The organism is Streptomyces sp. TLI_146, from assembly GCF_002846415.1.
Lineage (GTDB): Bacteria > Actinomycetota > Actinomycetes > Streptomycetales > Streptomycetaceae > Streptomyces.
Map to the genome: position 1 here is coordinate 8,571,496 of NZ_PJMX01000001.1, position 57,671 is coordinate 8,629,166.

Below are 57,671 nucleotides of genomic sequence, written 5' to 3' on the forward strand. Positions count from 1 at the left end.
GCCTGACCGCCCGGCGGCCCACCGCCACCCGCCACGTCCTGTCCAGTCCGAGCTCCCCCATCCACCGTCCGTGCGACTCGCATCCGCTCTCGGCGATGCCCTCCGCACGCATGTCGAAGAGTCGAAGAGACGCAGCCCAAGACCCCGGCCGCACTGTCAGTCACCGAGGTCAAGGACCGCGCATGTCTCTCCAGTTTCCCCTCCACGCCCCCCGTCCCCCTTGCGCCGACCCGCCGGACGGCACCCGGTCGCTCCCGGAGTACGACGGGAAGGCAGCCTTCCCGCGTGCGGGAACGGCCGCCGAGCGCACCGGCGGTGAGCGGCTGTCCCTGGCCATCACGGCGTTGATCGTCTTTCTCCCGTTCCTGGCACTCGGTCTGGCTGTCTGGCGGCTGTGGGGGCGCCTGATCGATCCGGCGGATGTCCTGATCGCCGCGGTGCTCTATGCCGTGACCGGCTTCGGCGTCACGGTCGGCTTTCACCGTGGCCTGACCCACAACAGCTACCGGGCCGTCCGGCTGCTGCGCACCGCGCTCGCGGTGGCCGGGTCGATGAGCTTCCAGGGCGACGTGATCGGCTGGGTCGCCATCCACCGCCGCCACCACGCTTTCACCGACCGGCCGGGCGATCCGCACTCCCCGTACCGCTACGGCACGTCTGTGTGGGGCCAGGTGCGCGGACTGGTGGATGCCCATGTCGGCTGGCTGTTCCGTAACGACCCCACGTCCGCCGCGCGTTACGCTCCGGATCTGCTGGCCGACCGTGACATCCGGGCCGTGTCCCGCGCCTTCCCGGCCCTGTGTGGACTCACCCTCGCACTGCCCTTCGGCGCGGGGTGGCTGATCGGGGGCAGCTGGGTGTCCGCCCTGACTGCGCTGCTGTGGGCGGGACTTGTGCGCATCGCCCTGCTCCATCACGTCACGTGGAGCGTGAACTCCCTTTGCCATGTGATCGGGGAGCGCCCGTTCCGTACCCGCCGCTACGACCGCGCCACCAACCTCTGGCCCTTGGCGCTGCTCTCGTTCGGCGAGAGCTGGCACAACCTGCACCACGCCGACCCCACCTGCGCCCGGCACGGCGTCGACCGTGGACAACTGGACGCGTCCGCCGCCGTGATCCGCCTCTTCGAACGCCTCGGCTGGGTCAGGGACGTGCGCTGGCCCCTTCCGGACCGTATCGCCGCCCGCCGCGCGTGAATCCGAGCGACCCCGTCCCGTTCAGGAGTTCCCATGACCCTTGCCCCGCCCCCGTCGCCTTCGCCTTCTCTTGCCTCGTCATCCGCCGTCCGCCTGCGCCTGGTGTCCCAGCTGGAACAGGGCCACGTGCCCCGGCGTATCGACGGTGCATGGTGGCCCCGCTCGTCCGACCTGGTGTCCGAACTGCCTAGGCTGCTGGGTGCGTTGCCGCACGCATGGGGACAGGTCACCAGCGCGCTCGTGGACGCGGCCGCGTGGTCCCCGTTCCCGGGTCGGCTGCTCGTCGCCAACCAGGTGGTAAGCCTGCGCCGGACAACCACCCAGCGGTCCCCGTCCACCGTCTGCCTGCTGGCGCCCGGCCGCGGGCGGTGGGACCTGCTGGTCGTGCCGCCCACTGCCACGGATGCGGAGGCCGGGCGGCTCATGGAGATTCTCGCCACCGCTTTGAAGGACGGCAAGGACAGCGTGGTATCGGGACTCGCGGCCAGTCCGTCGGCGACCGGTCCCGGTCCGGCGCATGACGCGATGGTCATGGCCGTCCAGGATGGCAACGCCGTCTCGGCCGATCGGATTCTGGCCGTCACCGGTATCGACCCGGCCGACCGGACCGGCGTATCCCGGAGTTCTCCCGACTAGACGAACGACTAGGCGAAGTGGGGCTGCATCGCGCTCCGCCCCCCGGGGGACGGTGCCCGCACCGGTTTCCGCGCGGCCGGTCTCACCGCCCGCAGGGCCGGTCGGCGGACACGCGCAGACGGCGGCCCCGGAACAACGGGACAACCGGCCGACGCGGTGGACACCCCGGGGGGGGGGAGGATGGCCGGTGGCATGGGGTGTGCGTACTGGCGCCCACCTCGCCGCCGGCCAAGGGAGCCCTACAAGTGCAGCAGCAGCTCCGTGGTCGCCCTGTACTGCCGCAGCGCCAGCCGTAGTTCCTCGGTCTGCACTTCGGTGCCCTTGTCCTGCCAGCTCGCGCGCAGGACGCGGTGCCGCTCCGCGAGGGTCTCGGTCACGCGGGTGACGGACTCGCCGAAGACGCTGTCGGCCTCCTCCACCGCCTGGCGCGGGCTCTCCACGAAGGAGCCGAGGGCCTGCTGGAGCGCCAGGGTGAGCTTGTCCCGCTCGCCTTGGGGGAGGAGCGCGGAGCCCGGGGTGCGGTCGGGATCGTTGCCGTTGGCGGCCGGCTCGTGCGGGGTGCGGGCCGGTCCCGTGCGGGGCCGCTGCGGGCCGCGTCGCGTCGCGGGGTCCTGGCGCTCGTCCTGAGGCTGTTGTGCGCGTTCCTGGTCGTACATCATCCTGTCTCACTTTCCTTTGCGTGGCGTCGGTTCAGCGCCCCTGGCGCGCGTGGTCGCGATCGTCGGGGTGCCCATCGTGCCGGTCCGTGTCCGCCGCTGGCCGGGTCCCGGGTGACGGTCCGCTGCCCGGTGACTCAGCGAAATGAGCGCGGGGGACAGCGTGTTGGCGTCGCTGCGACGCGGGTACCCACCGACGTTCGGCGGCAGCGCCTGAAGGTGTCCCTGGTCCTGCCGCCTGACTGCCTGAACCCTCCGGAAATACGGGATCAGGAGAAAACAACGTCCATGTGAGCGACGCCGGGCCTCCAGATCGCGGAGAGATCTGCTGTTTTCCGCGGGGTCCGGGCGAAGCGGGAGGGCTCATGCTTTCGCCCCGTAGGTCCGGAGTGACATGGCCCTGCGCCGTGCTGCCACTCAACGCCTGCCGACGTCTGTTGTCAACGTCCTTCAAGGGCGGACGGGTTCGGGGTGTGGCCGGGGTCGCTCCGGGGCCTGCGGATTGGCCGGTACGTGGCCCGCTGTGAGGTATACGCGGTCGGTGCACAGGGCTACGCTGTGCGTGAGGCCCCGGTCCCTGGCAGCGATGTCCCATCCCGCTCCGGGAGGCCCGCGTGTCCCTGCTGTTGTTCGTTCTCCTCGTGACTCTCTTCGGCCTCGGCTTCCTCGATGTGCTGTGGTGGGGGCCGCGACCGCGCTGGTCTTCGCCCTCGTCCACTACGGCCGAGGCGGCGCCGGGCGCCGGCTACGCGGGAACGACTCGGGGCACGGGGAGTGTCGGGGTTACGGGATCGGCAGGGCCGGTGGGACCGCCGCTACCGTCATCAGCGCCGGGGGCGGTGGATGCGCCAGGACCGCCGGGATCACGAGCATCACAGGTGACCCGCGCAATTGCCTGTTCAGGCATTCCGGAGCGGCGCAAGCCAGGCCGGGACGGAGAAACTCGGCGAGAGAAGTTAGCCATGCAGCGGACGACCACGATCCACGAGGAGCGGTGGGACCTGAGGGCCCGAGCCGCATGGGGCGGCGCGTCCCCGGGGCCGGACGTTGCCGCGTTGCAGACCGAGCTTGACCAGCTGCGCCGGATGATGGCGGGCCGCGCCGTCGTCGACCAGGCGTGCGGCATGGTGATGGTGCTGACTCCGTGCCGTCGCGCGGCAGCACGGGGAATGCTGGTCGATGTCGCACGGCGATGCGATCTCAGGCTGCGAGAGGTGGCGACCGCCCTGGTTGCCACTACGGAGGGGGAGCCGCTTCCCGGGCAGATGCAGCGCGCCTTGCGCCGCGCACTGCGGCGGCTCCATGCGGCGGACCGGCGTTGAGCGGCGCACAGAGAACGTCCTGCCCGCCGAGGACGAGGAAGCGATCTTCAAGCGCTGGGGGTTGCCCCATGGTCCCGGTACGGCGGGCGGGAGGCAACTCGCCCGCCGACGCACGCCGACGGTGCGCCCTCGCAGGCGTAGGCCATGGCTCTTGTCACTGCGTTGTGAGGTAGACGCCATGCCTGGAGCGACCACCCCCTGCGAAGAGCGAAGACTCTTGACGGCCGGGGATTCGGCAAGGAATGTGGATCTTGTCGCCGAGGTCCTCGAACTGCGTTCGGAAAACGTGGAGTTGAATAAGGCGCTGTCGAGCCGAGCGGTGATCGACCAGGCGCGTGGCATGGTGATGGCCCTGGCACCGTGCTCCAGCGCGCCGGCCTGGGGTCTGCTGGTGGAGGTGTCGCAGCACTGCAACGTCAAGCTCCGGGAGGTGGCTGCGGCTCTGGTCGCCACTACGGAGGGCGAGCCGCTTCCCCGGCAGATGCAACGGGAACTGCGCCGCGCGCTGAGGCGCCTCAACGACCGCCGGTGAGGGCGTGCGCGTGCTGCGGACGGCACCAGGAGTGGTGTTCCCCGTCCTCCGGTGTCTCCGTCCGGGCCGAACGTCGAAGGCCCTGCTCGGGCAGGCCGCCCTGGGGACCTCCAGCACGGGCCCGCTGTCCCGCTCGGCCCATGTCCGAGCCGGTCGGCGGGACTGTCCGGGCCGTCGGGCCGGGTGATGGTGAGCCGGGTCGTGTGATGCCCTGTCGTGCGCTTCCCGAGCCGGGGGACAGCGCGTGCGGCCCGTCGTCGGATCCCGGCTGCCGTACGTCGTCCACCAGCGCGCAAGAACATCAGCCGCGGCGTTTCTGGAGGTGGTGCGGCGGCTGCGGGGGCGCCGTCGTGGCCCAGCACACCGCAGGACCTGCGGGACAGGCGTCACGCCCACCTGGCGACGGACGGAGATGAAGAGGCGGGGCGCCCGTTTCGCGGCACTGCCCCGGACCGCAACTGCGTCGACGGGCGCTGACGGCACGCGATCAACGGCCGGCAGGCAGGTAGACGGTGAGTGCCCGGGGCCTCTTGTCGATGATGAGGGTGTCGGAGGCGGGGCCGACCTCTCCGTCGCGGGTGTAGTCGCTCGCCTTTCCCACGCAGTCGATCCGCAGCCGGACAGCGGTGGTCTCCTGGTATACGCGGGAGCGGGCCAGGGTGCCGGTGAGGAAGGCGACGACGAGGCGGGTGCGGGCGAAGGGATGCTTGCCGTCAACGATGCGCAGGTCGAGGAGACCGTCGTCGAGGCTCGGCCGGTAGGAGGGGGCGAAACCGGGCGGATCGTAGCGGCTGTTGCCTGCGAAGAGCAGCCACAGCCGTCGGGGCTGTCCGTCGACGGCGACATCGATGGGGGTGCCGTCGGCGAGGACCCGGAGCAGGCCGAGGGCGAGGGCGGGCCATTTGCCCAGCGACGTCTCGCGGGCTTCGCGGGCCCGGACGAGCTCGGGATAGACGCCGATACTGAAGGTGTTGAGGAAGTACGTGCAGTCCCCGTCGCCGGTGACGCGGCCGAGGTCGACGGTTCCGCCCCGGCCCGATTCGACGGCCTCGGCTGTGTCCTTCAGGGTCGGCAGTCCGAGATCGGTAGCGAAGTGGTTGAGGGTGCCGCCGGGGAACACCGCGAGCGGCAGATGGCTCTCGACGGCCAGCGCGGCCGCCGCGTTGACGGTTCCGTCACCGCCCACGACTCCGAGCGCTCCGCCACGCGCCCATACGTATGCGGCGGCCTCCCGGAGCGCGGTGTGCAGGTCCTCGCCGGCCTCGCACAGCCGTAGGTCCGCCCTGGGCAGGAGGGCGCGCAGCTCGACTTCGGTGACGGCTTCGCTCCCTGCGTCGGTGTTGACGACCACCACCAGGCCGTCGCCGGACGGAAGGGCGGGGACCGGGACCTTGGGGCGGGCGCTGTCGGCGGGCTCGTCCTGGTGCCGCGGCCACCAGTGGCAGGTCGCCGCGGCGATCCCCGCCCCGAGCGCGATGTCGGCCAGGACACGGGTGGGCGAGTGCACGCCTGAGAGGGCGACGCCTGCTGCGACGGGGACGAGGACGATCCCCAGTCCGGGAGCTTCCAAGGTGACAGCCGTCGCGAGGGTGGCAGCACCGGCCGCGCGGTGGGATGGTGACGTCCCGCTCGGTGGATGTCGCAGCGGCCGCCGGCGATCGAGGGCTGTGGTGGCGAGCCGGATGGCGGCAGAAGTGAGGACGAGCGAACCGGTGGCGCGCAAGGCGGACCGGCGAGCGCTGCGGTTGCCGGCCCGGACCTTCGCGGCCGCGAGGGGCTTCGTCGGTGCACCGAGTCGTGGTTCAAGGGTTCGCATGTCGGCCGAGTACCCCTGCCGGTGGTGAACAGGCCGGTGGTCCGCCCGGCGCTTCAGGTCTTCGCGCGGGGGCGACTGGGGGCAAGGTCGCGCATCGCGCGCACCACGCTGTGGGGAGGGTTTTGTGCCGTCGTTTCAGGCACAGGAGGGGGGACGGAACGCGGGTTCCGCGGCCAGGTCCGCCGAGAAGGAGACGTCGACCGCCGCCGGCCGGGCGGGCTTCGTCACGCGGGGTGTCGTGTACGTCCTCATCGGCGCCCTGGCCATCCAGATGGCCCGGGGGAGCGGTGGGGAGTCGGCGGACCGTCCGGGTGTGCTGGACCGGGTCGCTGAGCAGCCCTTCGGAAAGGTGATGCTGCGGGCGCTGGTCGTGGGCTTCGCCTCGGCGCGCTGGCGTCGCCTGTGAACGGCGCCACACGGTCAGGGTGTCAGACCGGCCAGCGGCTCGGTGTCTTCGATGAAGGCGCGGGCCACGTCGGACAGGCGGCGATTGTGGGAGCGGGCGTAACCGCGCAGAGCGGTGAACGCCTCTTCCATGTCGATGCCCTGGCGTTCGGCGAGCTTCCCCTTGGCCTGCTCGATCAGTACGCGACTGTTGAGCGCGGCCTGCAGTTGCTCATTGAGGACCGTGGTGCGCTGGGTGGAGCGTTGCTGAAGGAGGCTGATGGTGGCGACGTCGGCCAAGGCCTGCGCGATGGGCGTGCCGACCGGGTCGAACGGGCCGGGGACGGCGCGGAAGAGGTTCAGCGCGCCGACGACCTCGTCCCGCAACCGCAGGGGCAGCGCCTGCACCGCGCCGAACCCGTGGAGCTGGGCCCGGGCGACGAAGCGCGGCCAGCGGGCGGTCTCTGTACGCAGGTCGGCGACGGCCACCGGGGTGCCCGTGCGGAAGCAGTCCAGGCAGGGGCCCTCATCGCTCTGAAGCTGGAAGAGCTCCAGCAGCCGCACCTGTTCGTCCGAGGCGGCCATCACCCGCAGATCGCCGTCCCGGTCCGCGAGCAGCACGCCGGCGGCGCTCGCGCCGAGCATCCCGACGCAGCGGTCGGTCAACAGGCGCAGAAAGTCGATCACGTCGAAGTCAGCGACCAGATTGTCCGCCAACTCGACGAAAGTCTGGGCCAGGAGTTGCTCATTCATCCTCTACACCCTTTGTCGATACTAGCTCTGCCGGAAGCGGACGGGGAGTGCGCCGCATCGCGCGTTCACTGGACCGAGCGAGTGGGTCACGGGTCCTCGTCAATCCGGATCGGCCCCGCGACGGGGAGAAGCGGAGCCTTCGGGCCACCACGTCAGCGGCTACGACGGTCAGCCTGCGCCCCTGGGCATAGGCGTAGGCGCGCAGCCGGATAATGATTTCGTCGATGCCGACACCGAGCTGGACGGTGAGCATGCCGGTGGCTTGGGAGATCTCCGCCCGGCGCCCGCCCAGGTCCGCGCCATGTCCCGGCGCTGCGGTGTCCGTCGGCGATGTGCCTGTGGCGCCGATCCAGGCGCCCAGCAGGACCAGCGTCGCGAACTCGGCGAAAGCCATGGCGTCGACCGGCTCATCCGCGCCCGACCGGACCGGGCCCTGGGAGTCCAGGCCCAGGACTCCGGGATCGATCGCTCCTGTCTGCAGAAGGAGCGCGAAGACCACGAGCGCTCCGACGGCCAGGGCCGCATCAGCGAACACCGGCCAGCGCTCCTGCAGTTCACTGGTTCGCGGGTCGGGAGTCAGGACGGCCGCGCTGTGCGTGAAGGCGTCCACGCATGGCCCTTCACCTAGGGTGAGCCGCAGCGCTTCCAGTTTCTCGCCGACGTCATCGGTACTGCACAGCGGGTGGCCTGCCGTGGTCCGGGACATAGCGGAAGGCCCGGGCACCATCGACCGCAGAGGCATACGTTCGACGGAGGCAGCCGAACAGGTGGTGCACCACTCCGTCCACCAGGACTGGGGACCGCTCGGATCCCTCCCGGGGGACGGCGCCGGGCGACCGGACGGCATGGTCCCCGCTTCCGTAGCCATCTTGTGTTGGGCAACCACAGGTCCGCCGGGGTCCAGGGCGTCCATTGCTCAGAATAGCGCCCATCCGTCACCAGAAGGCGGGCGAAAGCTGTCCGTTCTCCTCGGCAGGACCTCGGCAGCGGGCAGGCGGCAGTCGGTGGGCATACCCGGTAGGTCACAAGGAACTTGGCGACCGGTACGAAGCGCGGCGACCGACGGTCGTCTGTGGAGGGCGGGTGGAGGCGGTGGCCCGGCAAGACGGCGTCGGGCAGCGCGACGCCCTGCCGCGCGATCGGCGGGACAGCCGAAGTCCGGGAAGGCTCAGCGTCGGCGACCGCGTCGCCGGGGAGCCCATCCGGGCCCCACGCCGCTTGAGTGCACGGCGAGGAGGGCAAGTCCGACAAGCATGAGACTCGTCGGACTGAAGACTGCCTCGGTCGACGTCTCAGTCGCGTGGATGACGAAGGCGATGACGAAGAGCACGGCCGCCGCGAATGCCAGCATCTGTCTTCTCCTGCCGATGAATGGCGAACCACAGGCGTATCCGGTGGCTTGCCGACACACAAGTTCCCCACGCAACCTTGATCATGCGTGCGCGGCACCAACCACACGGGCGGCCGTCCCGACGGATCAATTCAGAGGCGGTCGAACCAGGGGACCAGGGGAGGCGTGCGCATCCGGGCCGCGATGCCCCCTGCGGCCTGGTCGGCGGTCGTATCGAGGCGGCCGGTCCCAGAGCGCGCGACGATCAGCACGCGCTCGGTGCCTCCCAGGGGATGGTCGCGCCCCGCCACGCGGATGCGCCGCGGGGGCAGCTCAGCCGGGCAACGACGTGGTGTCGGCCGCTGCCGAAGAGCCCGGTCCGGGTGCGCGCCCGGACCGGCAGTCGCCCTGGCTACGAGCGCATTATCCGAGCGGAGGGCTTCTGTACTCCCGGATGTGTGGTAAACAGGGAGTAATCAAAGGGGTACTTTGCCGCAGCTCAAGCTCGGAATCATGTCGCAGACCCGCAAAGAGAACGAGCACCGTCTGCCGATCCACCCAGCGCATTTCGAACGCATCGACGTCGATCTTCAGTCCAGTATCTACCTGCAGACCGGTTACGGAGAGCACTTCGGTGTTCCGGACCGTCAGCTTGCCCCGTGGGTCGCAGGTTTCCGCTCGCGCGAGGAGTTGATCGCGGAGTGTGACGTCATCCTGCTGGCCAAACCGTTGCACGAGGATCTCGCCGAGCTGCGGGACGGGCAGGTGCTGTGGGGGTGGCCGCACTGTGTGCAGGACGAGAAGGTCACGCAGGCCGCCATCGACCGCAGGCTCACGGTGATCGCCTTCGAGGCGATGAACCACTGGACCCGGGAGGGCGGCTTCAGTCTGCACGTCTTCCACAAGAACAACGAGTTGGCCGGCTACTCGTCGGTGCTGCACGCCATGCAGCTGACCGGGGCGACCGGTGACTACGGGCGTCGGCGGCGTGCGGTGGTGATCGGCTTCGGCGCCACCGCCCGCGGCGCGGTGACCGCGCTGAGCGCGCTGGGCGTTCACGACGTGGACGTACTGACCGCTCGCGGCGTCGCCGCCGTCAGCTCGCCGATCCACTCGGCGAGGATCGTGCACTTCGACCACGACGTGGCCGACGACACCCTCGATCCGCGGCGCAGTGTCGTGCTCACGGAGGACGGCCCGGAGCCGCTGGCCCGCTTCCTCGCCGGGCACGACATCATCGTCAACTGCGTACTCCAGGACACCGCGGCGCCGCTGATGTTCCTGATAGAGGAAGACCTGCCGAAGCTCGCACCCGGCACCCTTGTCATCGACGTCTCCTGCGACGAGGGCATGGGTTTCGCCTGGGCTCGGCCCACCACCTTCAACGAGCCGATGTTCACCGTCGGGGACCACGTGCACTATTACGCGGTGGACCACAGCCCCTCCTATCTGTGGGACGCCGCCACCTGGGAGAACAGCGAGGCGCTGATCCCGTTCCTGCGGCCGGTCCTGGAAGGCCCCACCGGGTGGGACGGTGACCGCACGATCCGGCGAGCGATCGAGATCCGCGGCGGCACCGTCCAGAATTCCGCGGTCCTGGCCTTCCAGCATCGCGCCGCACAGTATCCGCACGCGCTGCTCTGAACCGGTGCCGTCTGGTCGACGGCACGCCCGTGCGCGGGTAGGCCGTCGACCACACGCCCGGGCCTCCTGTGAGCCGTGACTCGTAAGTCGCCGACTTCCCGGACGCCCTTCCCTTCTGGGACAGGATCGTGAGACGCCGGTCTCCACACCACTGTTGGTCTGAGGCCGATGGAGAAGTTGCCGTAATGCGTGCGCAACACGCTTGTCTGGTACGCGGTTGATCCCTCAGACCATCAGTCAGCCTGTCGCCCCGACACCTGCCGCCCCGCCCGAATGTGGCGATCAGACAGCGGCCAGGCTCTTCGCCGTGGCGCCTCAGTAAGCGCGGCCAGTCGCAACTCCCGCCAAAGGGGCCAGTCATCTGATTCCCACGTGCGTGGTTCAAGCATGATCCAGACCTGACCGCCCGCCGGGACGGACAGCAAGGTAATGACCACCATGCAAACGAGGCCGCTCAGCCCTGCGACCAACCGAGACCGGGGAGCATCGGTGGCTCACGCGCGCCCGCGGGCCATGAGACCTCGGTGAACCCATCGGGTCACGCCCCAGTGGCACCGCCTGCGGCGACGATGACCGGTACCTGCCAGTGGCACGTCATGCTCATGACGTATGCCCTATCGCGCTTCTATGGTCCTCGGCAGCCCTGAGTGCCGTCGGGCGTCCCTCCCGATGGCGCTCATGTGTTTCCCCCCTCACTGAGAGGACGCCATGAGGCACAAGTTCCTTTCCGCATTACCGGCCCGTGCCGGGCTGTTACTGGCCGCCCTGTTGAGTACCGGCCTCGCCGTACTGCCGGCGGGCCAAGTGCTGGCCCAGACGAACGCTCCGGGTGAACAGGCGAAGCGGGCCTGCAACGACCTTCGCCCCCACCACGCCAACTGCCTGGCCATAGGCTTCAACTCCCCACCCGGCGGGACAGCCGCTCCGTCGGGATACGGGCCCGCCGACATCAAGTCGGCCTACAGCCTGCCCTCGGGCGGCAGCGGCGTCACCGTGGCGATCGTCGACGCCTTCGACAACCCGAACGCCGAGAAGGACCTGGCGACCTACCGCAGCAACTACGGCCTACCCGCCTGCACCACGGCGAACGGCTGCTTCAAGAAGGTCAACCAGCGAGGCGGCACCTCATATCCCCGAGGGGACACGGGGTGGGGTGTGGAGATAGCCCTTGACTTGGACGCCGTCTCCGCTGCCTGCCCGGCGTGCAACATCCTGCTGGTCGAAGCCGACGACAACAACGATGCCAACTTGTACGCGGCCGACGACACCGCTGCCCGTCTCGGCGCGAAGTTCGTCTCCAACTCCTGGACCACCTCCGAGAGTTCCGGGCAGACCTCGGACGACGCGCACTTCAATGTCCCCGGTGTGCTGTTCGCCTTCGCCACCGGTGACAGCGGTTACGGCGGTGGCACCCAGTATCCTGCCTCCTCCTCGTACGCTCTCGCCGTCGGCGGTACCTCGCTGAGCCGGAACTCCAGTGGCCGCGGGTGGGGTGAGACGGTCTGGAGCGGTGCCGGTTCGGGCTGTTCCGCCTACGGGGTCCAGCCCGCCTGGCAGAAGGGCGTGGGTACCGGGTGTTCGAAGAAGGCCAACTCCGACGTCTCCGCGGTCGCCGACCCGCAGACCGGGCTGGCGATCTACGACACCTACGGACAGTCGGGCTGGCTGAAGTACGGGGGCACGAGCCTGTCCACCCCGCTGATCACCGCCATGTACGCGCTCGCCGGGACCCCGGGCGCCCAGGACAATCCCGTCTCCTACCCCTATGCGCACACCAGCGCGCTGTACGACGTGACCTCCGGCAGCAACGGCAGTTGCGGCACCCAGATCTGCAACGCCCGCAGCGGCTGGGACGGGCCCACAGGCCTGGGCACGCCGAACGGTGTGAGCGCCTTCACCCCCGGCGGCACCACGCCTCCCTCCGGCGTGTCGGTCGCCAACCCCGGCGACCAGACCGGCACGGTGGGCACCCCGGTCTCCCTGAAGAACTCGGCCTCCGGCGGAAGCGCCCCGTACACCTGGTCGGCCACCGGCCTGCCCGCGGGGCTCTCGATCGACTCCGCCACCGGCACCGTCACCGGCACGCCGTCCACGGCCGGAACCTTCAGGCCCACCCTCACCGCCAAGGACACCACCGGCGCCACCGGTTCAACGTCCTTCACCTGGACCATCAACGGTGGTGGACAGGGCGGCACCGTAACGGTCACCAACCCGGGCAACCAGATCGGGTTCACGGGCTTCGAGATCCTCCCGCTGACCGTCAAGGCCACGGACAGCAAGGGGCTGCCCCTCACCTTCACAGCCACCAGCCTGCCGCCCGGGCTGAGCATCAGCGGCGGCGGCACCATCACGGGAACACCCAGCAAGATCGGTACCTACAGCGTGACCGTGAAGGCCACTGACACCGGCGGTGCCACAGGAACGACATCTTTCAGCTGGACCGTCTATCAGGGGTTCTGAGCCCCTTGTGCGAGTGCCCGGCACGGATGGCTCCCTCCGTGCCGGGCACTGTGATCTCCACCCGGGCAGCCACACAACAATTAGGTAGGAGACCCGGATGCCGCGTCCCATGGGCGCCACTATCCTCGCCTGCCATGTCGCACCTTCTGGAGCCGGTGGGTTTGTCGGCCGACGACAGCACCGTCTACCTGGACTTGCTGAGCCGCCCGCACTCCGTGAGCGATGGCATCGCCCACGCCGTGCAACTGACGCCCGGGCGTGTGCGGGCCTGCCTGCGGCGCCTGATGGACGCCGGACTCTGCCACAGGTTCACGGGTCCGCCGGAGTGCTACGTGGCCGCGCCGCCCGATGTCGCTCTGGCCCCCTTGTTACGACGCCGCGCAGAAGCCCTGGACCGGTTACGGGCGCAGAGCTGGGAACTCGCGGTGCGGGCGCGAGCTGCCTCGTGCGGCCCTGGCGGTCTGATCGAAACCATCACGGGCCAGGATGCCGTGCTGCGAAAGATCGCGGAGCTGGAACTGGGCGCCAGGCGCGAGGTCTGCGTCATCGACAGTCCTCCCTACCTGCAGGGCCCCATCCGCAACAGCAACGAGTTGCAGGCCCTGGCGCGCGGCGTACGTTATCGGGCGATCTACCATGCCCCGGGGCTCACCGCGCCGGGGAGCGCCGCGGTGCTGGAGCAGTACATCGCCGCCGGTGAGCAGGCCCGCAGTCTGCCGTGGGCACACCTGAAGATGCTTCTTGTCGATCGGCGGTATGCCCTGGTTCCGCTCAGCTTCGCCAGCAGGGACGCCACGGTCCGCCTCCTCGTCGGCTCGTCCCCGGTACTGGACGCCGTGCTGATCGCCTTCGAGTCACTGTGGGACAGGGCCACACCGCTTGGCCGCAGCGTCACCGCGACCCGCCGTGCGGGCGCTCTTGAGGCACGTGACCGGGAAATCCTTCGGCTGATGGCGGCGGGCCTCAAGGACCGTGCCATCGCACGTGCTCTGGGCCTGGGGGAGAGGACCGTGATTCGCCGCGTCCAGGCACTGATGGCGTCTCTCGACGCGGCGACCCGCTTCCAGGCCGGCATGCAAGCAACTCGCAGAGGCTGGCTGGACACCACCTCGTCTGATCTGATCCACCCACCGGGCGCCGCTCACGAATAGGAGAACCACGCCTTCGGTACTCGCCGACCCTGGAGCGGGGCAGCGGAAACTCATAGGGGGGCTTACGGATTGCCGTGTTTCGGTTCCACGGCGGATGCTCTTTCCACTCCGACGGCGGCTGCACCCCGCGCCTTTGGTCTCCCGCTCCGGTCGGCCGAGGGGCCGGTGTACCTCCTTCCCCCATAGGAGTCGCCGTCGGTGTTCGGGCGCCGCTGGAGACACCCCTACGGCGGCGCCCGGCTCCGCCGCCGTTCCTGTGCCCCGCGCCGGTCCGGCAGGCGGCTGTGGATGTGCGGCTGGCTGCCGTCCGCCGTCACCGCCGGGGTCACGCCATGCCGTCGGCCGCCGCGACCGTCAGGGCCGCGGCCAACTGGGTGCGGTTGCTCACACCGAGCTTGCGTATGGCTTTGGCGACGTGCTGTTCGACGGTTCGGGAGGAGACGTGGAGATCCTCCGCGATGGCACGGTTGGTGAGTCCTTGCGCGGCGAGCAGAGCGACCTGGTGCTCGCGGGGGGTGAGCGTGTCCCCGTGCCCGATGGGGCCGCGCTTGCCGTCTCGGGTGATGCCGTGGCGGCGCAACAGGCGATGGCAGTTGCCGAGGTCCCACTTGGCCCCGATGCTGCGATAGGTGTCCAGGGCTCTGGGAATGTACTCCTCGGCGCGTCGGCGGTCACACACCAGGGCGCAGAGGGCAGCGCCCTGCAGGGCGTGTCCCGTTTCGAGCGGCCTGCCCACCTGTGTCCAGGCGAGTGCGGCCCGGGCGAAAAGGGTTGCGGCTTCGTCGTGGCGCTGATGCGCTTCGGCCAGGTGGGCGCGGCAGGCCAGGAGGGAGGCGCTCGCGGCGGGAGCGTGATGCCCGTCGATGCCGTGGGCGAACTCTTCGACGAGCTGGTCGGCCTGCTCGTGCCGGCCGGTGCGGTTGAGCGCTTCGACGGCGGCGGGGGCGAGGTCGGTGGCCCAGATCCAGCCGCCGGTGCGGCGGATGTGGTCGAGGGCGGACAGCGTCTCGGTCTGGGCGTGGGCGGAGCGCCCGGCGGCGAGGTGGATGCGTGCCAGGGCGGCCGCGGAGGCGGGCAGGACGATGCCCGTGTCGAGCTGGGTAGTGCGGGCCGCGTGTACGAGGTCGGCGCGTGCGGCTGCGGTGTCTCCTTGGCTGTGGAGGGCGACCAAACCGCGGACGAGGTGGGATTCCGCGGCGAGATCGCGGATGTCGCCGAAGAGCACGGTGGCACGGTGGGCCCGTTCGCCCAGGTCTCGCCAGTGGCCGGTGGTCCATGCCAGGAGGAGGTGTGCGGTCTCGGCGAGCGCTTCGAGGTAGGGTATTCCGTTGTTTTCCAGTATGGCGTTCGCCTGGGCGAGGTATTCCTGTGCGGCTACGGGGTGGCCGAGCGCGGTGGTGGCGTGGGCGAGGTTGACGCGGGCGCGGGCGAGTTGGACCTCTTCGGCGGGGGAGGAAGGGGTCTGGGGCAGGTCCGCTGCCGCGCTCCAGGCGTCAGGCTCGCCGGCGAACATGAGGACGCTGGCCTTGTTGGCGGCGATCGCGGTCCGCTGGACGGGATCGGCGATGCGTGGAATGAGGGCTTCGGCGCGGTCCAGCCAGGCCAGGTGCTGCTTCAGGGGCCATCCCTTGAGGGAGGGGATGGCGATGGCGGACATGGCGCGGGCGGCGAGTTCGGGTGCGGTGTCGGCGAGCTCCGTGGCGGCGCGGGAGATCTCGTTCAGGCCGGCGAGACCGAGTCCGGCCTGGTTGCGCATCAGGGTGCCCAGGTACAGGCGCAGTTCACCGGCCGCGCTCTGCGGCGGACTGTCCTCGGCGAGGATGCGCTGCAACGCCGGAATGACGCCGTCGTGGGGCATGGCCGACTGCGCGGCGATACCGAGTTTGATGCCCAGGCGGATACGGGCATTGGCGCCGGGGTGGTCGTTGAGTGCGGTGAGGTAGTGACAGGTGGCCGTGCTGGGGTCTCCGTGCGCGGTGGCGCGGTCGCCGGCGGCTTCGGTGTAGCGCAGGTACTCCTTGGTGCGGCCTGCCTGCTGGTAGTGGTGGGCGATCTCGGTGAGGGGCGGGGGTGAGATGTGGGCGAGGACGGCTTTGGCGGCGCGCAGGTGCAGAGGGCGGCGCTCGAATTCGCAGAATGTCTCGTAGGCAGCCTGGCGGGCCAGTGAGTGGCGGAAGGCGAGTGTGCCGGCCGGGCCGGGGAAGAGGACGCCGTGATCGAGCGCCATGATGACGGCTCGGCGGGTGTCGGCCCGGGGCAGGTCGGCGATGTCGGCCAGGAGGTCGACGGTGACGGGCCGTGCCGCGACGGCCGCGGCGGCGATGATGTCGCGGGCCTGCTCGGAGAGGAGGGAGAGCCGTTCCAGGAAGACACGCCGTACGGGGGCCGGCAGGCCGACCTGGTCGATGGCGGTGCCGTCGGTGGGGAGAGCCCCACCGCCGTCGCCGATGAGTCTGATGACTTCTTCGATCGCGAAGGGGATGCCGGCAGTGCGCTGGTGAAGGTGCTCGGTGAACTGCTCCGAGGTGTGGTCCGTGCCCATCAGCTGGGCGGCCAGCTCTCCCGTCTCGGCTGCTGTCAGCGGGGTCAGCCGGATTTCGTGGGCGTGTGTTCCGGACAGCCATGAGCCCGCCGAGGGGTATGCGGCGGCAGCAGGGGTGTCGTCCCGGTCGGTCAGGATGACCGTCAAGTGGGCGGGCAGGGCAGTGGTGAGCATCCTCAGGAATTCGCGGGTGCTCGCGTCTGCCCAATGGATGTCTTCCAGGATCAGGACCGCCGGACCGGTCGAGGCCAGCAGGGCGTGGGCGGCGCGGAGCCGGCGGTGGCGTTCGGCCCGGGCGTCCTGGAGAACCGGCAGGGGCGCCGGCAGGAGGCCGGCCAGCGTGGGCAGAAGAGGAGCCAGGACCCCGGCGATACGAGGGGGCACTTCCCTCAGCGCGGTGGCCGGGAGACAGCTGAGTGCGTCGATGACCGGGGCCAGAGCCGACGCCTCCGCGGTTTCGGTGCAGTGTCCGGTCAAGTGTGGGAGACCCTCCAACGCCGGTGTCCGCAGGATCTCGTGGACCATGCGGGTTTTGCCGATGCCTGATTCGCCGGTGATGACGAGGACGCAGGGGGGTTGGGCCGCCGCTTGGGTCAGGGCCTCCAACTGGGCTTCGCGTCCGATCAGAGCCGGTGAGGTGGGCCGTGGTGCAGGCACGGGAGGGTTTCTCTCCTGGGGTGTCGCGGCCGGGCGCCGCGTTGAGGGTGTTGCGGTTGTGGAGCTGGGCGGCCCCGCCCCCCGTGCGGGGGCGCACGGGGGGCGGGGGCGGAGTCAGTTGCGTTCCGCGGTCTGCTGCTCGTAGAGGCTGGCGGGTGTCATGGGCTTGCCGGGGCTGACGATGGTGCCCGGGGCCGGCTTGGTGGGGAGTTCGTCGTCGTGCTTGCCGGGTACCTGCTTGCCGGTGATGCCGAAGGCCCAGTTGTTCGCGGTGGGCGGGGCCAGGATCGTGTATGTGGCGGCCTTGGTGTTCCAGAAGACGTTGTTGGCGCCCTGCCAGCCGTGGCCGGTGCCGCCGTCCCAGGCGTTGGCGGCGATGAACGCGCCGTCGGAGCTCTTGATGGTCAGCTGGTCGTAGAGGGTGCCCGAGCCCCAGCGCATGTGCGGGCCGGCATCGACCTGGCCGCCGGGGGTGAGGGAGGTGGCGGCCGAGCGGGTGAAGACGTTGGGGCCGGCGGCGAACGCCTGCGTGGTCCAGGCATGGACACGGTCACCGGTGACGGTGGTGTCACGGACCAGGACCTGCTGCCCGCCGATCATGAACGCGGGCGGCGGCGCCAGGCCGTCGGGAACGTCCATGTCGAGGTCGCTGGCCCGCTCGATGGTGACGCGGCTGGCGTTGTCGTTGACGTAGAAACCGGAGCCGAAGTGCGTGAGCCGCACGTCCTTGACCCACACGTCCCGCGCGGCGCCGATGGTCACCAGGCGGGAGGCGAAGGCGCCGGCATCCTTGTTCTTGCCGTCTTCGGGGCGCCCGTAGTTCGGGTCGTGGGTGAAGGCGGTCGCGTCCGCGGCCAGGTTCTCCACACCGGCGTTGCTGACCCGGCCCGCGAGGGTGTAGTGCCAGGCGGTGCCGCCGCCGTACTTCTGGTCGATCGCGGTGGTGATTGGGGCGTCCAGCGTGACGGAGTTGCCCGAGACGGCGACCACCGTGCGTGCCGCCAGGATTCCCGAGTTCGGCGTCCAGGCCTCCCCTCCGGGAATCTTGTCCATGCCGATCGCGTGGATCCACTCCTGGGTGGTCGGACGCTGCACGACGAGCTGCTCGCCCACCTTGAAGGAGGAGGCGTCATCAAGAGTGATCTTGGTGGCGCCGACCGGGACGTAAGGGGTGGTGATCGTCGCCCGCTTGCCGGTCCGAGTGTAGGCGCCGTCACCGCCGATGGTGACCAGCGACCCGGGGACCCCCTGGGCCACCAGCACGGTGTCGGTGCCCGAGCCGCGCAGGACCACGCCGCTGGGCAGCTTGAGCGAGGCGGAGACACGGAACTTCCCCGCCCCGAGCAGGACCGCGCCCCGCATACCGTCGGCCGCGGGCTTCAGCTGTGCGGCCCGGTCGATGGCGGCCTGGATACGGCTGGTGTCGTTGCCGCCCTTGCCCTCCGACAGGCGTTCCACGACAGGAGCCTGCGGCGCGGCGCCGCCCCCGCCCTTGTAGCCGGCTCCGGAAAAGTCGGGGATGCGGTTGCCCAGGCCGTCAGGCGTGTAGGAAAGCTTGCCGTTGACCAGCGCCAGGGTGGCGGGGGTCGAACCGGCCGGCGTGGCCTGCGCGGCGTCCTCGTGGTTCTGCACCCACACGACCGTGGTCGTCGCGAGGGCCCCGGCCACGCAGATGGCCGTGATGCGCCCCTTGCTCATGGTCCTGCTGTGCCGCCCCTTGGTCGGCTGGTCCAGTGCCGGCTCACGCCTCTGCCGTCTGGTGCCCATCGCGCTGCTCCTCAGTCTCGTACGGTGCCCGCCAGTCTCATGGCAGGAAATCCTAGGTCAGAAGAAAAATCCAACCCAAGATTCTTCGGTGATGTAACTGTTACGCTAACGAATTTATGGCTAACTGGTCTGTGGAGTGCTCCGCAGAGCCGTATCCCGTCTGTAGAACCCGGCCAGATCCGCGCGGCTGCCGGTTGCCGCGCGGGCCCCGGGGGGAAGCCCCCTCACCGGGGCCCGCGCCGCGCCCGTCCCGGACGCGCTGCTCTTGAGCAGCGCCTCCCACGATTTCCCGGGCCGGGTGTTCGGTGGATGCCCTTCACAAGTGCCTGACCAGCGGAGATGACAGTCGGAACGGGAGGGAACGACTGCCGACGCGCTCCGTGTCCTCGGTGGCGCTGTCTTTGGTGCGTACGTTCCGGGTGTCACCGTCGGTTGCCGCCGCGCAGGCGTTGACGGGACGGTGGTCCCTGCCGACTGCCTGGCGGGCTGCGCCGACCACTGCTGCCGCGCCCTCGGAGGGGGAGTCGCGCTTTCTGTCGACCCCACTGCGACCAGCAGTGCAACACTCGCGGACCCGGCGGCGATCCCGCGCAGGCACACGGCTCGGGACACCATGGAGACTCCTCCTCGACGACTGTCCGGACCGCTCCGAGGATGTCGGGGGCAGTCGTTGTCGAACTCCACAGAGCATCGGGCGCCAAGACGGAACCCGGCAATCCGTAGCACCACGTAAAAGTTTCCGAGCCGTCGGCCACCAGGGCCGTCAACGCTCCGTGGTGCCCGCCCCGATAGCCTGTGGGGGATGAAGGTGGGTGCGGGTTCTGCGTGGAGGGGCGTCGTCGCGAGCGGCGCCTGACGGGTCGGTCCAGCGGTCAGCGCCGGATCGTAAGGAATGCCCTTGGCCCGCAGCGGTCGTGACAGATACTCAGGCTTCGGGCAGTCAGTCTTTTTCAAGACCTTCGAGAGCGAACCCGCCCTCGAAGGACACGCGGTATCTGATCCGAGCGCCGACTCCGGCACCGTGCGCTCCATGCCCGAGTTGGACCACCCGTCGCGTACGCGCGTCACGTAGGCATCTGCGGCCGGACGGTTTCGGGTCATGACCGCCGCTCCCGTCGTGCGCACTCGCGCAGGGCCATCCGGGCCGCGGGGGAGGGTCCCTCCGGGCCCCAGTACGGGTGGGCGGCGATCAGGAGCCTGCGGCGGGCGGCTGCTGTCCCGCCCGGCGCGGGATCGGTCAGCTGTCGGTAGGCGTCGTACCACGCCACCTGGGCTGTCGCGAGATCACGGGGGAAGGGGGGCGTTGCCATGGCTATATCGGAGCGTGCGTTCGAATAAGTAGGCAAAAGGCCAGGCGGGACCCTGTATGGCCATGCGGTCGTGACGGCTGCGGCGGGGAGGAGCGTGGCCGGTGCGGCCGGGCGGGGATCGGGGCGCAATGCGCGGGCTGCGTCCCGCTCGGACGCGCACCGGCTACGAAAGTGACTGCTTTACGGCGTGGACAACGGCAGGTCCGTCAGTCGGCGATCTTGGCGTACTGGTACGAAGTCTGGCCGTTCTCGTCGCCGGAGTGTTGCCGGCCGACCATCACCTCTTGGGGGCCCGCCTTGGAGTAGCTGCTGCTCTCCCTCTGGCCCGGGGTCCAGCGGTACGAGGTCAGTTCGACCGGTCGTCCCCCTACGGACATCGAGGCGGTCGCGTACCGCGTCTGGCCGTTCTCGTCACCCGTGTGCTGCCGGCCGACCAGGACCTGGTCGCCGGGCGCCGCGAAGTGCGAGTTGCTCTCCCGCTGGGATGCGCTCCAGATGGGCGCGCTCACTGTCACCATCTCGTTGTCGATGAGGATGAAGCCGCAGTAGTACGTGGTGTTGCCGTTCTCGTCACCGGAGTGCGCCCGGCCGAGCAGGACCTGGTTGGTGGGACAAGTGACGGGGGTCCCCGCCGATTCCCTCACGGTCTGGGTGTAGCCGTCGATGATGACGATCTCCGACTGTGCGGCGGCGCTGGCTTCGGTCGTCGCTGCCGTGCCGAGCCCTGCGGACAGGAGGGCGACGCTCGCCAGGGCCAGAGTCCGCCTGGTCGTACGCGAGAAGTGGGTCATGAGTGTCCTTTCGTGTGACAGTGCGTGCCGCATCCGATTGCTGGAGCGGAGCGACATATTCCGCCTGTCGTTCGGCGAGACGTATCCCCCTCAACTGCCGAGATGACGCAGTGGAGTTCGTTTGTGGCGTGAAGTGGTCGCCGTGTCCGGTCACGCGCCCTTGCCTGGGTCAGGACCGGCGTATCGGCGGCGCGACCTCCATCAACGCCACGGAGAAACAGCGCGGCGACACTGCCCGCGACCGCCTCGGCTCTCGCGGACCACACCCGCTGGAGCGATCCGGAAGCACGAAGCAGCGGCCCTTGCCTGTCGCACGCCGGAGCGACTGGCAGGGGCATGCGCGCCGCCTGGGATCCGGCTGGCGGAACTGTCGGCCGCAGGCCTGCCCGCTGACGCCGATGCGGTGCAGGCCGAGATCGACACCCGGTACCGGACGCTGGCTCAGAGCCGGGCGCCACCGCTCAGGAGCACCGCGCGATCGGGGCGTTGCTGCGTGGCAAGCGAACACTGGCGCGCGGTGTACGAGTCGCTCGCGCCGGGCCTGGCCGCCCGCCAGCGGGACGCCATCGAGGCGTACGCCGCGACCCGGCTGCGCTGAGCCGGGACAGGGCCGTCGCAACGGGGTGCGGAGGCCCTGCCCGGTAGGGCCGGGCCCCTTGCCAGTTCCGCGGGCAAGGAGGCCACCAGTGTTGTCTGTCCGGGTGTGCGGACTGTGTCCACCGGGCCCCGGCATGTCAGGGTCGTACAGCCGGACCGGCGAGGCGGGGCCGGGCGGGCCGGGGGTCACAGCCCGTATCGGTGTGTGGGCTCCCTCACCGCCGCGTGGCCGCAGCTGTCTACTCACTTGTCGGCGCGTCGGCGGGTGTTGTCGAGGAACGTGCCGAGTTTGGCCTCCACCGGACTTACGCCGTAGCCGCAGTGGAGGAACCACTGAGGTTCCCGGCCGGCGGCGAGTTCTTGGCCGCATATACCGACAGGAAGCCGGCACGCCGCTGGTGAAGGGCCGGGGCGGTAGGGGAGGCCGGGGCCGCTGAGGGGGTCTGTTCAGGTCCTCAGCGGGTGTGGGGGCCCATGTGTGTATGGCCAGCGGGATCCATCGCGGTGATACGCGCCTCGGCGTGGGTCGTTTCAGGTCGCTCGGCCGGTGCTTTGGCTGACTGGTCAACCTTCGCGTTCTTCTTGCGCGGATGTGTCGTCTTCTTCTTCTCGGCCACGGCGTCGTCTCCCAGTATCCGGGGTCTCCCAGCGTCGCACTGATGCGGTCCCCCGGCATCCGGCGCCCCCTCACCCTGCCCGCCGCCCGTCCGGCAGGGGTGCACGTACGGTCCCGGGGCTCTGTGCCAGGCCCCCGGGAGGCCCGTAGATCGAACGCCGATGGCCATGACGCCCTCGTCCATGAGACCAGCCGCACGGCTGCTCCGGCCGTGCAACCCCGAGCCGGGACTCACCACGACAACCACCCCGGCGCCGACCACGACTGCGAAGGCATACCCCAGGTCGGCCCCGCTACGCGGAGACCGACCCGATCTGGGCGCCACCGAATTGCACCAAGCACCCGTGGCGCGGGGAGGGGTGGCCGATTCCGAGGACGTTGCCCCGAATGCTTCCGGGCCACGAAGACGGAGGACAGGAGTTCTCGGTCCACCTGGCTCTTGCGGAAGTCACGCTCTCGGTAAAGGTGAGCGGTCCTCGGCTGAGGGTCCCCGGGCAGCTGGCCGGGTACCGTGTGCCGGCCCCGCCGAAGTAGTTGCTCTGCACGAGATCCTGACGCCTTTGAGTCTGCCGCCAGGGTGGGTCCGACTTCGGGGCGATGCTCGCGGAGTGGTAGGTCAGGTGACTTTCCAGGCCGCCTCGATCATCTGGAAGATCTCGTCCACGGCGGCCTGCGGTTCGTCCGCCTCACGGGCAAGCGAATAGGCGTCGATCACGAACCGCGCGATCGTCCGGCAGGCCGTTGCGCTCTGTGCCACGCCGGGATCGGCGGCGATGGCCGTGGCCAGCGACTCCGCGTGGCGCAGCCGCATCGACTCCTCGTACTCCCGCAGCGCGCGTGACTCCTCGATCATGCGGTAGATCGGGGCGGTGCCGTCCCCGGTGCAGTGCCGGACCATGGCCTGGATCTCGCGGCGCAGTGCGGGGATGAGTGGCTCGTGCGGCGCGCGCTCGGTGACCGCCTGGGTGAGGCGTTGTTCGAAGTTGTCGTCCTGCTCGAAGACCAGGGCCTCTTTCGAGGCGAAGTGGGAGAAGAGCGTGGTGACGGCCACGTCGGCCTCGGCGGCCACGTCACGGATGCCCACCGCGTCGTACCCGCGTTCCAGGAAGAGCCGAAGGGCGGTGTCGGCGATCTTCTGGCGGGTCGCGGCCTTCTTGCGTTCACGGCGTCCGGTCGTCGGCACGGTCATGCCGCTGACACTACCAAATCCAAAGGTGTAACGGTTTCAAACACATAACCGTTAGTGTTACGGTCGCCGACATGAAGAGAGTGAACTTCGCCGAGTTCGGCGGTCCCGACGTTCTCCACCTCGTCGACACCGAGGAGCCCCATGCGGGTCCCGGTCAGATCCGCGTCGCCGTGCGGGCGGCGGGTGTGAACCCCGTCGACTGGAGGATCCGGGAAGGCCAGTTCCAGAAGGTCCGCCCGATCGAGTTGCCCGCCGGTATCGGGCAGGATGCCGCCGGGGTGGTCGACGAGGTCGGCGCGGGTGTCGACGGGGTCGAGGTGGGTGACCACGTGTTCGGGCGCGGCTCAAGTACCTATGCCGAGGTTGCCGTGCTGTCGGCCTGGGCCCGGATACCGGAGGGGCTGACGTTCGAAGAGGCTGCCGGGTACCCCTCCGTGGTGGAGACCGCGCTGCGCATCCTCCGCCAGGTCGGTGTGCGGTCCGGGCAGACGCTGCTGGTCAGCGGCGCGTCCGGGGGAGTCGGTTCGGCGGTGCTACAGATCGCCCGCGACCGCGGGATCACGGTGATCGGCACGGCCGGGGCCGCGAACCAGGACTATCTGCGGAGCCTGGGTGCCCTCGCGGCGACGTACGGCGAAGGCTGGGTCGAGACGGTGCGGCAGCTCGGCCAGGTTGACGCGGCGCTCGATCTGGCCGGGTCGGGCGTGATCCGCGAACTCATCGAGCTGACTGGGGATCCGCAGAAGGTGATCTCCATCGCCGATCTCGGCGCGCCGGAGCTCGGTGCCCGGTACTCCGGCGTGACCGGGAACGTGCCGCAGGCCCTCGCCGAGGCCGCCGCCCTCATCGCGCGGGGAAAGCTCCATATCCCGGTCGAGAAGTCGTACACGCTCGCCGAGGCCGCGGCGGCACACATCGACAGCCAGGCCGGTCACACGCGCGGGCGCCGGGTCATCGTCGTCTGAGCCGATCTCCGGCCGGTCGTCCGTCGGTTGTCGGAGGCGGGTACCGTCGCGGCCGGAGGCCTCCTGCTCGATGCGACTGGCATCGTGATCCGACTGCGAGACGGCAGCGCTGCGATTCAGTGGGGCCAGTTGGTCCTGCGGCATTGTCGCCCAGCGCCACTGCCAGCGGCGGCCGAGTGGCCCTCTTGGCCCCGGGGTGAGTGACGGCCGGAGCCGTATCACCGACAGTGCCGCTCCGTCCCCGTCCTCCCAGCTGTTCGAGCCGGTGAACTCCCGTCCCCCCGGATGCCGGTGAGGACGTTCGGTGCGAGGACGCCGCGGAAGGGGAACCGGCCGTCCCCGCACCACGGCCGCCGCCGGAGATACCACCCCCCCGGCGGCGGCCCACAGCCTTGCCGGCCGGGCTGCCCGGCCGCGAGCGCGACCTCGCACTCCGGCAGTACGCGGCACCGGCCCGCATCGAGCCCATCACACCGGCCAACTACCTCTAGAGAAAGCCATGTTGAGGAGCGGGCTCTCGTGCGGTGGTGGCGCGCTGTGGGTCCCGCATGTGGTGCGAGCCGTGCAGGTTCCGTCCTTGCTCCGCAGGGTGTGAAGGGTCGGGCCGCGCGTCGCGTGGTGAGTGCGTGTCGCGCTCCAGCGTCCCGTTCCGCGTTGCGTGCGCTGCGGCGGGCCCGTCGACCGCGTGGCGCAGCAGGATTTCCACGAGTTCGGGCTCCGTGAGCCGCATGGCGGCATGCGCTGTGCCTCTGCCGTGAGGAGCTGGAGCCCGCCACCGCTGACCCTGCGGCGGGTCCGCAAAGGGAGTTTCACAGAGGGGTTGTTCCGGCGGCGCGACTGAGGCTGTTGATCTCCCGCGCGGCGGGAGGTGCGGTGCGGGTGAGCCGCGTACTTCACCGCGCGCCCGAGATTCTGTGGTCGCGCGTTGGAGACCAGGCCGCGGCGCCGCACAAGACTTTTCGACGGCTCCGTCACCAAGGTGTGGATGCTTCGGGTGGGGCGGACTCGGTTTCGAACAGCGGGTGTGGCTTTTTGGTACTCCGCGCGGCATACACGGGGCTTGTTCCTATTGATTCGATAATGCCGATATGAGTGCCTGCTATGGATTGTCCGGCCTGGTGAGACCTGTGGTCTTGGCCAGTGCGGGAGTCTGCCTGCTCGGAGCGGCGCCCCTGGGGGGTGGTGATGGCGACGCGCTGCGCATGGCGGTTTCGACGAACAGTGTTTCCGTGGTGGGGGTCCGGGTGCGAGTGGGGCAGGAGTTGATCCGGACCTATCGCTTGCGTAATTTCGCGGAGTGGGGCCTCCGGGACGTCAAGGTGGTCGACGCGCAAGCGGTGGGGGGCGTGGCGCGGTGCCCCCGGGGGGCGCTGGCTCCGCTGGGAACGATGGTGTGCCGAGCCGTGGTCCGCGCGGCGGCGGGTCGGCATGTCAGTCGGGTCACTGCCACGGGTGTGCCCACGTGGGAGGGTTACCGGTCGGCTTACGCGGCTGCCCCGGCTGGTTACGACGCCCGTGCCTCGGTGTTGACGCTTGAGCGCTCCGCATCGCAGAAACGTCTCTCCTATCGGCTGGTGTACTCGGGCCCGGCGCCCTTGGAGAACGTAAGGTTGCGGGATCCGCTGCTGGACCCGGCGGCTTTGCGGTGTGCTTCGGGCGGGGGACTGCCCCCCAGCTTGCCGGCCGGCTCGGATCTGGAGTGCGGGGCTCCTGCGCCGGACCAGCCCGGGCCGCACGAGTCGGTGGCCCGGATTTCGGGAACGACCGCGGACAAGGCCGTGTCCTGGACCGGAAAGCCGCTGCCCCCGCTGGCCCTTGCCGCTGAGGCAGTCGGCGGATACACCGTCCCGGTGCCCTCTCGGCCCTCCATGCCGCCTCGACGGGCCCGCCCGGTCCGTCCGGATGGTCTCTCCGGTTCTGTGGGCGAAGGGATGCGCCGCTTGGCCCGGGGGGTCTTGCCGCGCGGTGCGCAGGACCGGCCGGGTCCGTCGGCTACGGCTGTCCCGCGCCGGGAGGCCCCGCTGCTCCCGCCGGGGTCGGCAGCACTGCCGCCTGGTCCTGTGCCGCCCGGTGCTCTGGGGTTCCTGGGTGTTCCTGTACCGCCGGGCGTTCCGGTGACAGGGGATGTGTTCGGCGCGGGTCCGTTCGGTCCGACGCCGGGGCGGCCTGTGCCCGTTGTGCCGACGGCGGCGCCGCTTCCCCCGGGGGCTGCGCTGTCCGGCCGCAGGGGCCATCCACCTGGCGACCCGCTTGAAGAGGGGATGGACTGGGCGTTCATCTCGTTGATGGTCGTGGCCTTCCCAGCCCTCCTGGCTGCCATCACCTCCGTATCGCGCAGATCGAACCCCCCGGGGGAGAGGGACTGACATGTTCGGTGTGGGAATCGTGTACGCGCTGGTGGGCGCGACGGCGGCGTTCGGTCTGACGTGGGCGCTGTCGCGTAGCGAAGCGTCGAAGAAGGCCCATCTGGAGGCCCCGGCGCTGGCGTTCGTGGGGAGCGCGACACTGGCGCTGTTCGTCCTGGTGGCGGCGTTCTTGGTGGCCAGCTCCTGGCAGCAACGCAATGCGGCAAGCGATCACACTTACCAGGAGGCCCGCGGCCTGGAGTCCGCCTATGCCGCTGCCGGCGCGCTCCCGGTCGCACAAGGAATGGCGGTCCGTGAGCAGATGAGGGCTTACGTCCCGGAGGTGGCAGGGCCCGAGTGGGCTCTCATGCGGCGTCAGGAGATGAGCCCGAGCGCCTCGCGCATGCTCGACCGCACGAGGCTGGCGGCCGCACGCCTGCCGGAAACGAGCGAGGAGGTCAAGACGGCCAAGGAGACGCTCACCACCGCCCTGGCCGCGGTGACCACCGCACGCAACCAGCGCTCCAGCGACATGCGGTGGAGCGTGCCGGATCCCATTTTCTACGCATTGATCGCCACGGCCTTGCTGGTTTTGCTGTACCCGGCGTTGGTCGGTATCAACGCCGGGCCGCGGCACATGCTGGTGATGTTCTTGTTGGGAACCGTCTTGGGGTTCGGGGTCTATTTGGTCTCCAGTCTCCAGCATTCCTTCTCCCCGCCCCTGGGGATCGAGCCGGATGCCTACCGCCAGACACTCGCCCGGTTCGACCAGATGGATGCGTCCACCTAGCAGCACCGGGGCCGGAGTCCGGTGGGCGTGGGGCCATATGGGCTAAAGGTGGGGACGAGGGTGAGCGTGGCCGGTGCGATGAGCAAGGTGTGTGACTGCATGGTGAGGTTATGCAATCGCCTGACTCCTCCGGGGCCACCCGGCCCAACTCCCTGTCCCGACGCCGTTTCACCGTCACCACCGCGGCGAGCGCGACTGCCCTCGTGGCTACGGCCGCTCCCGCGGACGCTTCCCCTTCCGCGGTCGAGGAAACCGTCGGGGCTCCCGCGGGCGGCGGGGCCCTCTCTCGCCGATGCCTCGAATTGGCGCGAGCGCTCCTGCTGCGCGGATCTGAGGACCAGGATCTGGTCCCGTCCTATCGCCAGGTGCTGGTGGGTGGCGGCCTTCCCCGCTCGGCAACCGCCCCGAAGAAGGTCCTGGTGGTGGGGGCCGGTCCGGCGGGTCTGGTGGCTGCCATGCTGCTGCGACGCGCCGGACACGCGGTCACCCTCCTTGAGGCCAACGGCAATCGGGCGGGCGGAAGGATCAAGACCTTCCGGACAGGCGGGCACGAGCGGGCCGCCCAGCCGTTCGCCGATCCCCGGCAGTACGCGGAGGCCGGAGCCATGCGGATTCCCCAGAGCCACCCCCTGGTGATGGCGCTCATCGACCACCTGGGAGTACCGCGGCAGAAGTTCCGCCTGGTCGACGAGCACGCGGACGGGACACCGGCCCAGCAGACCTGGATCCACGTCAACGGACTGCGCGTGCGCCGGTCCGACTATGCGCGCGACCCGCGGCGGGTGAATCGTTCCTTCGGCGTTCCTCGGCAGCTCTGGGACGTTCCCGCCGGCCAGATCCTCAGCGATGCCCTCGACCCGGTACGGGACGAGTTCAGCACTGTGGGCACCGACGGGCACCGTACGGGCAAGCAGCCCGGCGAGATGGTCGCTGGCTGGGCACGTGTCATCGAGCGCTTCGGTGACTACTCGATGCGCCGTTTCCTGAGCGAGGTCGCCAGGTTCGACGAGGCCACCATCGACCTGATCGGCTGCCTGGAAAACATCACCTCCCGCCTTCCGCTGTCCTTCCTGCACAGCTTCCTCGACGCGGCGCTCATCAGCCCGCAGACCACGTTCTGGGAACTGAGTGGAGGCACCGCCGCGTTGCCCGACGCCCTGCTGAAGGAGGTTGGGCCGTGCATCCGCTTCGACCGGCGCGTCACTCGGATCGAGTACTGGGACCCCGACCGCCCCCACACCGACACCTCCCACGTCAGCGCCAACGGGCCGCACGTGTGGGTCGACACAGTCTCCGAGGGGCGCGGAGGAACACCGGTACGGGAGCAGTTCACCGCGGACCTCGCCGTCATCACCGTGCCTTTCTCCGGGCTGCGCCATATCCAGGTCACCCCGCTCATGTCGTACGGCAAACGCCGGGCGGTCACCGAACTCCACTACGACAGCGCCACCAAAGTGGTCCTCGAATTCAGCAGACGCTGGTGGGAGTTGAGCGAAACCGACTGGAAAAGGGAACTCGACACCATCGCGCCCGGCCTCTACGACTCCTACCGCAAGGGGCGTGCACCCGACGACGGCAGCCTGCTCGGGCGGCACGGCTCCGTCACCGGCGAGCGACTGTCCGACAGCCAGCGCGCCTACTACGCCGGATACCGCTCCACGACCCGGGATCAGCCGGCCGCGGTGGCCAGCCTCGGGGGAGGGTCGGTGAGCGACAACCCCAACCGCTTCACCTTCAACCCCTCCCACCCCGTGCCCGGCAGCCCAGGTGGTGTCGTACTCGCCTCCTACACCTGGGCCGACGACGCCATGCGTTGGGACGCCTTCGACGACGACGCCCGCTACCCCCACGCCCTGGCCGGACTGCAGGAGATCTACGGCCAGCGCATCGAGGTCTTCTACACCGGCGCCGGACGCACCCAGAGCTGGGCGCGCGACCCCTACGCCTACGGCGAGGCCTCAGTGCTGCTGCCCGGTCAGCACACAGAGCTGTTCCACGACATCGTCGCCCCCGAAGGCCCCCTGCACTTCGCCGGTGACCACACCTCCCTCAAACCCGCCTGGATCGAAGGAGCGGTGGAATCAGGTGTCCGCGCCGCACTGGAGGTCCACAACGCTCCCTGAGCTCAGCTGAACTGGCTGAGCTGAGCCAGTCGGCCATGGGCTGACCCAGCCCGGCCGACCCTGTCGGATTCGCGGCGCGGCCAGGCCTCAGCGGCACGCCGATCCGTCCGGACGGCGCGCCTTCCGCCCAGAGGCGGCGGGGGCAGGCCGGGGCGGGGGACGGAACTCGCGGTGTCGGCTTCGTACCGGGAAGGGGCGGACCACCGGCTGGTGGTGGTCAGTCCGGCCAGTGTCCCAGTCGCCTCGTCGCCGTCGAGGCCGCCCGCACGCGGGGCCGCAACGCGGACCTCAGCGCCGACAAGCACATGGAGAACGACCGCTACGCCGCTGACTCCTGTCCCGGTGCCGACGTTCCGGCGGTGGCACCGGATGGAGATCTGGGAGCCGCGCTCGTACGAGCAGGTCATCAAGCTGGCGCAGGACCGCCTCGTCTACCTGCCCGGCTGAAGTACCGGTATCGCCGTGGCCGGCGCCGCAAGGCTGCCGTCGCATCCCTCATTCATTTCTGCGCCCGGCCCGTCTCGGTGCTCCGTCGGCCGAGACCGGCCCGGCGGGTCTTGCCGCCGTCGGCTTCGACACACGGACGCCGGTGGACGTCGGCGGTCAGGTCGCGGGCCTGGCTAGTCGTCCCCGCCGGCAGTCGACTTCACACCCCGGCGCCGTTTCCTCTCGGAGCGGCGCACCAGCTCGCCCGCGACGAGCGTCACGGTCGCCACAGCACGGACCCAGCGAGACCCTCCGCGCCCCGCCCACACCACACATGCGCACCCGCCTACGGCGAGCACCAGGACACCGAGCAGCACCGAACCGATCATGTTCCCCGCCTCTGCGTTCGTTCACGCGACCCCATTGATCATCTCAGGCGGAGACGAGGCCCGAGCAAGTTGCCCGGCTGAAACGCGCCCCAGCAGTGCGGCGGCGCCGGTGCGACGACCGGATCCTGCTCGACTGCGGGCAGGCCCGCGCTGCTCGGGCCGGCCGGCCGCCGCGCCCAGCGCCATGCGATCGCGGCCGCCTCGGCGCCGCGATGCCGGGGCCTCCGATTCCTCGACGAGCCGGTGGAACCGGGTCGGGAGCCGCACCGCGGCCGCCGACCATCGGCTCGATCTCCACGCGGCCACCAGCCGACGTTGTCTGCGGTTGAGCGAGCGTGGCTGCCGCCGAAGAGGTGTCAGCGGTGGGTGGCCCGGCGGCGTGCGGCAGCCAGCGTGCCCGCGCCGACGGCGAGCAGGGTCGCTGCGCCGATGCCGTAGACGAGCATCCGGCCGCCGTTGCTGCCGGTGTGGGCCAGGTTCCCGCCCGGACTGGCCGGGGCGGCGGCGACGGATACGGATGGTGACGGTGCCTGCGAGGACTCCCGGTGGCCCGGTGTCGCCGACGGCTTGCCGGTGGCCGTGCTGGAGGGTGCGGGGCTGGTCGACGGGCCGGGGTCCGGAGCGGCCGTGCCAGTGGGGGTCGGATCGCTGGTGGGGGTGTCAGTGGGGTCGGCTGTGGGAGTCGGTACGGGAGGAGTGGTCGGATCCGGCTCACACGGGCGACCGCCGTTCCAGGCGGTGAGGAGATCATCCTTGATGGGGCTGAACGGGTAGTGCGGGAGCGGATTGACGACCCCGTCGTACTTCTCGCCTCCGACGTACAGGTCGATCTGGCCGTAGCACTTCGGCATGTGAGCCGACACGTCGAGGGTCGCCCTGGGATGCTTCCGGTCGACCGTGACGGTCGCCGACCCGAGGAAGGTCTGGTGCCCCGAGGTGGGCCAGGTCGGGCCCTCCGTGCCGTATGAGGCAAGCGTGACCTGGTAGGAACAATTGGCCTCGGACTCCGCGTGCAGATCGGCCTCTACCTCGATGACCCCGTACGGTCTGTCCAAGCGGGGCTCGACGCTCCAAGTGCGGCCACCGTCGGTGGAATAGGAGAATCCGGCAAGGCCGCATCCGGGCGCGATCTCGGCGTGCGCGGTGCCGAGCGAGAGGAATGAGGCCCCCGCGGCCATACCGAGAGTGGTGAGACCTGAGGTCGTCCGACGAAACGCGTGGTGCACGGAAAATCACTTTCTGACAGCGGCCTGTTGATGGACTTCGTCGCCTCCGTTTCTGAAGGCCCGTCAAACTTATCCATCCACGCAGGGCCGAAATCGACGTCAATCCGTGGAACTTCCTGCAGGAGGAGCCTGCAGGCTCCTGCAGCCCCCTTGGGCCATTGGTCCTGACCAATAGGGGCGTAGGGCCCTGGGGCCACTGGCCGCCCTGGTGAAGGATCTCTTCCCGACGGCCCGCCCGATCCGGCCCGCCGCACCACGTCCACGCCGCACCAAGGGGGCCCGATGGAAGGCAACGCCCTGGCGGTGCTCGGCCTGAGCGCACAAGAAGAAGCGGTCTACCGGCTGCTCCTGCGCTCGCCCGGCATCGGACTCCTGTCGATCGCTCACGCGTGCGGAACGGGCCAGGACGATGCCCAGGCCACCGTCGCCCGGCTGCTGGACCTGGGCGTGGTACGGGCGGACGCCGACTGGAGTGCCTTGAGCGGCGTCGACCCCGCGACCGCGGTCGACCGGCTGGCGCGACTGCGGATACAGGGGTTGCAGGGGGAGATCCGGCAGGTCGCCTCGTCGCGCCACCTCATCGACTCCCTGGCCGAGGACCAGATGGCGGGGCAACGTGCAGCAGTGAGCGAACTGCAGCAGGTCGAGGGCTTGGACCAGGTGATCGCGTGTGTCGACGAGCTGTCCTTCTTCGCCCGCGAGGAGCGGCTCACCACGCATCCCGGGCCGATCCTCACCGCCGCCCTGGACGCGGTCAGGACCTCGGACCTGAAGTACCTGCGGCGCGGCCTGGCGATGCGGACCATCGTGCACGCCGATGCGCTCGGCCACCGGCAGGTCGACCGTTTCGCATCGGAGCTCGCGCAGCAGGGTGCCCAGGTGCGCGGCGCGACCGGCCGGTTGGAGCGGATGGTGATCTTCGACCGGCGCACCGCCCTGGTGGCGACCGACCCGGACGACATCACCTGCGGCGCCCTGATAATCCGCCAGCCCGGACTGCTGGCCCACCTTCTGAGCCTGTTCGAGTACCGCTGGTCGCAGGCTCATGCGGTCCCGGACGAACTGCCCACCAGCGCCGAACGTCACGTCCTCGAGGTCATGGCGCGAGTCGACAAGGACGAGGCGGGGGCCCGGGAACTGGGCATGTCCTTGCGTACATACCGTGGCCACGTTGCTTCTTTGCTGCGCCGTCTGGACGCAGCCAACCGTTTCCAGGCTGCCCTGGCGGCCCGTGAGCGGCGCTGGATCTGACCCGACAGGCGCACCGTCCGGCCGTCGACATCGGTGAGGGAACAGACGCGAAGACCGCGCGTGTGACGGCGCGCCTCGCCCGCCGTTCCGACGAGCATGGCCATGCCGTCAGCCGCCCGGGCGACGAATGCCGAGCGGTCGACTGCGTACGAGGTCCGTTCAGCCACCGTGCTTCTGCGCGGTGGGCCCCGGCCGCCGCCGGTGCTGATCAGTCCGCTCAGCAATCGGTCAGTTGCTCACCTGCCGCAATTGCCGCCGCTACCAGGCTACGAGACTCAGATGACGGCGGCTGGCCAGGGCAACGTCCTCGCCTCCTCTGCGACTGGGCGCAGGTCGACATCCACGACCCCGCCGGTCGGTCCGGCAGCTGGTGCCTGCTGGTCCGCCGCAACCGTCGTGTCGGCGAACTCGCCTTCTACCGCTGCCTCTCGCCCCTGGCGGTGGCACTGTCCGAACTGGTGCGGGTGGCCGGACAGCGCTGGACGATCGAGGAGACGTTCCAGGCCGGCAAGGGTCTGACGGGCCTGGACGAACACCAGGTTCGCCTCTGGACCTCCCGGCATCGCTGGGTCACGGTCGCAATACTTGCCCACGCCTTCCTCGTAGTCACCGCGGCAACCGAACGCCGCGACCGGCCCGCCCTGGTCGGCCTCTTCTCGTCGGCGGCGAGTGGGGCGACGGCACGGAGGCACCGTCGCCCGTCGCCCATCAGTCGGTTTGGGTCCGCTTGGGGAGCAGGAGCATCAGCGCCCACATCGTGATGAGTGTGCCGACGACGTACCAGAGGTTGTCCGCGAAGGCGGTGCTCACAGCGGGCCCGCGGGTATCGGCGCTGATGTGGGTGAAGAAGACGACGGTGGTCAGGGCCGTGCCCAGCGCGACGCCCAGTTGGGTGGCGGTGTTGAAGAGGCCGGAGGCCGATCCCGCGTGGCGGTGGGCGACCCTGCCCAGGGTCAGATCGGCGAGCGAGGCGGCAACGAAGCCGACGGCGGCCTGGCCCGGGGTGAGGCCGAGGCCGTTCTGCATGAACATGACCCAGGAAAGGAAGAAGATGCCGGACAGCAGCCCGAAGGCCAGCTGCGTGGCGAGCCCGGCACTGAAGGCGCGGCCGGTGAAGAGGGAGAGCACGACCAGGGGAGAGCCGTCCTTGCGCATCTTGCTCTTCTGCTGGACCAGGAACACCGTCAGGACAAGCAGGCCGACGGCCATCGTCGCGAACATCCAGATGGGCCAGTCGCGTTCGCCGCCCATCGTGAGCGGGAGCGTGATCAGCAGCAGGCCGAGCGCGGACAGGAACATGCCGAGCGGTCCAGGCGCGTGGTGCGGTTGTGGGACTCGGGAAGGAAGTGCCGGCCGAGGATGACGGCGGCGATGCCGATGGGCAGGTTGATCAGGAAGATGGGCCGCCAGCCCAGGCCGAACAGGTCAGCCTGGTTCAGGACCCCGCCAAGGACCGGGCCGATGACGCTGCCGAGCGACATGACGGTCCCGTACAGGCCGAACGCCTTCGCCCGGGAGCCCTCGTCGTAGGTGATGTGCAGGGTCGCGAGGACCTGCGGCACCATCACCGCGGCCGCCGCGCCCTGGAGCACGCGGGCGGCGATCAGCAGGTCAGGACCGCTCGCGATTCCACACAGAAGCGATGACAGCGTGAAGAAGGCAGTGCCGGCCAAGAAGATCCGCCTGCGGCCGTAGCGGTCGCCGAGCCGGCCGCCGGTGATCAAACCGAGCGCGAAGGTCAGGACGTAGGCGGCGTCGATCCACTGAAGGGCCGCGGCGGTGGCGCCGGTGTCGGCGGCGATGGAGGGCAGGGCGGTGTAGACGACGGAGCCGTCGAGCGCGTTCATCAGCTCCGCGGTCAGGACGACGGCGAGGGTGACGGACCGGGCACGGCCGGGGGCCGAGGATCCGGCGCGCGGCGGGCTGGTGGTGGTCCGGTCGGTGGCGTGGGACATAGGAGGAGATCTCCTGCTTCCGGTGAGTGTCGGGGATACGGGCAGGCCGGGGCCGCGTACGCCGACTGCGCACAGGAAGAGCAGGAGTGGGCCCAGGCCGACGAAAGGGGGCGCCGTCGCCGGCACTCGGTACGGCACCGCGAGGGTGCTGTCCGTGCCGGACAGGGGACGGCTATCGGGCCTGGGAGATACGTCATCACCTCAAATCGACGACCGGCGGAACACGTCCGCCCGAGGGGAAGGGAACAGCGGAGGAGTCGGGCCGGAGTACGCACTCAGGCCCGGGGGTGCGGCGGCCCCGCCCGGTACGGTCAGGGCCGCCGACGGCGGTTCAGGCGGCCTTGACCGGCTTGGGCAGCTGGAACATCAGCGCCCACATCACCGCGAGAGCGGCGATGACGTACCAGATGCTGCCCGCGAACGCCTCGGTCACGGTGGTGCCGTGGCTGCCCGCGGGGGCGTGGTTGAAGAAGACCACGGAGGCCGTCGCGATACCGAGTGCGGTTCCGAGCTGCATGGCGGTGTTGAACAGTCCCGCCGCGGATCCGGCGTCCTCGTGGCCGACCTGGCTGAGGGTGAGACCGGCGAGACCTGCGCCGACCATGCCGAATCCGGCCCCGACGAAGATCATCGGGGCGACGGCGGCCAAGAACGGCATCCCGGTCTGCTGGGTGGAGACGAGCAGCTGGTAGGCGACCAGAGTCGCGGCGATGAGCACCGCCCCGGCCTGCGGCACGCGCCGCATGTGGCGGCCCGCCCACTTGGAGGCGAGCATCGCGCCGGCCATGCCGCCGACGGAGATGGCGACGGACGCCGGAGCGAACTGCCCGGGCGAGAGGCCGAGGCCGGACTGCATGAACAGCACCCACGTCAGCAGGAACACGCCGGAGACCAGGCCGAAGACCAGCTGGGCGGCGAGCCCGCCGGCGAACGCCTTGCTCTCGAAGAGCGACAGCGCGACCAGGGCGGAGCCGTCCTTGTGGGTCTTCGCCCGTTGCTGGGCCACGAATGACGCCAGCGTCAGGGCACCCGCGACGAGCATGAGGAAGCTCCACGTCGGCCAGTGCTTCTCGCCGCCCACGGTGAGCGGGTACGCGAGAAGGAGCAGCCCCCCGCCGGAGAGCAGCATGCCCAGCGGGTCCAGACGCCTGGCCTGCTGCTCGCGGGACTCGGGAATGAACCGGAGGGCGAAGAGCACGGTGGCCACGCCGATGGGCAGGTTGATCAGGAAGATCGCCCGCCAGCCGAGACCGGCGATGTCGGCGGAGGTCAGGACGGCGCCCAGGACGGGCCCGAGGACGCCGCCGAGCGACATGATCATGCCGTACATGCCGAACGCCTTGGCCTGCGACTCGCCCTGGAAGGTGACCGCGATGGTGGCCATGACCTGCGGCACCATCGCCGCGGCCCCGGCGCCCTGGAGGGCCCGCGCGGCCACCAGGAACTCCGGGCCGGTCGCGATCCCGCACAGCAGCGAGGCCAGCGTGAACAGCACTGTGCCGGCGATGAAGACCCGCTTGCGCCCGAAGAGGTCACCCAGGCGCCCGCCCGTGATCAGGGCGAGAGCGAAGGTGAGGGTGTAGGCGGCGGGGATCCACTGCACCGCGGCGCTGGACGCGCCGGTGTCCGCCTGGATGGACGGCAGTGCGGTGTGGACGATCGAACCGTCGAGCGCGTTCATCAGCTCGGCGGTCAGCACCACGACCAGGATGATCGTGGCGGCACGGCCGACCTCTGTGGGGCGTGGACGACCGTGGGTATGGGTGTCGGTTGACACGAGGGGAATTCCTGTTCGCGTACAGAAGGAAGAGGGACGGGGCAGGCCTGGGCATGCCCCGGCACGCGTACAGCGAGACAGGGGGAAGCAGGGTGCAACGAGCCCAGGCCATCAGGGAGCACCGCCGCTGAGGCATACGTCGGAAGCCCGCCATCGCGGACAACCGGAAAGAGCCTCAGAACGAGCGGCTACTTACTTGGCCTGGGAGATACGTCATCACCTCGAAACACAGCGCCGGGCCCCGGAACGGGCACCGACGGAACCACACGAGGCTAAAACGTTCCCGGTCCTCCCCGCAACGCAATAAATCACCCACTGCCGACGGGGTCGCTGCTCACCGGTGCCTCATCGCGCGCTGGTGCTCGTTGGCCGACGGCCCTCACCGGGCCCTCACCCTCGTCGAGCTCGGCTGCGTCCGGGTCGTGCAGCGGACGCAGGGCGTGGGCCGGCGAGGCGGACGCGGTGAAACCGCAGCGGCCGAGCGGTTCAGGTCGCGGTGCTTGAGCGGGGAGAGCCGGGCGGTGGCCTCCTCGCGGATCCCGTGGCCCTCGGCCTGGAGCTGGGGGACGGCGGCGTCGATGTACCGGGTCGTCAAACGCCTGCCCCGGCGGGGTGGGCTCCTTGTCAGCGGTGCAGGGTCTCGAAGGCGGCGGCCAGGACGCGGGGGTCGTGGTGGCCCCGGTAGACCGCGGGCGGGTGTGTGTCGAGCCGGAGGAGTTGGGACACCGCTGTCCAGGCGGTTCGCACCGAGTACTCGACGGTGAAGACGACGTCGTCGGGCACCTCGGCGAACTGTCCGATGAAGGCGAGGTTGACCGACCCCTCGGGCACGACCTTGGGCCGGTCGTCGCCGCGGCGGGCGAGGAACTGGCTGGTGATGTACGGCATCAGGCACGGCACCACGGTGGAGGTCTCCAGGACGCGGGTCGCCGTCGGCTCGTCGAAGCGCAGGTGGTGCAGGACTTCTTCGAGGATCTCCCGGCCGGAGCACATCGTCATCGGCTTGGGCGTCGCGTTGCCCGCGCGGCCGGGGAACAGGCCGTAGCCCCACCAGACCGAGACGCCCTCGGGCTGGTCGCGGTAGACGGGCTGGCGGTTGGCCACGATAGTGAGCAGCCAATTGGAGTCGGTGAACGTCATCAGGCCGCCCCTGCCGGTCTGCCGGCCGCTCAACTCGGCCAGCGCGTCGAGGAAGACGGGATCCTTGGCGGTGACCGTGAACGACTCCCAGCGGGACTCCTCCACATGCTTGTCGAAGGCTCCCGGATTGCCGAAGTCCTCGCGTCCCCGGACCAGCCGGTGCCAGAGCAGCCACGCGTCCGAACGGTGGGGAGTCGGGGGTGGCGGTGAGGTGTGCGTGCCGAGGCTGGACGCGTCGGTCATGGAACCGTTGGTGACCAGAACCAGGTCCTCGGGCGAAACGGCGATCTTCTCCTTGTGGCCGCCTTGGGTGATGTGGATGGTGTCGACCGTGGTGTTCTCGATCCCCGGCGTGAACCCCAGGTCCGTGACGCGGCATCCGGTGTGGACGGTGACACCGTGTTCGCGCAGCCAGGCCGTCAGGGGTCGCACGATGGAGTCGTACTGGTTGTAGCGAGTCCGGTAGATGCCGGACATGGAGGTGAACTTCGGGAAGAGATGGATGAAGCGCCTGAGGTAGCGATGGAACTCGATGGCGCTGTGCCAGGGCTGGAACGCGAACGTGGTGCACCACGTGAACCAGAAGTCCGTGGTGAAGAAGTGCTCGCCGAAGCAGTCCGTGATCCGTTTGCCGTCCAGGTGCCTCTCGGGAGTCGCCAGACACCGAACCAGCTCCAGCCGGTCGCGCTCGGAGAACCCCACCGAGGAAGAGGTGTCGACGATCTTCCCTTCTGCGTCGACGAGGCGTGCGATGTCGTCCCAGGCGAAGTCCTCGTGTCCGGCCAGGATCTCCTGCGTCACCGACACCGCAGGGTCGTCGAGGGTGGGGATGCCGGACAGCAGGTCGTACGTGCAGCGGAACTCGGCCTCGAACATCCGCCCGCCCCGCATGGTGTAGCCGGCGTCCGCGGTACCGCCCGCGTCCAGGCTGCCGCCGATGTTCCGCTGTTCCTCGAAGAGATGGATGTCCGCTCCCTCGAAACCGCCGTCGCGGATCAGGAACGTGGCCGCGGCCAGGGCCGCTATACCGCTGCCTACCAGATACGCCTTCGCCATCACACAACTCCTCTTTCTCGTCTGTCGATCGGGAACCGCGCACCCCACGGTTTCCCGCTCGGGTGGGCGCCGTCAGTGGGCCGTTCGTCACCGGCCTGGTCCGGACGGCCCCGGAAGCGGGCCGCCCCGGTGGGTGGGCCGTCATCGACCAGGGCGGCTCATCGGGGCTTCACGCCGAGTGCGGGCCTGCGCGCCACGGCGGGGCCGCCGTGGCGTGATGGTCCCCGAAGCGGGCGGCCTTGTCGGTCTGCCGGCGCAGCCGGTCCTGGAACTGGTCGACGACCTCCGCGCCGGGCAGCCACAGGTCGGGCCCGGAGACCTCGAAGCGGATGCGTCGGGCCGGGACACCGGCACGTAGCAGTTGTCCCCGGACCTCGCGCAGGAACGGCAGCGGGCCGCACAGGAACACCGTGGCGTCCTCGGGCAGTTCGATCCCCTCGATGTCCGTCAGGCCGGGGCGGGCTTCGGGGTCCTCCGCGCCGGGCCTCCCGTACCAGAACGCGGCGCGGGTGCCGGGCAGTTGCCCGACGAGCTTGCGGGACTCGGTGCGCGGGGCGTGCGCGGCGGGGGAGCGGTCGGCGTGCAGCACCAGCACCAGCACCGGGCGGCGCGAGGCGATGGTGGCGAGGTGGGTCAGTATGCCGGTCATGGGCGGGCGGCCGATGCCCGCGGACCGGGCACGAGCGGGTCGGTGGCATTGTCCGGGGCGTCGAGGAAGACGTCGCCGAAGGGCGTGGACAAGGTCAGTCCGTCGCCGTCGCGGACCTGCTCGGGCAGCAGGGTGGAGACCTCGCCGGCCGGCTCGCCGGCTGTGCCGGCGACCAGCTTCACGGTGATGCGCCGCAGGTCCTCGCCGGGGTCGGACGACAGGCTGTACTGCCGCGACTGGCGCGCCCCGGCAGCCATGCGCACGCGCACGCTCACGTACTGACCCGCCCGGGCCCGCGGCGCGGGTTCGCCGTCGGACGGGGTGAGCAGGAAGGGCACCGTGTTCGGTGTCTCGGTGCGGCGCTCGATGACGGTCCACTGCCGCCACACCTCGCCGCGCTCGACGGCGGCGTCCCGGTAGAGGCGGGCCTCCCGGCCGATCAGGGCGCCGGCCATCAGCCAGCCCACCTCGTCCCAGGCGGCAGCCACCTCCGGGGTGACCATGTCGCCGAGCACCCCGGCGATCGCGCCGAACAGGTACTTGTGGACGATCGAGTTCGTGATCACGGGGAATCAAACCAGTGATGGGGAGGGCAATCCCTCCCGTGAACGGCTCGCGTCACAGGGTGCCCGCTGGCTGTGAGAAAGCCTCAAGATCACCGGGGGCGATCGGATCAGTCCTCCAAGTCCTGCATGTTGGAGGTGACGAAAGCGAATGCCTCCGCTGACACGCAGAGATCCCCGCTGAAGGGGCCATCGAGTTCGGCGACGAGGAAGACGGCGAAGGCTACCGAAGCGACGAGGGTTGCCATGATCAGTCGCATCTGCCACGTCTCCGAGAGACCGAAGGCGACAGACAGGGCGAGGATTCCGATGGCGTCGACGGCGATGAGGAGCCACATCACCACGGGGATGCGCGAGGTGGCGGAGAGCAGACGGGTGCGGCGGGCGTCACCGAGTTCGTTGAGGCGGATGAGGGATTGGGCGTACAGATGCGTACCTCGTTGTTCGGCCGACATGGTCGTGTACACCGTCCACAGCTCCACCAGGGCGGCGTTCGCCCGGACGCTGTGGCTCCCGGCTGCCATCGCGGGCCATTCGTCCGAGACGACGAGACGGGCGTAGGTTCGTACCGCCCCTTGGACTTGGCGTCGGATTTGAACTTCGAAGCCCCTGGACATGCGTTCGAGGTCGGCGAGGGCGTTGGCCTCTCTGGCGACAGTGCCTTCGGTTTCGGTGAGGGACTGCCATACGACGACCACGACGAAACCGATGATGAGGGCGAAGAGAGTCCCTACGAGTGACAGTCCACCCCCCAGAAGGGCTTGATCGTTCTCGGTGAACTGTCCGTTGAAGCAGCGGCGAACCACCGGAATGAGGGAGTCGGTCAATACGACGGCCCCGCCGATCAGGAGCGTAGCCGACTTCCAGGCCGCACGTTTCGCGTGCGGAATGAGCGTGCAGACAATGGCTGCCGTACCGGCGAAGATCCCGCTGCCGTACGTGAGAATCTCAGATTGCATCGTGCCATCTCGTGCTTCGTGGAGAATGGTTCCATGTTCACCAAGAGGGGACGGGCGGGGCTCGGGGGTCCCTTGCGTATCGGCGTACTGCATTCGCTCACGGGGCCGATGGCGCCGAATGAGCGGTCGATCGTGGACAGTACCATGATGGCAATTGAAGAGATAAACGAAGAGGGTGGGGTGCTCGGCAGGAAGATCGAACCTGTTGTGGTCGACGGGGCTTCGGACTCGGAGCGGTTCGCGCGCGAGGCGGAACGGCTGATTGTCGAGCAGCAGGTGCAGGCCATCATGGGTTGCTGGACGTCCAGTAGCCGCAAGGCGACCATTCCGGTGCTTGAGCGGCACGAACATCTTATGTTCTACCCGCCCACCTATGAGGGCCTGGAGAGTTGCCCCTACGTCGTCTACACGGGCGGTGCTCCGAGTCAGCAGGTGATCCCAGCGGTGAACTGGCTGTTGGACAACCGGGGAACCCGGTTCTTCTTCGTGGGCTCCGACTATGTCTGGCCGAGGTCGGCGGCCGCGATCATCAAGGATCAGCTGGACTACCAGGGAGGGGAGCTCGTCGGCGAGGAGTACCGGGCCTTCCATGAAACGGATTTCCGTTCGATGGTAGAGAAGATCGTCGAAGCTCGGCCGGATGTCATCATCAATACGCTGGCTCACAACACCCTGGACTTTTTCCGAGAGCTGAGCCGCGCCGGAGTGGACCCGGAAGAGATGCCCACTTTCTCGCTCGCCTTCGGTGAGGACCTCTTGAGTCAGGCGGCTCCTGAGGACCGGGTCGGCGGTTACGGAGTGTGGGGATACTTTCAGAGCATCGGCAGTCCGAAGAACACGGAGTTCGTGGAAAGCTTTCGTCGCCGGTACGGCGCGGACCGGGTCACCGAAGACGTGTGCCATAACGCCTATGTCTCGGTCCGGTTGTGGGCGCTCGCCGTGGAGAAGGCAGGTGATGCGTCGCCTGCTGCTGTACGCAAGGCGATCAAGGGCCTACGGTACGAAGCGCCGCAGGGTCCGGTCTGGGTCGACGAGGAAAACCAACACCTCTGGCGCACCGTGCGTATCGGCCGTATCCGTCCCGACCGCCAGTTCGACATTGTGTGGACGTCGGAAGTCGTCATCCGGCCCGTCCCCTACCCGCCCTACCGTACGCGACGGGCCTGGAATGAACTCCTGACCGGCCTCTATGACGGCTGGGGCGGCAGTTGGGATCGCCTACCCGGCGACTGAGGAGCGCTGCGTCCAGGTGGCGTTCGGGCAAGCCACGGCCGGGTACTCACCAGGGGCACGGAAAGTCAGGCGCCGAACAGTTCGGGCGACCGTGCCCCCTGGACGCCTCATGCGTATCAATCGACGCATCAACGACACGGGTCACTAGGCCGCGTCCGGGGGGGATCACTGTGCTCTGCCCACCGGCCAACTGGCAGTGGCGGTTATGCGCCATCAGCACGTTGACGCCGGAGGAGTCGATGAAGGTGACGTTGGCCAGGTCCAGTTCGATGCGTCTGTGCAGGAGGGGCGCGAGCGCGGAGCGCAGCAAGGGTGAGGTCTCGACGTCCAACTCGCCGTGCAGGCGGACCAGCACAGGATCGAGGCCGGGAACGGACGCACATCCCGGTGTTACCAAGGCCGGCCAGTCCCTGAGGTAGAGCCGTCCGGCCACGGTGCAGGGCCCATCCGGCCCGCGCCGGATGCACACGCCCCAGCGTAGAACAGAGGGTGAGGAGAGTCGCCTCTTGACGGGACCGGAATCGCCCTCCAGCCCCGGAGGGCCCGGCCGGGGCACGAGACGCGGCTCTCCTCGCCCCTGCACCATGGTGTGCCGCCGCAGGAGTGCGGCGGCACACACCCAGCCCTCACGACCCATCAGACACGCTCTACTGTGATGCGCCGGAAAAGAGAGGTGAAAGCGGCCGGGGAGTTTGGGTGTCGGGTGGTGAGGGATTCGTGAGGTGGTCGGCGAGGGAGCTGAGGATCTCGTCCGCTGTCCTGGTCCAGGTGAAGGGCCATGGGCTGGCGTTCCGGTTGTCGCTCCAGGCTCTGATGTCGGTCTCCAGGGTTTTCACGTCTCCGCCCGCGTATGCTCAACCTCCACGTCGTCCTCGCGTTGCCTGGTGACCGCCTCCGGCCAGGGGCTCCGGACTCGGTCGGCTCGCTCCTGCGTACGGGTGAGCGCCACGCACGCGATGTCTTCCAGCGTGCGCGTGAAGATCGCATGACCCGTTTCCGCCGTATGCATCAGGATCTCGACGCCCCCGACATCAAGGTCCGTAGTCGCGCCGAGCTCCCAGCCGCAGCCGTCGCCGGACATGCAGCGGGCGGTCATCGTCAGACAACTGTCCGGGTGTCGCAACAGGCGGTAGGCAACACCCCGCAGCACCCTTGTGAGGCTCATCGGATCACCTCCGCACCAGCACCCGGACGTGTCCGGTGGCCGAGGTGACACACCAAACCCACACTCACTCCCCCTGTCTGCTGACTCTCACGCGCCTCCCGAGCCACCTCACGACTCGTACACCACATGTCACGGCAGTCGCACACAGGCCCCTCGGTCAACTCAGGGCCGTACGCCGGCTCTACCGCCCGCCCCGCTACCAAGCCGTACTCAACTCCCATGCCCGGGGCTGCTCCTACCGTCAGCGCCCACGTCAGTGCCACCCTCCGCCCGAGTGTCGCGCACGCAGGCCCGTGTCGGCTTCGCCGGGGCGCAGCACCGCAGTGCGTGCAGCGCCATACTCACTCCGGCTCACCGCCACTGTTGTCGTTCGCGGTGTCCACTGCACACTCCGGGCTGTCCACGCCGTCTCGCTCCCCCCCCGCTCACTCGCGCAAGCCCCTCAATCGCTGGCCTGCCCGCCGGCTGTTTGTCGTGGTCGCGGGAGGCTGCGACCACCAGAGCAGCCAACGCACCCGAAGGGGTCGTGACTTGCACACTGTTTACATATTTGTGATGCGCGCACGGCGCGCGCTCGCAGATATGGGCGCACCAGTTCCATCGCCAGAAGGGTGATCGACACGGCGAACACACACCGCCGACCAGCCGCTGCGCCGGCGACCCGCAGGGCCTGGGACGCCGGTCGTGCGCCCCCTCGCAGATGCGCGGATGCCCGCAGGGTGTGATCCCTGCGGGCATCCGCTACGTCACTTGCTTCTTCTTGCCGTGTTGGTTCGCCGTCGCTGGGCTACGGGAAGGTCAGCTTGAAGGCGTTGATGTAACCGGTGTCGTCCTCGGCCTTGTCCTGGACGCGGAGTTTCCAGGCACCGTTGGCGACCTCGGAGGAGGCGTTCACGGTGTAGGTCTGCTTGATGTTGTCAGCGCTGTCGCCGGTCCGGTTGTGGAGGTTGTATACCGTGCCGTCGGGTGCGATCAGGTCGACGACGAGGTCACCGATCCAGGTATGGACGATGTCCACGCCGACGGAGAGGTTGCTCGGGGCGTTACCGGAGATGCCGGTGACGTTGACCGTCGAGGTCACCGCGGCGCCGTTGTCGGGGATGGAGACGTCGGTGGTGTTCTCGAAGACCTTGCCGGTGGGCGGGGTGTCGCCGCCGGAGCGAGGTCCCACGTTGATGGCGGCCCAGGAGTCCTCGACGGCCGCGGCCTCGGGGCTGTTCTCCCCGTAGAGAGACTTGGCGACGGCGACCGTGCCGGTGCGGGCATCGGCGTAGTCGGTGGTCGTGCCGAACTTGGTGGTGAGTGCCTTGTACCAGATCAGCGTGGCCTTCTCCCGGCCGATGCCGGTGACGGGCAGGCCGTCGGAGGTCGGTGAGTTGTAGTCGACGCCGTTGATGGTCTTGGCGCCGCTGCCCTCGGAGAGCAGGTAGAAGAAGTGGTTCGCGGGGCCTGAGGAGTAGTGGACGTCGATGTTGCCGATGCCCGAGTACCAGGCGTCCTTGGAGGAGCCGTCCTTGCTCGGCTTGTCCATGTAGCGCAGCGGCTTTCCGGTGCCGAAGTAGTCGATCTTCTCGCCGACCAGGTAGTCGCCCTTGTCCTGAGCGTTGTTGGCCCAGAACTCGACGGCCGCGGCCATGATGTCGGAGGTGGCCTCGTTGAGACCGCCGGATTCGCCGCTGTACTCCAGGCCGGCGGTGTTGGAGGTGACGCCGTGCGTCATCTCGTGCGCGGCTATGTCGATGGACGTCAGCGGCTTCGTGCTGCCCGCGCCGTCGCCGTAGGTCATGCAGAAGCAGTCGTCCTGCCAGAACGCGTTCTGGTAGGCGCTTCCGTAGTGGACCCGGCTGTACGCGCCGACGCCGTCGCCGCGGATACCGGTGCGGCCCTGGACGTTCTTGTAGTAGTCCCAGGTGAGCGCGGCGCCGTAGTGGGCGTCGGCGCCTGCGGTCTCCTTGTTCTGTGGGGTGCCGTTGCCCCATACGTCGGTGGTGTTGCTGAACAGCGTCCCCTTGCCGGACGTACCGCCGTTGAGGTTGTACGTCTTGTGGCTGCCCCGGTTGGTGTCGGTCAGGGTGTATGAGGACGCCGAGCCCGCCGTGCCCAGGCCCACCTGGCCGCTGTACATCGTGTTGCCGGTGCCGTTCTCGACCGCCTGCCACTGGTACAGCTTCGCGCCGGTCCTGGCGTCGGTGACGACATGCAGCTCGTTGGGCGTGCCGTCGTCCTGGAGCCCGCCGACGACGCTCTCGTACGCCAGGACCGGTGCGCCCTTCGCCATCCACACCACCTTGCGCGGGGCGCGGTCGGCAGTGGCCTTGTCGGAGCCCGCCGCCCGGGCGAGGCCGAGGGCCTGCCGCTCGGCGGCTGCCGGGGTGACGGTGGCGTTCGTGTCGACGTTCTTCAGCTCCGCGCGGGAGGCTTTGGTGACGCTCTGGCGCGTGCCGGCCTTCGACTCCTCGACGATCAGGTCGCCGCCGAGGACGGGCAGTCCGGCGTAGGTGCGCTCGTAGCGCGTGTGGGTGGTGCCGTCGCGGTCCTGGACGACATCCCTCACGACCAGGTTCTGCTGGGTGCCGAGACCGAGGGAGCGGGCCGTTGCGGCCTTGTGGGCGTCCGCCGCCTTGATGAGCGTGGCACGGGCGGCGGGGGTGAGGTCGGCGGGGAGCTTGCCGGGGTCCGCCGAGGTGCCCTGCTGGGCTTTCGGGGCGCTGCTCGAAGGGCCGTCCGACGCGGTGGCGGCACCCGTCTGGAGGCTCACGGCGAGCATGGCGGCTACAGCGATCAGTGTGCCGGCTGCGGTGGCGCGACGGCTGGGTGTGGAACTCACGCTTCTCCTTATGGGAGGGGGGCCGGCGGACTTGGGTGAGTCCCGCCGGGCGGAGCAAACCGTGCTGTGCTGTCAGGTACCTGTCAATGCCTCTTGTTCATGGGCCCACTGGAAACCTTTACTGCTCGTCAGGCCGTGCTCATCAACCGGATGTATCGACTCCTGGCCGATGTGATGCCCTCAAGGGCTTGCCCGAGCCTGAACTCGACGATCTCTGGGGAGATCCGCCACCGCCTGACTGCGCAGAGCATCCTTCGCATCGCTGCATCACGGCAATCCGTAGCGCTACCTATAGTTTTCTCCCCGACCGGAAGCCGAGAGCCGCGGCCACGGGTAGAAGCGGTGTGAGGCCGGGAGGGGATGGGTGGTCGCGGCGGTCCGCGAACTGTGGCCGGCTCCGGGGCCTTCTCCGAAGCGGCGCAGGTCGTCGGGGAGCAGTTCGGTGACACGTTCACACCCCGGTAGCTCCCGATGCGCTCCACCGACAAGGTGAGGCGGCGTTTATCCGCGCGCCTTGTGCTGGGTGGCACGCGGACATGAGACGCACAGGCGGACCGGGTGCCCGGCGTGCAGGAAGGGGAGGAACTACCGGTTGTCGGCAGCGGCGGTGTCGATGTCGACGACATACGCTTTGATCGCTCGGTGGTGAGCCACCTGATACGCCCGCAGGAACATGGGGTGGTACTCCAGCGCAACCCGGACGTGTGCTCGTGCAGGGCGGCCGCTTCGTGTTCTTGGCCACGCTGCCGTTCCGGAGGTATCCGAACCGGGCCGGTCCGGGAAGTCCTGTTCTTCACACGTCCCGGGTGCGGGACGGCCGTTGGCGCAGACGCGCGGAGGGGCGGGTGGGAACCGGTCCGCCCGGCATCGCCCGTGGCGGTGGCGGGCACATTATGCCGAGGGCGGACAGGACCGCGGGGAGGATACGGAAGGCCGAGTACCGGGCATGACCAGGACATGGCTTGTTCTGGCCACCCCGGACCCCGGTGGCCGGTTTGCAGCGGTGTCCTACCGGTGTAAGCGGTGCACTCGTAGCCCCCTGAACGGCAAGGGGAGACTCGGGGGTTGGCATGAACGTCGAAGAAGTCGCCTTTTTCCTGCGCGAGCGCACGGTCGGCGCCGCGCTTGTGATCGAACTCCACGGGGAACTGGACATCTGGGCGCGCACCCAGCTCTCGCCCAGGTTGGAGGAGCTCCTGGACCGCCCTTGGCCGAGTGTCGCCGTGGACTTGAGTGGGGTGACCTTCCTGGATGCCTGTGGACTGGGGATGCTGGTGTGGCTGCAAGCCCGTATCAAGGCGTATGGCGGCCGGCTGTCCCTGGTGCGGCCGGCACCGAACGTAGCGAGAATCCTGCGGATCACTCGGTTGGACCGTGCCTTCACACTGCTCGACGACCTGCCCGCGTCATGTCGGGTCCCTGCCCCGGAGCAGGGGGCCTCGGCTGCCCCGGCCTCACCCGCCCAAGTCCCGGTGTTGGGACGGCCGACTGGCACAGCCTCCAGGCACCGGCCCTCTGCCTGAAGGCTTGTCGGTACCGTTGGGCCAGGTCGCCTTTGCGTCGATGGCCGTCCGTCTGGGCCCCCAGACCAGGCCACGTCCTCTGTGAGGGACGCTCTGACGGGCGATCGGTTCAGTACAGCTGGAAAGCAGAAGGCGTCAGGGCCTGTTGCCGATCTGGGGTGGTGTACGCGAAGTTGACCACGGTGCGGCGTGTGTCGGGGCGGCTCAGCGGGGTGACGCGGTGCGCCGTGGTGTCGCTGCGCAGCAGGTAGCCGTCGCCGGGTCGGTGGTGGGCCCGTCGGGCGGCCCGGGTGTCAAGGATGTGCAGGCCGGTGCTGTGGGCAGCGTATTCGAGGAGGCCTCCATCGGCGGGGTTGTTCGGCGTCTCGGTGAAGAGCACGAGGGCCAGGGGGTAGTCGTCGGTGTGGGCGCCGTGGGTGTCGCCCTGTTGGTGGAGGACGTTGATGACGTGCCGTTCGAGTCGGTCGCGCACCGGGACGACGTCCAGGTCAGTGATCTCGGCGAGCAGGCCGAGGAGCTGGGCGTCGCGGTACAGGCGCGGGATGAGGCGGGACTCGCGGGCGATGACATGGCCGCCGAGCGTGGTCATGTGGCGTGGCGAGTCGTTCATGCACGCCATACTGAAGTCCCGGCGCGCGGCCAGCTTCTCCAGTCGACGTACCTCGGCCTCGAGGTCGGTGAGTGTGCGGAGTGGTATCAGTCCGGGCAGGGGCAGGTAGCCGTCGGAGGCGAACCGGTCGCTCAGGGCGCGGGTGTACGCGGGTAAGGACAGCACGCACTCGCTCTACCCACGCTCGGTGGCATCAAGTCGCGTACACATCACGGCGGTTGATGTTGGCTGGTCTGCCCTGCCCGGCCGATTCAGGCCCGTCCGGCTTCCCTGCCAACCCCAGGTCGGCGAGGCGGCACTGCAGGCTGCAGGAGCTCAGGGGGTCCTGAGGCTCGCCGACGGGGTCGAGGGCGCCTTCGGCGCTGCGGCGGGGGTGATCGCAGCGGCATGGTGAACCTCCTCGACTGAAACGCACTGCCCCGCCAAGCCAACTGCGTTCCGCCAAGGCGTAACGTGAGAAGGGCGAAGCAACTTCCGAACCACGCTTCCAGGGACTTCGATCATGGAGCCCAAGCCCGTTCCGACCTGGCCGGGCGGACGGTGGGTGACGCCTCGATTGATCGCCTAGTGAGAGCCGTGGCGATGCCTCCCGCCCGGATGACCTCAACTCCCGTTACGCGCCGCCCTTCTGGATACATGCCGCGCTGTCCAGCGGTGCAGATGGCACCTTGGCGCCCGTCGTCTCGGTGGATCCGCGTGGATTGTCTAGGCGGTGGTGTCCGTCGAGGCCACGGGTGTCCTGGACGATTCTTTTGGTGACGAGGACGGCCTCGCGGGAGTGAGTCTGGAAACGGCCGGCCAGGGTCAGGGCAGCGTCGGGGGCTTCGCCTTCGGCAGTGAGCTGGTTGACCAGGCCGTACCGGGATGCGTCAGGGGCGGGCAGCGGGGCTTCGGTCGGCAGCCTTTCCATGGCCACGCGGTAGGGGAGGCGGCCGGGCAGGCGGATGGCTTCGCCTTCGGCGGCGACGAGGCCGCGGGCGACTTCGGGAAGGGCGAAGCGGCGTCCATGGCACCGTCCAGCAACGGGTCGATGGCGTTGCGGACGTCCGGTCGGTTGAGGGTGATGAGCAGGAGGCCGGGGTGTGGTGCGGTTACGGTCACGGGCTCGTGGCTGTCGATCGGGTGTGTTCCTGGTCGAGGACGGTTCGGGGCGCGACGGGCGGCGTGGTGAGTCCCGGACGACGGGCAGCGCGGCCAGTCCGCGCATCACCCGGGCCGGCTGCCAGGGGAGTTCGTTGCTCGGCCTGGCCCGCCGTAGCGGGCTCAGGCGTTCGAGGAGCAGGGGGATGGCGACGGTGCCTTCGAGGCGGGCGAGGGCGGCGCCGAGGCGGAATCGGGGTTCGCAGCCGAGGGCGAGGTGGTCATTGGGCGCTCGGCCCACATCGAGCCGGTCCGCGTCCGGAAAGTGGTCCTCGTCCCGGTTGATGGAACCGATCACGAGACTGACGATGGCGCCCGCGGCGATCTGCTGTCCGTGGAGACTGATCGGTTCTGCGGCGCACCGAAATGTGGCGTCTCGTACCGGTGAGTCGCAGCGCAGCAATTCCTCGACGGGGTTGGCGACCAGTCCGGGCCGGCTTGTGGTGCGGTGAGCCGGGCGCTCCGGGCGGGGTTGCGGAGCAGCGCGTGCAGCCCGTTGCCGATGAGGTTCATGGTCGTGTCGTGGCCCACCAGCAGCAGTAAATAGGCGGTGGAGCGCGGCTCCTCCTCGCTTATCACCCCGCTGCCGTCGCCAGCCCGTGCGAGCACACTCAGCAGGTCCGTTCCGCCCTGCTCACCCTCTGTGTGTTCGCCCGCGATCAGGACGTACAAGAGGGCGTGCAGTTCGCCTTCCGCACGGCCGGGGTGCAGGCCCGCAGCGGGGGCGATGGTCACCATCAGGGTGTCCCGAGTCGCCGCGCTGTCCAGTTCTGCGGGGACACCGAGGATCGCGCAGATCATCCGGAGGGTCAGCGGCGCCGCGAAATCCCCCATGACATCCACGTACGTATGCTGCTCGATCCGGTCCAGCAGTTGGTGCGCGGTGTGCGTGCTGAAGGGTTGCCGTGCTGGAGCCGCTTTGCCGATCACGGTGTCGGGGCGGCCGTCGTCGGGTCGGCGGAAACGGTCGACGACCGGCTACTGCAGGCTGGTGGCCGCCCCATGCGCCCGGCGGCTCGGCTACGCTTTGCGATGCGTGCGCCACTCTTGGTGAGGAAGGCCACGTGTCGATGGACGGTTGCGTACGGAGCTCTCGCCAGTCGTCGGCGATCCATGCCCGTTCCGCCTCGCCTGTCCGGTCGAAGTACGTTCGCAAGGAGAACCGTTCGATGCACCGTCCCCTCAACGCCTCCGCGCGCCGGGCCCGTTCCGTTCCCGGCGCTCTCGGCATGGGCGTGGAGGAGGAACTGCTTCTCGTCGACGCCGCCACGCTGCACGCCGCCCCCGGGGCGTCGGCGGTGCTCAAGCGCTGTGCGGCCGAGGCGCCGGACCGGGTCTCCGCCGAGATCACGACGCTCCAGGTGGAGACGAAGAGCAGGCCGCACCTCCACACCGGTGAACTACGGGACGAGCTGCTCACGTTGCGGCGCCTGGTCGCCCGTTGCGCGGAGCGCGAGGGCATGGGGGTGGTCGCCTCCGGACTCCCGGTGCTCGGCGACGTGGTACCGCCACCGATCACCGAGGGCGACCGGTACGCGCACGGCATGGACACCTACCGGGCGCTGCACGACGAGATGTCGATGTGCGCCTTCCAGGTGCACATCGACATCCCCGACCTGGCCTGCGCCCTGGACGTCGCCAACCGCCTGCGTCCCTGGCTTCCGGTCCTGCTCTCCATGTCCGCCAACTCGCCGTACTTCGCGGGCCGCGACACCGGATACGCCAGTTGGCGCGCACTCGCCTGGGGGCGGTGGCCCGTGGCCGGGCCGCCCCCGTACTTCCGTTCACCCGCGCACTACGAGGAAGTCCTCGGTGCTCTGGGCGAGTCGGGCGCGCTGGTCGATCCCGGCACCGTCTTCTGGGACGTACGCCCCGCTCCGCGTCTGCCCACCCTGGAAGTCCGGGTCGCGGACATGACCATCACCGCTGAGGAATCCGTTGTGTTCGCCGCGCTGATCCGCGCCTTGGTGGCCGTGTCCCTGCGCGAGGCCGAGCGCGGCGAGCCCGCACCCGCGCCCTCCGCCGAAGTCCTGCGGGCCGCCTACTGGCGGGCGGCACGCGACGGTCTGGGCGGCTCGGGCCTCGATGTGATCACCCAGAAGGCGGTGCCTGCGGCCCTGTTGGCGGAGCGCATGGTGACACACGCCCTTCCTGCCCTCGAAGCGTACGGTGACGCCGCCCTGGTCACTTCCGGCGTACGGCGGCTCATCGCCCATGGCTGTGGGGCGGCCCGTCAGCGCGCCGCCGCCCGTGGCGGGCCGCTCGATGCCGTCGTACGCCATCTCATCGAGCAGACAGTGGCGGACCCGGCATGAAGGCGGAACGCCGGCATGCCTTGACCGGATCGAGGAGCAGGGAGTGCTGATGATGACAGCGGAGGCGACGACGGAGCACCATCGTTTCGTCGTCCTCGGGGCGGGCCCCGCAGGGCTGCAGCTCGGATGTTTTCTCCAGGCCGGCGGGCAGGACCATGTCGTCCTGGAGCGGGAGGATGCGCCCGGGGGCTTCTTCCGCCGCTATCCGCGCCACCGCAGGCTCATCTCGCTCAACAAGGTGCACACCCTCGATCAGGATCCGGAGATCAGGCTGCGCTGGGACTGGAACTCGCTGCTCTCGCCCTCCTCCCGGCCCTTGTTCGCGGAGTACAGCTCGGAGTGGTTTCCGCACGCGGACGCGATGGTCGCGTATCTCGCGGACTATCAGCGGGCCCATGTGCCGGCGGTCCGCTTCGACACCGACATCCGTGAGATCGCGCGCGTCGGCCCCGGCTCGGGCTCCGGTTTTCGGCTGAGTGCCGCCGACGGACGTGTCTTCACCTGCGACTGCCTGGTCGTGGCGACCGGCTGGGGCGGCCCGTACGTGCCTGACATCCCTGGCATCGAGCACGCGATCGGTTACGAGGACGCGCCGGTCGCCCCGGAGGCGTACCGCGGCAAGCGGGTGCTGTTCATCGGTAAGGGCAATTCGGCGTTCGAGAGCGCCACCCCCTTGCTCGACCACGCCGCGCTGGTCCATCTCGCCTCACCGAGGCCGACGCGTCTGGCCTGGCACAGCAAGCACCCGGGCGATGTGCGCGGTCAGTACGGGGCGCTTCTGGACGGTTACTGGTTCAAGACCCTGCACGGGGTTCTGGAGTGTGTGATCGAGGAGATCCGGCCGACCGAAGACGCCGTCGCGGTCTCGATCGCGTACACGCTCGCCGAGGGGGAGCGGGAGGTGCTCGAATACGACATGGTGATCCGCTGCACCGGATTCCGCATGGACGAGACGGTGTTCTCCGCCGACTGCCGCCCCCACCTCGCCCCCGGGGGCCGTTTTCCCGCGACCGGTCCCGACTGGCAGTCCGTGGACGTCGACGGCATGTACTTCGCGGGTACGTTGGCGCAGGCCCGGGACACCAAGCACGCGTCGTCGCCGTTCATCGACGGCTTCCGTTACAACGTGCGCACCCTGTCACGCCTCCTGGCGGAGCGCTACGAACACCGATCCCTGGACCACCACACGCTGCCGTTCGATCCGACGGCCCTGGCCGACACGATGCTGGGCCGGGTCAACTGGTCGTCCGCGCTGTGGAGTCAGTTCGAATACCTGGTCGACGTCTTCGTGCTGGATGAGGACCACGGCCAGATCCTGCACTACGAGGAACTGCCGGAGGACTACGCCGTCGCCCGCTTCGGTGACCGCCGCCACTTCTACACCCTCGGATTGCGCTGGGGCCGGCAGGACCACTCCGACGTGTTCGCCATCCGGCGCCGGCCCCAGCCCGAACACGCGGCCGAATCGGCCTTCCTGCACCCGGTGGTCCGCCGCTACCGGCACCGCGAGCCCGTCGTCGAGCAGCACCTGCTGGAGGACCTCCTTGCGCAGTGGCGCCGCCCCGACCGGCACGTGGAGCCGCTGCGGGCGTTCTTGCGGGGGCAGCGCGGAGTTGGGTGAGACGGTCGGCTCGGCCCGGCGCCAGCGCCGGACCGAGGGTCCCTCGCGGTGACTACGACCAGGTCTAGAGGCCCAGGGCCTGGGAGGCGAGGGCGGTGCCCCGTTCCCGCGCCTCGATCTTGGCGAAGGCGAGATCCCGTGAGGTAGAGGTGTCGTCCGCGAACGGTGAGAAGCCGCAGTCGTCGCAGGTTCCCAACTGGTCGACCGGGATGTACCGGGCCGCGAGCAGAACCCGGTCACGCACTTCTTCCGGAGTCTCGACAGTCGTGCTGATCGGGTCCGTCACACCGACGAACACCCGCATGCCCGGGCGCAGCTGGCCGGAGATGACGCGCAGCACGCGTTCGGGGTCGGGTTCGCTGGCCAGCTGTACGTAGAAGTTGTCGGCCTTCAGCTGGAAGAGCTTCGGCAGCAGGCCGGCGTAGTCGACGTCCAGGCTGTGCGTGGAGTCGTGGTCCGCTCCTGGGCAGGTGTGCACTCCCAGACGGGCCCGTTCGTCCGCACTGAACCGGCCGAGTACGTCGTTGTTGAGGGCGATGAAGTCGTCGAGGACGCCGCCGGACGGATCCAGTTTGAGGGACAGCCGGCCTTCGGTGAAGTCCAGTTGGACACGATGGGCGCCCGCGTCCAGACAGCCGCGGATGTCGGCCTCGGCCTCGTCGGCGACGTCACGCAGGAATGCTTCTCGGGAGTATCCCTCGATGGGGTCGTTCGGGTAGAGCAGGCTGAGGGCGGAGGGCGCGATGACCGCCTGCTTGACCGGGCGGTCGGTGTGGCGCCGGGCCTCGCACAGGTAGCTCTCCGCGCGGACCTGGTAGCGGAACGGCCCCGAGGTCAGACGGGGAAGCTGCCGGGTGTGGCCGTCCGCGAAGGGGAGAACGACGCCGTCCGGGTCCAGGCTGGTGGACCCGGCCAGGGGGTAGGTGGCGAAGCTGGGCTTGGACTGTTCCCCGTCGACCAGGACGGCACAGCCGAGCTGTTCCAGCCTGGCCAGTGTGTCGGCCGTGGCCCGCTCCTGGAGTGCCTTCAGTTCCGGTTCGCCCAGTCGGCCTTCGCTGTGGTCGGTGAGAGCCGTCTGCAAGGCGCTCGGCCGGGGGATGCTGCCGATCGGTTCAGTGGGAATGCTCATGGCCCGCACCCTAAGGATGTGCCGTCACCCCGGATACATGGGACGAGGAGACGCTCGCCCCACCAGGATCGCTGCCCCGTGCTCCGCAACCGCCTGTCCGCGCAGGTCATGGGTCCCGCGCTGAATCCACGGCCAACCTCGGTGGCAGTCGAGGACGCGTCGCCCCGGTGGAAGTGCCGTTGGAGATTCACCGGACCGAGTGATCGCTGACAGTACGGGGCTGCTTCATTTTGCACGTCATGGCCCATCACCCGATCGATGGTCAACTGCAAGAAGCGCAGCGGGCGGAGGCACGCGGCATTCGTCCACCGACGGCCTCCGTATCCACCTCGGGTTCTCCGTTGACGCGTTGCTCCAGGCTCAGTCACGTCTGGTGCGATGTGACCGCCCTCCCCCCTCCAGTTCCACGTTCGGATAGTGGGAGAGCCAAGGCCCGAGCATCACGTCAGCCGGCAGGGCGAGATCTTGCTCGCGAGGGCGTCTTCGGCGATCTCGGGGGAGTGTGCAGTCGCCGGTGACGTCCTTGCGGTCGCCGGAACCGATCAGACGGTGCGGGATGCTCATGGTGCGCGTTCCTCCCAGGACGTGTTTGGCGGGGTGTATGTGTGGTGCCTCCCACGAACGCGGAGGAGCGGACGACGACGTCTGGATCGGTCGGTGCCGGGGAGATGGGCCCGAAGTCCTCGTCGTAGCCGAACCACTTCACGGCTCTCGGGCCTCACTGCCGAGACAAGCCGCGATCCCCTCTGGCCAGGTCTGGGCGCCGCCGCTCACCACCCGTCGAGCCAGCGGTGCAGCGCCGCATCGTCGAGGGCGGGTACGTGAGCGTGCACGTACGGCCCGAGGGCCAGGGTGCCCACGCCGAGCACGGTCATCCCGGCGGCATGAGCCGCACGGGCGCCGACCGGGGAGTCCTCGACGGCCAGGGCGCTGCCGGGCTCGACGCCGAGGGCCGCGCAGGCGGCGAGGTAGCAGGCGGGGTGCGGTTTGGGCGTGGCGACGTCGTCGCCCGACACCGTGATCGGCAGCCATCGGGACAGGCCACCCTGCGCCAGCGACTTGTCCATGAGAACGCGAGGCCCGTTGCTGGCCACCGCGACCGGCACCCTGGCGGCGAGAATTGCGACCACATCCGCCGCACCGGGCATCGGCTGCGCCCCGTCGGCGACCGCGGCCAGCAGCTCCTGCGCCAGTTCCTCCGTCAACCGCAGCGCGCTTTCCCTGAACAGACGTGCCATCACCTCCCCGGCCTGGGTCACGGACAGACCCACGAGGGAATCGCGGGCCGCATCGTCATAGACATGCCCCCGGCGGGCGAACACGGCGCCGCGTGCGGCATCGGCACACGGTTCGGTGTCCATGAGCGTGCCGTCGCAGTCGAACACCACGGCGGCAGGCGGAGTGACTTTCATCAGCGGCGCAAGGTCGGCTGTGCGCGCCGTCGCGCTGCTTTCGCTCATGACTTCACGTACAGCTCGACGGGGTTGAAGCCGGCCGGTTCGGGGACGCGCGGTGGTACCTGGCGGAAGCCGGCCGTGCGCATCGTGTTCCGGACGGCTTCGCCGTCGATGTACTTGTCGTGGACTTCCAGGACGATCCGTTCGACCTGGTCCATCCACGGCTGGACCTGGCTGAACACCTCGACTTCGCTGCCCTCGATGTCGACCTTCAGCAGGTCGACGTGATCGATGCCGTGCTTGGCGAGCAGCTCGCCCACGGTGCGGGTGGGCGCCTGTACGTTCGGGCGGGCCAGCACGTTCTCCAGGCGGTAGGGGCGGGTGCGGCGCAGGTCTGCCACGGCGGGCACGGCGGTGCAGGTGTCCCAGAACGCGCTGACGGTGAACTCCGCCATCCCTGACTCCCCGGCCACGGCTGCCGGCTCGATCTTCCAGTCCAGGCCGGACAGTGCGGCGTTGTGCCGCAGGACGCCCAGATTCTGCGGGATCGGCTCTACGCTCAGCAAGGTGCGGGGGCGGTAGCGGGCGGTGAAGTAGGACGCGGCGAGGCCGGTGTTGCCGCCGAGGTCGACGACCGTGTCGAGGGTGTCGATGTCCTTGTCCAGACGGTAGTGGACGCCGAGTTCGTAGAAGCGCTTCAGGAAGATCTGCCACAGGATGAGCAGATCGCTCTGGTTCCTGCGGATGCGTACGCGGGCCGGCCGGCGGGGGTGTGGAAGCTCAGCGAGAGCGGGGTGTCGTCGGCGAGTGGACGGCCCGCCGCGCCGAGGAAGCGGCGGCCCATCCAATAGGGCGCGGTCATCTTGCTCGGCCCCTGCGCCATGCGCAAAGCGAGGGCCATGTCCCTGCCGCATCCGGCTGTCTCCCGTACGAGGACGCGGCCCATGCCGACGCCCATCGCCCGGTCCGCGTCCGTACGCAGGTATGCCAGTCCCATCCGTGCACTTTCTGGTCGCTGCGAATCGACGCGCCGTGCTCGGCCGGGGCGGGCCAAGCAATGTGACGCATCGGTGGTGTATGCCTGCTCACCACCGTTGTGACGGGCAGACTTGATCCACAACGGCCCCAAGGGCGAGAAGACCTGGCCGTACCGCGCACTTCACCGATTCGGCGCAATGGCACTGCGCCAAGGACCGTCCTCGTCGCCAACAGCCGCCTTCCCAGCCGTGGCTTGCTTTCACCAGGCGCTCATCCACGGGCCGCTTCGGTATCACCGCCTGCTCGGAGGCCGCCGACGCTTGTGCGCCGTCACTGTTTCGGTGCGCTCGTCTACTCCTGGCGTGGGGGCTTTTCGGAAGCAGCCCGTGGTCGGGTGGCGCGGTCGATCTCGGAGCTGTAGCAGTGTTTGACCCGGCCGGTCGGCCAGAGGGTGCCCTGGGGGGTGCGGACTAGCACCCATTGTCCCGGGTGGGGCAGGCCCATGACCTCTACGGGCAGCGGGGCGATGGGCGAAGGGCGTTCGGGGATGCTGCTGAAGAAGCCTGACGGCAGCGCCAGCCGGTAGTCATCAGACCACAGGAACGTACGTTCTTTCTCCGGAACCGTCACGGGCGGCCCCACGTCGGGGACGACTGTGTGGGCAGGTTCGACGTATGTGTTGAGCAGCATGCGGCGGACCGGGAGCTCGGGGAGCTTGAGGAACCGCTGGAGTTGGGAGCGGACCCAGACGAGGGAGGTGAAGGCGCTCA

46 protein-coding genes and 2 pseudogenes (1 of these 48 running past the window's edge) are annotated in these 57,671 nt (G+C 69.4%); 18 read left to right on the forward strand and 30 right to left on the reverse strand.

Annotated elements, in window-relative coordinates; translation table 11 throughout:
• Nucleotides 1-182 precede the first annotated feature (182 nt).
• A complete protein-coding gene (locus BX283_RS38160; protein ID WP_101391935.1) occupies nucleotides 183-1,196 on the forward strand; it encodes an acyl-CoA desaturase in 1,014 nt (337 codons plus the stop codon).
• A gap of 33 nt (nucleotides 1,197-1,229) precedes the next feature.
• Nucleotides 1,230-1,832, forward strand: a complete 603-nt coding sequence (locus tag BX283_RS38165) for a DUF5994 family protein (protein WP_306822847.1) — start codon at nucleotides 1,230-1,232, stop codon at nucleotides 1,830-1,832.
• A 239-nt stretch (nucleotides 1,833-2,071) separates the two neighbouring features.
• Here BX283_RS38165 and BX283_RS38170 read toward each other — a convergent pair whose 3' ends face one another.
• Nucleotides 2,072-2,491, reverse strand: coding sequence for a hypothetical protein (locus BX283_RS38170; protein ID WP_101391936.1), 420 nt, complete (start codon nucleotides 2,489-2,491; stop codon nucleotides 2,072-2,074).
• Nucleotides 2,492-3,450: 959 nt separating this feature from the next.
• Between BX283_RS38170 and BX283_RS38175 the strand changes: the two genes are divergently transcribed.
• Both BX283_RS38175 and BX283_RS38180 read left to right on the forward strand, forming a co-directional pair.
• A complete protein-coding gene (locus BX283_RS38175; RefSeq protein WP_101391937.1) occupies nucleotides 3,451-3,810 on the forward strand; it encodes an ANTAR domain-containing protein in 360 nt (119 codons plus the stop codon).
• A 244-nt stretch (nucleotides 3,811-4,054) separates the two neighbouring features.
• Nucleotides 4,055-4,342 (forward strand): ANTAR domain-containing protein, encoded by a 288-nt coding sequence (locus tag BX283_RS38180; protein WP_257584183.1) that lies wholly within the window; start codon nucleotides 4,055-4,057, stop codon nucleotides 4,340-4,342.
• Nucleotides 4,343-4,829: 487 nt separating this feature from the next.
• On the opposite strand, the gene BX283_RS38185 is transcribed toward BX283_RS38180, so the two are convergent.
• On the reverse strand, nucleotides 4,830-5,849 hold the full coding sequence (locus tag BX283_RS38185) for a diacylglycerol kinase family protein (protein ID WP_101391939.1): 1,020 nt from the start codon (nucleotides 5,847-5,849) through the stop codon (nucleotides 4,830-4,832).
• A gap of 433 nt (nucleotides 5,850-6,282) precedes the next feature.
• Here BX283_RS38185 and BX283_RS38190 point away from each other — a divergent pair, with 433 nt between their 5' ends.
• Nucleotides 6,283-6,564 carry a DUF1206 domain-containing protein gene (locus BX283_RS38190; RefSeq protein WP_101391940.1) on the forward strand — a complete coding sequence of 94 codons (282 nt, stop codon included), beginning with the start codon at nucleotides 6,283-6,285 and terminating at the stop codon, nucleotides 6,562-6,564.
• Nucleotides 6,565-6,578: 14 nt separating this feature from the next.
• Here BX283_RS38190 and BX283_RS38195 read toward each other — a convergent pair whose 3' ends face one another.
• A complete protein-coding gene (locus BX283_RS38195; protein WP_101391941.1) occupies nucleotides 6,579-7,295 on the reverse strand; it encodes a GAF and ANTAR domain-containing protein in 717 nt (238 codons plus the stop codon).
• The gene (locus BX283_RS38200; protein WP_143676607.1) at nucleotides 7,288-8,001 is read right to left on the reverse strand and encodes an ANTAR domain-containing protein; all 714 of its coding nucleotides are present in this window, start codon (nucleotides 7,999-8,001) and stop codon (nucleotides 7,288-7,290) included. The genes BX283_RS38195 and BX283_RS38200 overlap by 8 nt, the downstream gene beginning before the upstream one ends.
• A 1,113-nt stretch (nucleotides 8,002-9,114) precedes the next feature.
• Here BX283_RS38200 and BX283_RS38210 point away from each other — a divergent pair.
• From BX283_RS38210 to BX283_RS38225, 3 genes are all read left to right on the forward strand, one after another.
• A complete protein-coding gene (locus tag BX283_RS38210) occupies nucleotides 9,115-10,269 on the forward strand; it encodes a N(5)-(carboxyethyl)ornithine synthase (protein WP_101391944.1) in 1,155 nt (384 codons plus the stop codon).
• A gap of 708 nt (nucleotides 10,270-10,977) precedes the next feature.
• Nucleotides 10,978-12,729 (forward strand): putative Ig domain-containing protein, encoded by a 1,752-nt coding sequence (locus BX283_RS38220; RefSeq protein ID WP_180357397.1) that lies wholly within the window; start codon nucleotides 10,978-10,980, stop codon nucleotides 12,727-12,729.
• Nucleotides 12,730-12,863: 134 nt separating this feature from the next.
• A complete protein-coding gene (locus BX283_RS38225; protein WP_101391945.1) occupies nucleotides 12,864-13,880 on the forward strand; it encodes a helix-turn-helix domain-containing protein in 1,017 nt (338 codons plus the stop codon).
• Between the two features lie 325 nt (nucleotides 13,881-14,205).
• Here the strand turns inward: BX283_RS38225 and BX283_RS38230 are convergent, their stop codons facing one another.
• From BX283_RS38230 to BX283_RS38245, 4 genes are all read right to left on the reverse strand, one after another.
• Complete coding sequence (locus BX283_RS38230; RefSeq protein ID WP_101391946.1) at nucleotides 14,206-17,079, reverse strand: AAA family ATPase; 2,874 nt, start codon at nucleotides 17,077-17,079, stop codon at nucleotides 14,206-14,208.
• Nucleotides 17,080-17,193: 114 nt separating this feature from the next.
• Nucleotides 17,194-18,846 (reverse strand): glycosyl hydrolase family 28-related protein, encoded by a 1,653-nt coding sequence (locus tag BX283_RS38235; RefSeq protein WP_101391947.1) that lies wholly within the window; start codon nucleotides 18,844-18,846, stop codon nucleotides 17,194-17,196.
• Between the two features lie 1,097 nt (nucleotides 18,847-19,943).
• A complete protein-coding gene (locus BX283_RS38240; protein ID WP_101391948.1) occupies nucleotides 19,944-20,156 on the reverse strand; it encodes a hypothetical protein in 213 nt (70 codons plus the stop codon).
• A 206-nt stretch (nucleotides 20,157-20,362) separates the two neighbouring features.
• Nucleotides 20,363-20,947 (reverse strand): hypothetical protein, encoded by a 585-nt coding sequence (locus BX283_RS38245; protein WP_101391949.1) that lies wholly within the window; start codon nucleotides 20,945-20,947, stop codon nucleotides 20,363-20,365.
• Between the two features lie 142 nt (nucleotides 20,948-21,089).
• Here BX283_RS38245 and BX283_RS42515 point away from each other — a divergent pair, with 142 nt between their 5' ends.
• Nucleotides 21,090-21,545, forward strand: a complete 456-nt coding sequence (locus tag BX283_RS42515; protein ID WP_373979667.1) for a TipAS antibiotic-recognition domain-containing protein — start codon at nucleotides 21,090-21,092, stop codon at nucleotides 21,543-21,545.
• A 454-nt stretch (nucleotides 21,546-21,999) separates the two neighbouring features.
• Here the strand turns inward: BX283_RS42515 and BX283_RS40940 are convergent, their stop codons facing one another.
• Nucleotides 22,000-22,161, reverse strand: a complete 162-nt coding sequence (locus BX283_RS40940; protein ID WP_180357398.1) for a hypothetical protein — start codon at nucleotides 22,159-22,161, stop codon at nucleotides 22,000-22,002.
• A 615-nt stretch (nucleotides 22,162-22,776) separates the two neighbouring features.
• The gene (locus BX283_RS38255) at nucleotides 22,777-23,349 is read right to left on the reverse strand and encodes a TetR/AcrR family transcriptional regulator (protein WP_101391950.1); all 573 of its coding nucleotides are present in this window, start codon (nucleotides 23,347-23,349) and stop codon (nucleotides 22,777-22,779) included.
• Between the two features lie 71 nt (nucleotides 23,350-23,420).
• Here BX283_RS38255 and BX283_RS38260 point away from each other — a divergent pair, with 71 nt between their 5' ends.
• From BX283_RS38260 to BX283_RS38270, 3 genes are all read left to right on the forward strand, one after another.
• Nucleotides 23,421-24,314 carry an NADP-dependent oxidoreductase gene (locus BX283_RS38260; protein WP_101391951.1) on the forward strand — a complete coding sequence of 298 codons (894 nt, stop codon included), beginning with the start codon at nucleotides 23,421-23,423 and terminating at the stop codon, nucleotides 24,312-24,314.
• A gap of 2,367 nt (nucleotides 24,315-26,681) precedes the next feature.
• Nucleotides 26,682-27,449, forward strand: coding sequence for a DUF4239 domain-containing protein (locus BX283_RS38265; protein ID WP_101391952.1), 768 nt, complete (start codon nucleotides 26,682-26,684; stop codon nucleotides 27,447-27,449).
• 110 nt (nucleotides 27,450-27,559) lie between these two features.
• On the forward strand, nucleotides 27,560-29,572 hold the full coding sequence (locus BX283_RS38270) for an FAD-dependent oxidoreductase (RefSeq protein WP_101391953.1): 2,013 nt from the start codon (nucleotides 27,560-27,562) through the stop codon (nucleotides 29,570-29,572).
• Nucleotides 29,573-30,192: 620 nt separating this feature from the next.
• On the opposite strand, the gene BX283_RS38275 is transcribed toward BX283_RS38270, so the two are convergent.
• The gene (locus BX283_RS38275; RefSeq protein WP_101391954.1) at nucleotides 30,193-30,387 is read right to left on the reverse strand and encodes a hypothetical protein; all 195 of its coding nucleotides are present in this window, start codon (nucleotides 30,385-30,387) and stop codon (nucleotides 30,193-30,195) included.
• A gap of 356 nt (nucleotides 30,388-30,743) precedes the next feature.
• On the reverse strand, nucleotides 30,744-31,565 hold the full coding sequence (locus tag BX283_RS38280) for a hypothetical protein (protein ID WP_101391955.1): 822 nt from the start codon (nucleotides 31,563-31,565) through the stop codon (nucleotides 30,744-30,746).
• Nucleotides 31,566-31,895: 330 nt separating this feature from the next.
• Between BX283_RS38280 and BX283_RS38285 the strand changes: the two genes are divergently transcribed.
• Nucleotides 31,896-32,864, forward strand: a complete 969-nt coding sequence (locus BX283_RS38285) for a response regulator transcription factor (protein ID WP_101391956.1) — start codon at nucleotides 31,896-31,898, stop codon at nucleotides 32,862-32,864.
• 320 nt (nucleotides 32,865-33,184) lie between these two features.
• A pseudogene (locus tag BX283_RS41960) lies at nucleotides 33,185-33,505 on the forward strand (IS701 family transposase); the annotation flags it as partial.
• A gap of 67 nt (nucleotides 33,506-33,572) precedes the next feature.
• On the opposite strand, the gene BX283_RS41965 reads toward BX283_RS41960, so the two are convergent.
• From BX283_RS41965 to BX283_RS38320, 8 genes and pseudogenes are all read right to left on the reverse strand, one after another.
• Nucleotides 33,573-34,163 (reverse strand): hypothetical protein, encoded by a 591-nt coding sequence (locus BX283_RS41965; protein ID WP_257584185.1) that lies wholly within the window; start codon nucleotides 34,161-34,163, stop codon nucleotides 33,573-33,575.
• Entirely contained in the window at nucleotides 34,133-34,819 is a 687-nt protein-coding gene (locus tag BX283_RS41970; protein WP_257584186.1) for an MFS transporter, read from the reverse strand. The genes BX283_RS41965 and BX283_RS41970 overlap by 31 nt, the downstream gene beginning before the upstream one ends.
• Before the next feature lie 331 nt (nucleotides 34,820-35,150).
• Complete coding sequence (locus tag BX283_RS38300) at nucleotides 35,151-36,596, reverse strand: MFS transporter (protein WP_218976555.1); 1,446 nt, start codon at nucleotides 36,594-36,596, stop codon at nucleotides 35,151-35,153.
• A gap of 386 nt (nucleotides 36,597-36,982) precedes the next feature.
• Nucleotides 36,983-37,188, reverse strand: a pseudogene (locus tag BX283_RS38305) (hypothetical protein); the annotation flags it as partial.
• A gap of 32 nt (nucleotides 37,189-37,220) precedes the next feature.
• The gene (locus BX283_RS38310; RefSeq protein WP_257584187.1) at nucleotides 37,221-38,840 is read right to left on the reverse strand and encodes an oleate hydratase; all 1,620 of its coding nucleotides are present in this window, start codon (nucleotides 38,838-38,840) and stop codon (nucleotides 37,221-37,223) included.
• 121 nt (nucleotides 38,841-38,961) lie between these two features.
• The gene (locus BX283_RS41975; protein ID WP_257584188.1) at nucleotides 38,962-39,441 is read right to left on the reverse strand and encodes a hypothetical protein; all 480 of its coding nucleotides are present in this window, start codon (nucleotides 39,439-39,441) and stop codon (nucleotides 38,962-38,964) included.
• On the reverse strand, nucleotides 39,438-40,007 hold the full coding sequence (locus BX283_RS41980; RefSeq protein ID WP_257584189.1) for an FAD-binding oxidoreductase: 570 nt from the start codon (nucleotides 40,005-40,007) through the stop codon (nucleotides 39,438-39,440). Before BX283_RS41980 ends, BX283_RS41975 begins: the two co-directional genes overlap by 4 nt.
• 107 nt (nucleotides 40,008-40,114) lie before the next feature.
• Nucleotides 40,115-40,963 carry a DUF4239 domain-containing protein gene (locus BX283_RS38320; RefSeq protein ID WP_180357399.1) on the reverse strand — a complete coding sequence of 283 codons (849 nt, stop codon included), beginning with the start codon at nucleotides 40,961-40,963 and terminating at the stop codon, nucleotides 40,115-40,117.
• A gap of 33 nt (nucleotides 40,964-40,996) precedes the next feature.
• On the opposite strand from BX283_RS38320, the gene BX283_RS38325 reads away from it, so the two are divergent.
• The gene (locus BX283_RS38325) at nucleotides 40,997-42,196 is read left to right on the forward strand and encodes an urea ABC transporter substrate-binding protein (protein ID WP_143676609.1); all 1,200 of its coding nucleotides are present in this window, start codon (nucleotides 40,997-40,999) and stop codon (nucleotides 42,194-42,196) included.
• Between the two features lie 46 nt (nucleotides 42,197-42,242).
• Here BX283_RS38325 and BX283_RS40945 read toward each other — a convergent pair whose 3' ends face one another.
• The 3 genes from BX283_RS40945 to BX283_RS38345 form a co-directional block, all read right to left on the reverse strand.
• Entirely contained in the window at nucleotides 42,243-42,551 is a 309-nt protein-coding gene (locus BX283_RS40945; RefSeq protein ID WP_180357400.1) for an STAS domain-containing protein, read from the reverse strand.
• Between the two features lie 477 nt (nucleotides 42,552-43,028).
• Nucleotides 43,029-43,361, reverse strand: coding sequence for a hypothetical protein (locus tag BX283_RS38340; RefSeq protein WP_101391962.1), 333 nt, complete (start codon nucleotides 43,359-43,361; stop codon nucleotides 43,029-43,031).
• Nucleotides 43,362-44,148: 787 nt separating this feature from the next.
• Nucleotides 44,149-46,188: a M4 family metallopeptidase gene (locus tag BX283_RS38345; RefSeq protein ID WP_101391963.1), complete on the reverse strand. Its 2,040-nt coding sequence runs from the start codon at nucleotides 46,186-46,188 to the stop codon at nucleotides 44,149-44,151.
• 1,070 nt (nucleotides 46,189-47,258) lie between these two features.
• Between BX283_RS38345 and BX283_RS38350 the strand changes: the two genes are divergently transcribed.
• On the forward strand, nucleotides 47,259-47,711 hold the full coding sequence (locus BX283_RS38350; protein WP_101391964.1) for an STAS domain-containing protein: 453 nt from the start codon (nucleotides 47,259-47,261) through the stop codon (nucleotides 47,709-47,711).
• Between the two features lie 109 nt (nucleotides 47,712-47,820).
• Here BX283_RS38350 and BX283_RS38355 read toward each other — a convergent pair whose 3' ends face one another.
• The 3 genes from BX283_RS38355 to BX283_RS40950 form a co-directional block, all read right to left on the reverse strand.
• Nucleotides 47,821-48,486 carry a hypothetical protein gene (locus tag BX283_RS38355; RefSeq protein WP_101391965.1) on the reverse strand — a complete coding sequence of 222 codons (666 nt, stop codon included), beginning with the start codon at nucleotides 48,484-48,486 and terminating at the stop codon, nucleotides 47,821-47,823.
• Nucleotides 48,487-48,934: 448 nt separating this feature from the next.
• The gene (locus BX283_RS39850) at nucleotides 48,935-49,864 is read right to left on the reverse strand and encodes a cytochrome P450 (protein WP_180357401.1); all 930 of its coding nucleotides are present in this window, start codon (nucleotides 49,862-49,864) and stop codon (nucleotides 48,935-48,937) included.
• Entirely contained in the window at nucleotides 49,756-50,391 is a 636-nt protein-coding gene (locus BX283_RS40950; RefSeq protein ID WP_101391967.1) for a cytochrome P450, read from the reverse strand. Before BX283_RS40950 ends, BX283_RS39850 begins: the two co-directional genes overlap by 109 nt.
• A 239-nt stretch (nucleotides 50,392-50,630) precedes the next feature.
• On the opposite strand from BX283_RS40950, the gene BX283_RS38370 reads away from it, so the two are divergent.
• Both BX283_RS38370 and BX283_RS38375 read left to right on the forward strand, forming a co-directional pair.
• On the forward strand, nucleotides 50,631-51,776 hold the full coding sequence (locus BX283_RS38370) for a glutamate--cysteine ligase (protein WP_101391968.1): 1,146 nt from the start codon (nucleotides 50,631-50,633) through the stop codon (nucleotides 51,774-51,776).
• 49 nt (nucleotides 51,777-51,825) lie between these two features.
• On the forward strand, nucleotides 51,826-53,397 hold the full coding sequence (locus tag BX283_RS38375; RefSeq protein ID WP_257584459.1) for an NAD(P)-binding domain-containing protein: 1,572 nt from the start codon (nucleotides 51,826-51,828) through the stop codon (nucleotides 53,395-53,397).
• Nucleotides 53,398-53,461: 64 nt separating this feature from the next.
• Here BX283_RS38375 and BX283_RS38380 read toward each other — a convergent pair whose 3' ends face one another.
• From BX283_RS38380 to BX283_RS38395, 4 genes are all read right to left on the reverse strand, one after another.
• The gene (locus BX283_RS38380; protein WP_101391969.1) at nucleotides 53,462-54,526 is read right to left on the reverse strand and encodes a cobalamin-independent methionine synthase II family protein; all 1,065 of its coding nucleotides are present in this window, start codon (nucleotides 54,524-54,526) and stop codon (nucleotides 53,462-53,464) included.
• 770 nt (nucleotides 54,527-55,296) lie between these two features.
• Nucleotides 55,297-55,986: an HAD family phosphatase gene (locus BX283_RS38385; RefSeq protein WP_101391970.1), complete on the reverse strand. Its 690-nt coding sequence runs from the start codon at nucleotides 55,984-55,986 to the stop codon at nucleotides 55,297-55,299.
• Nucleotides 55,983-56,771, reverse strand: a complete 789-nt coding sequence (locus tag BX283_RS38390) for an FkbM family methyltransferase (protein WP_180357402.1) — start codon at nucleotides 56,769-56,771, stop codon at nucleotides 55,983-55,985. The genes BX283_RS38385 and BX283_RS38390 overlap by 4 nt, the downstream gene beginning before the upstream one ends.
• Before the next feature lie 481 nt (nucleotides 56,772-57,252).
• Nucleotides 57,253-57,671: the 3' end of a caspase family protein gene (locus BX283_RS38395; protein ID WP_180357403.1), read on the reverse strand. The gene runs 1,330 nt beyond the window's last position; 419 of the gene's 1,749 nt are visible here — the last part of the coding sequence; its start codon lies off the right edge, out of view; the stop codon is at nucleotides 57,253-57,255.

Coding starts and splice junctions, on each gene's coding strand:
- BX283_RS38380 (WP_101391969.1), bottom strand. CDS start 54,526: ATGAGCATTCCCACTGAACCGATCGGCAGCATCCCCCGGCCGAGCGCC.
- BX283_RS38245 (WP_101391949.1), bottom strand. CDS start 20,947: ATGACCCACTTCTCGCGTACGACCAGGCGGACTCTGGCCCTGGCGAGC.
- BX283_RS38285 (WP_101391956.1), top strand. CDS start 31,896: ATGGAAGGCAACGCCCTGGCGGTGCTCGGCCTGAGCGCACAAGAAGAA.
- BX283_RS38350 (WP_101391964.1), top strand. CDS start 47,259: ATGAACGTCGAAGAAGTCGCCTTTTTCCTGCGCGAGCGCACGGTCGGC.
- BX283_RS38340 (WP_101391962.1), bottom strand. CDS start 43,361: ATGAGCCTCACAAGGGTGCTGCGGGGTGTTGCCTACCGCCTGTTGCGA.
- BX283_RS38175 (WP_101391937.1), top strand. CDS start 3,451: ATGCAGCGGACGACCACGATCCACGAGGAGCGGTGGGACCTGAGGGCC.
- BX283_RS38200 (WP_143676607.1), bottom strand. CDS start 8,001: ATGTCCCGGACCACGGCAGGCCACCCGCTGTGCAGTACCGATGACGTC.
- BX283_RS38225 (WP_101391945.1), top strand. CDS start 12,864: ATGTCGCACCTTCTGGAGCCGGTGGGTTTGTCGGCCGACGACAGCACC.
- BX283_RS38280 (WP_101391955.1), bottom strand. CDS start 31,565: ATGGCCGCGGGGGCCTCATTCCTCTCGCTCGGCACCGCGCACGCCGAG.
- BX283_RS38275 (WP_101391954.1), bottom strand. CDS start 30,387: ATGATCGGTTCGGTGCTGCTCGGTGTCCTGGTGCTCGCCGTAGGCGGG.
- BX283_RS41975 (WP_257584188.1), bottom strand. CDS start 39,441: ATGACCGGCATACTGACCCACCTCGCCACCATCGCCTCGCGCCGCCCG.
- BX283_RS38385 (WP_101391970.1), bottom strand. CDS start 55,986: ATGAGCGAAAGCAGCGCGACGGCGCGCACAGCCGACCTTGCGCCGCTG.
- BX283_RS38240 (WP_101391948.1), bottom strand. CDS start 20,156: ATGGCAACGCCCCCCTTCCCCCGTGATCTCGCGACAGCCCAGGTGGCG.
- BX283_RS38375 (WP_257584459.1), top strand. CDS start 51,826: ATGATGACAGCGGAGGCGACGACGGAGCACCATCGTTTCGTCGTCCTC.
- BX283_RS38325 (WP_143676609.1), top strand. CDS start 40,997: ATGTTCACCAAGAGGGGACGGGCGGGGCTCGGGGGTCCCTTGCGTATC.
- BX283_RS41970 (WP_257584186.1), bottom strand. CDS start 34,819: ATGTCCCACGCCACCGACCGGACCACCACCAGCCCGCCGCGCGCCGGA.
- BX283_RS41965 (WP_257584185.1), bottom strand. CDS start 34,163: ATGTTCCTGTCCGCGCTCGGCCTGCTGCTGATCACGCTCCCGCTCACG.
- BX283_RS38235 (WP_101391947.1), bottom strand. CDS start 18,846: ATGGGCACCAGACGGCAGAGGCGTGAGCCGGCACTGGACCAGCCGACC.
- BX283_RS38270 (WP_101391953.1), top strand. CDS start 27,560: ATGCAATCGCCTGACTCCTCCGGGGCCACCCGGCCCAACTCCCTGTCC.
- BX283_RS38260 (WP_101391951.1), top strand. CDS start 23,421: ATGAAGAGAGTGAACTTCGCCGAGTTCGGCGGTCCCGACGTTCTCCAC.
- BX283_RS38265 (WP_101391952.1), top strand. CDS start 26,682: ATGTTCGGTGTGGGAATCGTGTACGCGCTGGTGGGCGCGACGGCGGCG.
- BX283_RS38165 (WP_306822847.1), top strand. CDS start 1,230: ATGACCCTTGCCCCGCCCCCGTCGCCTTCGCCTTCTCTTGCCTCGTCA.
- BX283_RS38320 (WP_180357399.1), bottom strand. CDS start 40,963: ATGCAATCTGAGATTCTCACGTACGGCAGCGGGATCTTCGCCGGTACG.
- BX283_RS38370 (WP_101391968.1), top strand. CDS start 50,631: ATGCACCGTCCCCTCAACGCCTCCGCGCGCCGGGCCCGTTCCGTTCCC.
- BX283_RS38170 (WP_101391936.1), bottom strand. CDS start 2,491: ATGATGTACGACCAGGAACGCGCACAACAGCCTCAGGACGAGCGCCAG.
- BX283_RS38220 (WP_180357397.1), top strand. CDS start 10,978: ATGAGGCACAAGTTCCTTTCCGCATTACCGGCCCGTGCCGGGCTGTTA.
- BX283_RS38255 (WP_101391950.1), bottom strand. CDS start 23,349: ATGACCGTGCCGACGACCGGACGCCGTGAACGCAAGAAGGCCGCGACC.
- BX283_RS38195 (WP_101391941.1), bottom strand. CDS start 7,295: ATGAATGAGCAACTCCTGGCCCAGACTTTCGTCGAGTTGGCGGACAAT.
- BX283_RS38160 (WP_101391935.1), top strand. CDS start 183: ATGTCTCTCCAGTTTCCCCTCCACGCCCCCCGTCCCCCTTGCGCCGAC.